A 41,168-nucleotide genomic window follows, 5' to 3' on the forward strand; every position below is an offset into this window, starting at 1 on the left:
GCCGCTATCGCCAGCAAGCCGGCTCCTACAGGGGGCTGTGGTGTGTTTACAGAACCGAAGCGGTCTGCGCCAGTTTCGGCTGGCGATACAGGTCCAGCAGCACCTGGTCGAGCACAGACGACGCGCCAAACGGTGCCTTGTCGTTGAGAATCGCCACCACCGCCCAGGTGTTGCCGTTGATGTCGCGGCTGAAGCCGGCGATCGCCCGCACGGTGTTCAAGGTGCCGGTCTTGACGTGGGCCTCACCGCGCATCGCGGTGGTCTTCAGGCGTTTGCGCATGGTGCCGTCGGTACCGGCAATCGGCATCGAGCTGATGTACTCGGCGGCATAAGGGCTGCGCCAGGCGGCCTGCAGCATCGACGCCATTTCCCGGGCACTGACACGTTCGGCACGAGACAGCCCGGAGCCGTTCTCCATCACCAGGTGCGGCGCGGTGATGCCTTTCTTCGCCAACCACTGGCGCACCACGCGCTGGGCGGCCTTGGCGTCGTCGGCGTCGGCATCGGTGCGGTACTTCTGGCCCAGGCTCAGGAACAGTTGCTGGGCCATGGTGTTGTTACTGTATTTGTTGATGTCGCGGATGATTTCCGCCAGATCCGGCGAGAAGGCCCGGGCCAGGACCTTGGCGTCCTTGGGCGTTGCCGCCAGCACATCCTTGCCCTGGATGCTGCCGCCCAGTTCTTTCCAGATCGCGCGCACGGCGCCGGCCGTGTAGGTCGCGTGGTCCAGCAATGACAGGTAGGTTTGCGAGCTGCAGCCATCACCCAATTGACCGCCGACGGTCACGGTCACGCTGCCATCGGCCTGGGGCACCGGGTTGTAGCGCACGCCGCCGGTGCATTGCTTGGAATTGATCGCCTTGACCTGGTTTTCGATGCGGATGCTGGCAATCGGCGGTTCCACGGAGACCAGCACCCGGCCGCCATCGTTGCGCGCCACGAAACGCAGGGCCTTGAGGTTGACCAACAACGCATCGGGCTTGACCAGGAACGGCTTGTTCTCGTCGTTGCCGTCGTCGTTGAACTCGGGCAGTTGCGGTTGCACGAAGAAATTCTTGTCCAGGACCAGGTCGCCGGTCACCTGGGTCACGCCGTTGGCGCGCAGGTCGCGCATCAGCAGCCAGAGTTTTTCCATGTTCAGCTTCGGATCACCGCCACCCTTGAGGTAGAGGTTGCCGTTGAGGATGCCGCCGCTCAGGGTGCCATCGGTATAGAACTCGGTTTTCCACTGGTGATTGGGGCCGAGCATTTCCAAGGCCGCGTAAGTGGTGACCAGCTTCATGGTCGACGCCGGGTTGACCGAGACGTCGGCGTTGAAAATGGTCGGGGTGCCGGGGCCGTTGAGTGGAATCATCACCAGCGACAGGGCGTTGTCCTGCAATTTGCTGGCCTTGAGGGCTTTTTCGACATTGGGCGACAGGCTGGTGTTGATCGGATCAGCAGAAACGGGGAGGGCCAGGGGGAGAAGCAGGCCGGCCAGGAGCAATGGACGCAACGATTTGATCATGTAAATAAAACCCTACAGCCGAGGGGGAAAAAGACGAGGGCATGAAGATAAAGTCCCTCAGTAGTCATGAAAGTGTCGGCATTATGCCCCAAGGTGCTGCAGCGTGTGCCGTGCGCGGGGCCTCCAATCCTCTATTTTTTACCGACGGTAGGCGTGGCGGCCCAGAGAATCGGGCAATTGGCGGCTTAAACTGCTAAAGTGCGGCCCGTTATTACTTAAGAGGATTGTTCCAATGGCGACTAACCGTTCCCAGCGTCTGCGCAAAAAACTGTGCGTCGATGAATTTCAAGAGCTGGGTTTCGAACTGAACCTGGATTTCAAGGAAGATCTGTCCGAAGAAGCCATTGATGCCTTCCTCGAGGCCTTCCTTAAAGAAGCCATGGAAGCCAACGGTCTGGGCTATGTCGGCGGTGATGACTACGGTCTGGTTTGCCTGATCAAGCGTGGCTCGGTCAGCGCTGAACAGCGCGCTGCCGTTGAAGCCTGGCTCAAAGGCCGCACCGAGTTGACCAGCGTTGAAGTCAGCCCGCTGCTGGACGTCTGGTACCCGGAAAAGCCGATCAATCCGGTCGCTTGATGTTCTAAAAAACGGCGACCCTCGAGTCGCCGTTTTTTTTGGATCAAAAGATCGCAGCCTCGTTTCACTCGTCAGCTCCTACAGGGCCACGCGTTCAATGCAGGAGCTGCCGAAGGCTGCGATCTTTCAGCTTTTACTCCAATTCAGAATCACCAGCGTCACCACCCCCGCCACAATTCCCCAGAACGCCGAACCGATGGAAAACAGCGTCAACCCCGATGCCGTGACCATGAAGGTAATCAGCGCCGCTTCACGCTCCTTCGCCTCGCTCATGGCGATGCTCAAGCCATTGATGATCGAACCGAACAACGCCAGTGCGGCAATCGACAGCACCAGCTCCTTGGGCAAGGCGGCAAACAACGCTGCCAGCGTCGCGCCGAACACACCGGCGATGCCATAGAAAATCCCGCACCAGACCGCCGCCGTGTAGCGTTTGTTGCGATCTTCATGGGCATGTGGCCCGGTGCAGATCGCCGCGCTGATGGCGGCCAGGTTGATCCCGTGGGAACCGAATGGCGCCAGCAACAACGAGGCGATGCCGGTGGTGGTGATCAGCGGCGAGGCCGGTACGTTGTAACCGTCGGCGCGCAGCACGGCGATGCCCGGCATGTTTTGTGAAGTCATCGCGACCACGAACAACGGGATGCCGATACTGATGGTTGCAGCCAGGGAGAAATGCGGTGTGGTCCACACAGGCGTGGCCACTTCCAGGTGAAACGCGCTGAAGTCCAGCAACCCCATGAAGCCGGACAACGCCGTGCCGATCAGCAGTGCGCCCAATACCGCATAACGCGGCGACAGGCGCTTGACCACCAGGTAGGTAAAGAACATGCCCAGCACCAGCGCGGTGCGATGCTGGGCCGCGACGAAAATCTCGCTGCCGATCTTGAACAGGATCCCGGCCAGCAACGCCGCCGCCAAGGACGCCGGAATCTTTTTCACCAGGCGCTCGAAGCTGCCGGTCAGCCCGCAAATGGTCACCAGCACGGCGCAGGTGATATAGGCGCCGATCGCTTCACCGTAGGTCACGCCACCCAGACTGGTAATCAACAAGGCCGCGCCCGGGGTGGACCAGGCAATGGTGATGGGGGTGCGATAGCGCAACGACAGGCCGATCGAGCACACCGCCATACCGATGGATATCGCCCAGATCCACGAGGAAATCTGCCCGCTGGTCAACCCGGCCGCTTGCCCGGCCTGGAACATCAGCACCAGGGAACTGGTGTAGCCAGTCATCATGGCGATGAACCCGGCGACGATGGCCGACGGCGATGTGTCGGCCAGGGGGCGCAGTTGCGTGTGCGTGGCGTCTGTCATGACAGCGTTGTTCCTTGTTAAGACTGCGGATTCTGCTTTAAAGCCTAAACTCAAACGTAATGGATCGTTGCGATACAGCGGAAGTGACAAACAGCCGTACAGTCGTGTTGGCACCAACCATTGTGTACAATCGCAGTGTTTTTTACGCGATACTTGCCAGCGACCCACTGTGCCGTATTACAGTCACCGTCAATTCGCCGCAGTTCTCCCGACTCGAGTGCCCATGAACGAACAGTTGCAACCCCTAAAGAAACAGCCGCGAGCAGGCAAAGCCGGCCGCAGCGGAACCCAGGACGATATTGTCTACGCGCATATCTTCGAGGCCATCCTCGAACAGCGCCTGGCGCCCGGCACCAAGTTGAGCGAAGAAGCGCTGGGGGAAATTTTCGGGGTCAGCCGCACCATCATTCGCCGTGCGCTGTCGCGCCTGGCCCATGAAGGCGTGGTATTGCTGCGTCCCAATCGCGGCGCTGTCGTTGCCAGCCCGAGTGTCGAAGAGGCGCGCCAGGTGTTCATGGCCCGGCGCCTGGTGGAACGTGCGATCACTGAGCTGGCGGTTCAGCACGCCACCGCCGAGCAAATTGCCGAATTGCGCCAGATGGTCAACGACGAGCGCGACAGTTTCTCCCGTGGCGATCGTGGTGCCGGCATTCGCCTGTCGGGTGAATTCCACCTGAAGTTGGCCGAAGCGGCGAAAAACGCCCCGCTGATCAGCTTCCAGCGCAGCCTGGTGTCCCAGACTTCGCTGATCATCGCCCAGTACGAAAGTGGAAACCGTTCCCACTGCTCCTACGACGAACACACCCAACTGATCGACGCCATTGAAAAACGCGACGCTGAACTGGCGGTGAACCTGATGATGCATCACATGGATCACATCGACAGCAAGCTCAATCTCGATGAAGAAAGTGCGTCGGATGATTTGCATGCGGTGTTCTCGCATTTGCTGCAGACCAAGAAGCCGGGGCGTTCGCCAGCCAAGCTTTGAAAGATCGCAGCCTCGTTTCACTCGACAGCTCCTACAGAGGAATGCATTCCATGTAGGAGCTGCCGAAGGCTGCGATCCTTTGATCTTTCTGGCAGCCAATAAAAATCCCCCGGACTGTAGAGTGCGGGGGATTTTTCATGCCCGAAAAACCTAGCGCTGATGCACCAGATTCCCCGCCGCATAAGTCTGCAACACCGTCCGGTCATCCCCCAGCGTCATCAACACAAACAACGTCTCGGCAATGTTATTGGCCTGCTGCAGGCGATAGCTCAGCAGCGGCGTGGCGTTATAGTCCAGCACCAGGAAGTCGGCGTCGGTGCCCGGCTGCAGATTGCCGATCTTGTCTTCAAGACGCAGCGCACGGGCGCCGCCGAGGGTGGCCAGGTACAGCGACTTGAACGGGCTCAGGCGCGCGCCTTGCAGCTGCATGACCTTGTAGGCTTCATTCAGCGTTTGCAGCAGCGAGAAACTGGTGCCGCCGCCTACATCGGTGCCGATGCCGACATTGAGCTTGTGCTTCTCGGCCATCGGCAGGTTGAACAGGCCGCTACCCAGGAAGAAGTTCGAAGTCGGGCAGAAGGAGATGGCCGAACCGGTTTCTGCCAGTCGCGCGCATTCGTCATCGCACAGGTGCACGCCGTGGGCGAAGACCGAACGCTCGCCGAGCAACTGGTAGTGGTCGTAGACGTCCAGGTAGCCTTTGCGCTCCGGGAACAGTTCCTTGACCCACTCGATTTCCTTGAGGTTTTCGCTGATGTGGGTCTGCATGTACAGATCCGGGTATTCAGTCAGCAACTGGCCGGCCAGGGTTAGTTGTTCCGGGGTGCTGGTCGGTGCAAAACGCGGGGTGACCGCATAGTGCAGGCGACCCTTGCCGTGCCAGCGCTCGATCAGCGCCTTGCTTTCCACGTAGCTGGATTCGGCGGTGTCGGTCAGGTAGTCCGGGGCGTTGCGGTCCATCATCACCTTGCCGGCGATCATGCGCAGGTCCAGTTGCTCGGCAGCTTCGAAGAACGAGTTCACCGATTGCGGATGCACGCTGCCGAACACCAGCGCGGTGGTGGTGCCGTTGCGCAGCAGTTCCTTGATGAAAATGTCCGCCACCTGATCAGCATGGGCCTTGTCGGCGAACTGGCTCTCACATGGGAAAGTGTAGGTGTTGAGCCAGTCCAGCAGTTGCTCGCCGTAGGCGCCGACCATGCCGGTTTGTGGCAGGTGGATGTGGGTGTCGATGAAGCCGGGGGTGATCAGCGCATCCTGGTAATGGGTGATCTCGATATCGGCCGGCAGCGTTGGCAGCAGTTCACTGGCGTGACCAAGGGCGCTGATCTTGCCGTTTTCGATCACCAGCAAGCCGTCCTCGAAATACTCATAGGAAGCTTCGATCCCGACTTCGGCGGGGTCGGCGATGCTGTGCAGGATGGCGGCGCGGTAGGCTTTGCGAGTCAGGGGCATGTCAGTTCTCAATTTGAGGCTTTCAAGTTGGTGGCCTGGCTGCGGCGTGAAACGGGCAGCAACTTGGCAATCGGTTCGGCGCGGGACGTTTGCTGGCCGAAACTGGCGTTATAAGTGGCGATGATCTCGCCGGCGATGGAGATGGCGATTTCCACAGGCAGCTTGCCTTTGACTTCACCGATGCCCATCGGGCAGCGCATGCGTTGCACGACGCTGCTGTCGAAGCCGCGGTCGCGCAGGCGGTGTTCGAACTTCACCCGTTTGGTTTTCGAACCGATCAGGCCGAAATAAGCGAAGTCATTGCGCTTGAGGATCGCGGCGGTGAGTTCGAGGTCCAGCTGATGATTGTGGGTCATGACGATGCAGTAGCTGCCGGCGGGCAGGTCGTCGATTTCATCCACCGGTTCTTCGCTGACAATCTTGCGTACGCCGTGGGGAATCTGTTCCGGGAATTCGTCTTCCCGCGAGTCGATCCAGCGCACCCGGCAGGGCAGGCTGGCCAGCAGCGGTACCAGCGCGCGGCCGACGTGGCCGGCGCCGAACACGGCGATCTGCGCCTGGACCTGGCCCATCGGTTCGAACAGCAACACGGTCGCGCCGCCGCAGCACTGGCCCAGGCTGGCGCCGAGGCTGAAGCGCTCGAGATGGGTGTCCTGCTTGCCGCTGGCGAGCATTTCGCGGGCGATCTGCATGGCCTTGTATTCCAGGTGTCCGCCACCGATGGTGTCGAAGGCCTGGTGGGCGCTGACAACCATCTTCGAGCCAGCATTGCGCGGCGTCGAGCCGAGCTCTTCGATGATGGTCACCAACACGCAGGGTTCACCCTGGTTTTGCAGGTCGGCGAGGGCGTCGATCCAGTTGTACATGTTCACCTCGACATCTTCGTTGTCTGTTCGGCCGTATTCGCCAGCAAGCCGGCTCCTACAGGTTCTGTGTCAGTCGCAGAATCGCGATACACCACCGATCCGTAGGAGCCGGCTTGCTGGCGATCCAGGCACCTCGGTCCTAGAGCGAAGCCAGCTCGGTCTCCGCCTCGACAGCCTTCGCCGCCTTCAACTGGCGCATCTGCTCACAGCCCCACAACACCCGCTCCGGCGTCGCTGGCGCGTCGATCTTCGGTTGATGCCGGTAGTCACCCAGGCTCGCCACGGCGTCCTTGATCGCGCACCAGGCGGCGATGCCGAGCATGAACGGCGGTTCGCCCACGGCCTTGGAATGGAACACCGTGTCTTCCGGGTTCTTGCGGTTTTCCACCAGCTTGACCCGCAGGTCCAGCGGCATGTCCGCCACGGCCGGGATCTTGTAGCTGGCCGGGCCGTTGGTCATCAGCTTGCCCTTGTTGTTCCACACCAGCTCTTCCATGGTCAGCCAGCCCATGCCCTGGATGAAACCACCCTCGACCTGGCCGATGTCGATGGCCGGGTTCAGCGAGGCGCCGACGTCGTGGAGGATGTCGGTGCGCAGCATTTTGTACTCGCCCGTCAGGGTGTCGATGATCACCTCGCAGCAGGCTGCACCGAAGGCGTAGTAATAGAACGGACGCCCCCGGGCCTGGCTGCGGTCGTAATAGATTTTCGGGGTCTTGTAGAACCCGGTACTCGACAGCGATACCTGGGCGAAGTACGCCTGCTGGATCAGCGCTTCGAACGTCAGGATGTGATCGCGAACCCGCACGTGGCCGTTGTGGAACTCCACGTCTTCTTCGCTGACCTTGTATTGCCGCGCGGCAAATTCCACCAGGCGTTTCTTGATGGTTTCAGCGGCATTCTGCGCGGCCTTGCCGTTCAGGTCGGCGCCGCTGGAGGCCGCGGTCGGCGAAGTGTTCGGCACTTTGTCAGTGTTGGTCGCGGTGATCTGCACGCGGTCCATTTCTACCTGGAACACCTCGGCCACGACTTGCGCGACTTTGGTGTTCAGGCCCTGGCCCATCTCGGTGCCGCCATGGTTCAGGTGGATGCTGCCGTCGGTGTAGACGTGTACCAGGGCGCCGGCCTGGTTGAGGAAGCTGGCGGTGAAGGAAATGCCGAATTTCACCGGGGTCAGCGCCAGGCCCTTTTTCAGGATCGGGCTGTTGGCGTTATAGCGACGGATCGCTTCGCGGCGCTCGGCGTACTGGCTGCTCGCTTCCAGTTCGGCGGTCATTTCCTCGAGCATGTTGTGCTCGACGGTCTGGTAGTAATGGGTGACGTTGCGCTCGGTCTTGCCGTAGTAGTTGGCCTTGCGCACCGCCAGTGGATCCAGCGCCAGGTGACGGGCGATGGCGTCCATCACTTCTTCGATGGCGACCATGCCTTGCGGGCCACCAAAACCACGGTAGGCGGTGTTCGACGCGGTGTTGGTCTTGCAGCGATGACCGTTGACGGTCGCGTCGCCCAGGTAATACGAGTTGTCCGAGTGGAACATCGCGCGGTCGACGATCGACGCCGACAGGTCTGGCGAACAGCCGCAGTTGCCAGCCAGTTCCAGGTTGATGCCGTGCAGGCGTCCGGTGCTGTCGAAGCCCACGTCGTATTCGACATAGAACGGGTGGCGCTTGCCGGTCATCAGCATGTCTTCGACCCGCGGCAGGCGCATCTTGGTTGGCTGGCCGGTGAGGTGCGCAATCACCGCACACAGGCACGCCGGGCTCGCCGCCTGGGTTTCCTTGCCGCCAAAACCGCCACCCATGCGGCGCATGTCGACAACGATCTTGTTCATCGACACGTCCAGCACTTCGGCCACCAGTTTCTGCACTTCGGTGGGGTTCTGGGTCGAGCAGTAGACGATCATGCCGCCGTCTTCGGTGGGCATCACCGAGGAAATCTGGGTTTCCAGGTAGAAGTGTTCCTGCCCGCCGATGTGCAGCGTGCCCTGGATGCGATGTTCGGCGGTGGCCAGCGCCGTCGCCGAATCGCCGCGCTGGTGCGTGTGGCTGTCGAGCACGAAGTGGCGCTTGCGCAGGGCCTCGACCACGTCCAGCACCGGTTCCAGGTCTTCGTATTCGATGATCGCGGCCATCGCCGCCTTGCGTGCGGTTTCCAGGTCTTTGGCGGCAACGGCCACCACGGGTTGACCGACGAACTGCACGGTATCGATCGCCAGCAACGGATCGCCCGGCAGCAATGGGCCGATGTCCTTCAGGCCCGGCACGTCTTCGTGGGTGATGGCGATGCGCACACCTTCGAAGGCATAGCACGGCGAGGTGTCGATGCTGATGATCCGGGCATGGGCGCGGTCGGACAAGCGGGCGTACACGTGCAGCTGGTTCGGAAACTCCAGGCGATCATCGATGTACTGCGCTTCACCGGACACATGCTTGGCGGCGCTGTCGTGCTTGACGCTGCGGCCGACACCGGTGGTCAGGTCCTTGGCGAACAATTCAGCCAGTTCGGCCTGGGTCTTCTCTACGGCGTGATGGTTAGACATAAGCGGTCACCCGAGTCTCGATGTGCGGCGTTTGCAGTTCGATGAAGTATTTGCGCAGCAGGTTTTGTGCGCTGAGCAGGCGGTATTCCTTGCTGGCGCGGAAGTCCGACAGCGGTGTGAAGTCTTCGGCCAGGGCAGCGCAGGCACGCTCAACGGTGGCGCTGTTGAAGGGCGAACCGATCAGCGCGGTTTCGCAACTGTTGGCGCGTTTCGGGATGGCCGCCATGCCACCGAAGGCCACGCGGGCATCGGCGATCACACCGTTTTCCAGGCGCAGGTTGAACGCCGCGCACACGGCCGAAATGTCATCGTCCAGGCGCTTGGACACCTTGTAGGCGCGGAACAGCTGTTCGACGCTGGCGCGAGGCACGATGATCTTCTCGATGAACTCGCTTTCCTGGCGCGCCGTGACGCGGTAATCGATGAAGTAATCTTCCAGGGCCAGGGTGCGGCGGGTCTCGCCCTTGCACAGGACAATTTGCGCGCCCAGGGCAATCAGCAGGGGCGGCGAGTCGCCGATGGGCGAGGCGTTGCCGATGTTGCCGCCCAGGGTGCCCTGGTTGCGGATCTGCAAGGAGGCGAAGCGTTGCAGCAGTTCGCCGAAGTCCGGGTACTCGGCCTTCAGGGCCTCGTAGCAGTCGGAGAGGGCGGTGGCGGCGCCGATTTCCAGGCGGTCGTCGAAGCGTTCGATGCGCTTCATTTCGGCGACGTTGCCGACGTAGATCATCACCGGCAACGTGCGGTGGAACTGGGTCACTTCCAGCGCCAGGTCAGTGCCGCCGGCCAGCAGCCGGGCCTGTGGATAAGCATCGTAGAGGTCGGCCAGGTCGGCCACGGTCAACGGCACCAGGCAACGCTTGTCACCACTGTTGAGTTCGCCGATATCGCTCGGCGCGATGGCCTTGAGCCGGGCAATGGTCTGGGCTTCGTTGGCATCGAACTGATCCGGCTTTTTAGCGCAGCAGGACTGCTCGGCGGCTTCCAGGATCGGCCGATAGCCGGTGCAGCGGCAGAGGTTGCCGGCCAGGGCTTCGTGGGCCTTGTGCTGATCCGGTGCGTCGCTGTTCTTTTGCAGGGCAAACAACGACATCACGAAACCTGGGGTGCAGAACCCGCATTGCGAGCCATGGCACTCGACCATGGCCTTCTGCACGCTGTGCAGTTCGCCCTTGTGCTTGAGGTCTTCGACGCTGATCAGTTGCTTGCCGTGCAAGGACGAAACGAACGTCAGGCACGAGTTGAGGCTGCGGTAGCGAATGTGTTCGCGGCCCGCATCATCGGTCTGCAATTCGCCGACCACCACGGTGCACGCGCCACAGTCACCGCTGGCGCAGCCTTCTTTGGTGCCGGGTTTGCCCACATGGTCGCGCAGATAATTGAGCACGGTCAGGTTCGGGTCCAGGGCGTGCTCGCTACGGAGTTCCTGGTTGAGTAAAAACTGGATCACGGAAGGCCTCGCAGACTCATTATTGTTGTTAACCGCCATGAACCGAATTTAGCAGGTCTGACTTTTCGGTCAATGATTTTCTGACTTAAAGGTCAGGAAAATGCATTTTGTCGATTAACGTCGCTTTTCTTCATTATTGACCCTCGATCAACAGCCTGCTTTTTGCTTGAATCGTGCCAAAACCACTGGGTGGGCCCTGCGCCATGACGTATCAATTGCGCTACACTGCGCCGCTTGTGCAAATCGAAGAGTTTGAAGGACAACCATGACGTTCAAGGCGCCGGACAGCCTCGCCGAGCAAATCGCGCATCATCTCGCCGAACGCATCATTCGCGGCGAAATGAAGCCCGGGGAGCGCATCCAGGAACAGAAGGTCACGCAGGCACTCGACGTCAGTCGTGGCTCGGTCCGCGAGGCTTTGCTGATTCTCGAGCGCCGGCACCTGATCGCCATCCTGCCGCGACGTGGCGCCCACGTCACCGAACTCACCGCGCACAAGGTCAAGAGCCTGTGCACGCTGATGAGCGAGATGTACATCCTGCTCGCCAACGCCGTGGCCACTGGCTGGAAAGTCCAGGCCGACCTGGCGCCGTTCGTGCAGATCCAGCAGCGCCTGACGGCCAGCTACGAGCGCCAGGACATCCATGCCTTCGTCGACGACAGTTTCAATGTGATGCGCGCCACGTATCCGTTTGCCAACAATCCTTACCTGCAGGAAACCGTCGAGAATCTGCAGCCGGCCATGAGCCGCGCGTATTTTCTCGCCCTGGAGCAGCGCAAGGCCTCGATGAGTGAGTATCTGGAGCTGTTCGAACGTCTGCTTGCTGCAGTGATCGCCCGTGATTTTCCACTGATCCGCGAAGTGCTGACCGCTTATGGCCAGCGCAGTTGCGATCTGGTGATCTCTGCCCTGACGGACGCATAAGCGTGCGGCTAAAGTGCATCAAGCTGGCGGGCTTCAAGTCCTTCGTCGACCCGACCACAGTGAACTTCCCCAGCAACATGGCGGCGGTGGTTGGGCCCAATGGTTGCGGCAAGTCGAACATCATCGACGCCGTGCGCTGGGTGATGGGCGAGAGTTCGGCGAAGAACCTGCGCGGCGAGTCGATGACCGACGTCATCTTCAACGGCTCCACCAGCCGCAAGCCGGTGAGCCAGGCGAGCATCGAACTGGTATTCGATAACGCCGATGGCACATTGCTCGGTGAATACGCCGCCTATGCGGAAATTTCCATTCGCCGCAAAGTCACCCGCGACAGCCAGACCACCTATTACCTCAATGGCACCAAATGCCGGCGCCGCGACATCACCGATATCTTCCTCGGCACCGGCCTGGGCCCGCGCAGCTACTCGATCATCGAACAGGGGATGATCTCCAAGCTGATCGAGTCCAAGCCTGAGGATTTGCGCAATTTCATCGAAGAAGCGGCGGGGATCTCCAAGTACAAGGAGCGTCGGCGCGAAACCGAAAACCGCATTCGCCGCACCCACGAAAACCTGGAGCGCCTGACCGACCTGCGCGAAGAGCTCGAACGTCAGCTCGAACGCTTGCACCGCCAGGCCGAAGCGGCCAAGAAGTACCAGGAATTCAAAGGCGAGGAGCGCCAGCTCAAGGCGCAACTGTCGGCCCTGCGCTGGCAGGACCTGAACGACCAGGTCGGCCAGCGCGAAGCGATCATCGGCACCCAGGAAGTCAGTTTCGAAGCCCTGGTGGCCGAACAGCGCAACGCCGATGCCAGCATCGAACGCTTGCGCGACGGCCATCACGACCTCTCCGAGCGCTTCAATCTGGTGCAGGGGCGCTTCTATTCGGTCGGCGGCGACATCGCCCGGGTCGAGCAGAGCATCCAGCATGGGCAACAGCGCTTGCGCCAATTGCAGGACGATTTGAAGGAAGCCGAGCGCGCGCGCCTGGAGACCGAGTCGCACCTGGGCCACGACCGCACGCTGCTGCTGACCCTCGGCGAAGAGCTGGACATGCTCACGCCGGAGCAGGAAGTCACCAGCGCCGCCGCCGAAGAGGCCGCCGCTGCGCTGGAGGAATCCGAAACCACCATGCACGGCTGGCAGGAGCAGTGGGACACGTTCAACCTCAGTGCCGCCGAGCCACGGCGCCAGTCGGAAGTCCAGCAATCACGCATTCAGCAGCTGGAAACCAGCCTGGAGCGCCTGGCCGAACGGCACCGGCGCCTGGGTGAAGAGCGCGCCTTGTTGTCGGCGGACCCGGAAGACGCGGCGATCATGGCGCTCAACGAGCAGCTCGCTGAATCCGAGGCGACCCTCGAAGATTTGCAGACCAGTGAAGAAGCTCAGGTTGAAAAGCTCGAGCAACTGCGCCAGCAATTGCAGCAGGCACTGTCGGCGCAACAACAGGCCCAGGGCGATCTGCAGCGCCTCAACGGTCGCCTGGCGTCGCTCGAAGCCTTGCAGCAAGCCGCGCTCGACCCGGGCACCGGCACCGCGCAATGGCTGAGCGAGCAGAATTTGGCGGACCGCCCGCGCCTGGCCGAAGGCCTGAAGGTTGAAGCCGGTTGGGAGCTGGCGGTGGAAACCGTACTGGGGGCCGACCTGCAAGCGGTGCTGGTGGATGACTTCGGCGATTTCGATTTGTCCGGGTTTACCCAAGGCGATCTGCGCTTGCTCAGCCCCGCGACCGACGGCGCGCGCGTGCCCGGCAGCCTGCTCGATAAAGTCGAGGCGCAGATCGATCTGTCGCCATGGCTGGGGCAGGTCAAACCCGTCGAAAGCCTCGAACAAGCGCTGGGGTTGCGTGGGCAGCTGGCAGCGGGCCAGAGCCTCATCAGCCGCGACGGATATTGGGTCGGTCGGCACTTTTTGCGCGTGCGCCGCGCCAGTGAAGCGGAAAGCGGGATGCTCGCCCGTGGTCAGGAAATACAGAAACTGGGCCTTGAACGCGAAGAACGTGAAGCGGCCGTCGAAGCCTTGGAAACAGAATTGCAAAACCTGCGGGCGCAACAGCGCCAGCAGGAAAACGGCCGCGAACATTTGCGCCGCCTGCTGCAGGACGAAGCGCGCCAGCAAGGTGAACTCAAGGCTCAGCTGTCGGCCGGCAAGGCCAAGGCCGAGCAGTTGAACCTGCGGCGCACGCGCCTCGATGAAGAGCTCCAGGAGTTGGCCGAACAGCGAGCCCTGGAACATGAACAGATCGGTGAAGCGCGCCTGCACTTGCAGGAGGCCCTCGACGCCATGGCCCTGGACACCGAGCAGCGCGAGCTGCTGCTGGCGCAACGCGACAGCTTGCGCGAACGGCTTGACCGGGTGCGCCAGGAAGCCCGCCAGCACAAGGATCACGCCCATCAACTGGCGGTGCGCCTGGGTTCGCTACGGGCCCAGCATGACTCGACGCGCCAGGCCCTGGAGCGCCTGGAAATGCAGGCCGAGCGCCTGACGGAAAAACGCGAGCAACTGAGCCTCAACCTCGAAGAGGGTGAGGCGCCGCTGGAAGAGCTGCGCCTGAAACTTGAAGAACTGCTCGACAAGCGCATGACCGTCGACGAAGAGCTCAAGACCGCGCAGATCGCCCTGGAAGATGCCGACCGCGAACTGCGTGATGCTGAAAAGCGTCGCAACCAGGCCGAACAACAGTCCCAGCTGATTCGCGGCCAGCTCGAAAACCAGCGCATGGAATGGCAAGCCCTGACCGTACGGCGCAAGGCGTTGCAGGACCAGTTACTCGAAGACGGCTACGACCTGCACGGCGTGCTGGCCACGCTGACCGCCGAGGCCAGCGAGAAAGCCGCCGAGGAAGAACTCGAGCGCATTGCCGCGCGAATCCAGCGCCTGGGCGCGATCAACCTCGCGGCCATCGATGAGTATCAGCAACAATCGGAGCGTAAACGTTATCTGGACGCCCAGAACGACGATCTGGTCGAAGCGCTCGATACGCTCGAGAACGTGATTCGCAAGATCGACAAGGAAACCCGAAACCGTTTCAAAGATACCTTTGATCAGATCAATGGCGGTTTACAGGCACTTTTCCCAAAAGTTTTCGGTGGAGGGCGCGCGTATTTGGAACTGACGGGCGAAGATCTACTCGATACAGGGGTGACGATCATGGCGCAGCCGCCCGGAAAGAAGAACAGCACCATCCATTTGCTATCAGGTGGCGAAAAGGCCCTGACGGCATTGGCCCTGGTTTTCGCGATCTTCAAGCTGAACCCGGCGCCGTTCTGCATGCTCGATGAAGTGGACGCGCCATTGGATGACGCTAACGTTGGACGCTACGCACGACTGGTCAAGGAGATGTCGCAGACGGTGCAGTTCATCTATATCACCCACAACAAGATCGCCATGGAAATGGCTGAACAACTGATGGGGGTGACGATGCACGAACCGGGTTGCTCGCGTCTGGTGGCGGTGGATGTCGAGGAGGCCATGGCGATGGTGGACGCCTGAAACATGGCTTTCAGGTCGGATTTTTTAGCGGTGGGACCTAATTAGCCATGCTGACTTGCTGGCCAATCGACATAATCGCGGGGCCAACGTGCCAGACGGTGTAAAGTTGCCTTTGGTCGTGCTAGTTTAATGTCAATTTTTCGTATACGTGGGCAAAACGCCTGTCAGAACATAGAGTTGGCGCCACGTTTTAAAGCGGTTTACAGAATGTAAGCCCCTTATTTTTCAGCATTTTTTATAGAGGCACGGGATTACATGGAAATCGGTCTGCGCGAGTGGCTGATCGTCATCGGCATTATTGTCATTGCCGGTATTCTTTTCGATGGCTGGCGCCGTATGCGCGGCGGCAAGGGAAAGCTGAAATTCCGTCTTGACCGGAGCCTGTCCAACCTGCCTGACGAGGATACCAGCCCTGAGGTGTTGGGCCCGTCTCGCGTTCTGGATACGCACAAGGAACCGCAACTGGACGAGCACGACCTGCCGTCAGTGAGCATGCCTGCCCGCGATTCGGGCTCCAAGCGCGGCAAGCGTGGCCATGGCGAGCCTTCCCAGGGTGACATGAACCTCAGCCTGGACCTGGACGGCGGCCCTAGCTTCAGTAGCCGTGACGACGATTTCCCGGATGACACCAAGGCATCGCCTGCGGTCAGCGAAAAAGAGCAGCCGCAAGCAGAAGAAGTGCTGGTCATCAGCGTAATCTGCCGCGACCCGGCCGGCTTCAAGGGCCCGGCGCTGCTGCAGAACATTCTCGAAAGCGGCCTGCGTTTCGGCGAAATGGACATCTTCCACCGTCACGAAAGCATGGCGGGCAATGGCGAAGTGCTGTTCTCCATGGCCAACGCGGTCAAGCCTGGCGTCTTCGACCTCGACGACATCGACCACTTCAGCACCCCGGCAGTGAGCTTCTTCCTCGGCTTGCCAGGCCCGCGTCATCCCAAGCAGGCCTTCGACGTGATGGTGGCTGCAGCACGTAAACTGTCACAAGAGTTGAACGGCGAGCTGAAGGACGACCAACGCAGCGTACTGACCGCCCAGACGATCGAGCACTACCGTCAGCGCATCGTTGAATTCGAGCGTCGCGCACTGACCCAGAAGCGCTGATATTTGTAACGTGTGGAAACCTCCGTACCCCTGTAGGAGCCGGCTTGCTGGCGATGGCGATTTCAAATACGCCTTCGCCGGCAAGTCGGATCGCCGCACCTCAGGCTCCTACAATGAATCAACGCCGCATCGAAATTGAGCAGCCTCGGCTGCTCTTTTGCTTTATGAGAGACCATCCATGACTGCCGCCCAAGACCGCATTCTAGAGCTACGCGCCGAGCTGGATCAGCACAACTATCGTTATCACGTGCTGGACGAGCCGAGCATCCCGGACGCCGAGTACGACCGATTGTTCAACGAGCTCAAGGCCCTCGAAGCGGCCCATCCCGAACTGGTCACCAGCGACTCGCCAACCCAGCGGGTCGGCAGCGCAGCACTGTCGGCGTTCACCCAGGTACGCCACGAAGTGCCGATGCTCAGCCTGGGTAACGCCTTCGAAGAAACCGACATGCGCGAGTTCGACCGTCGGGTGACCGAGGGCCTGGACCTGCCGGCCGGTGATCTGTTCGGCGCGGGCGCGGCGGTGGAATACAGCTGCGAACCCAAGCTCGATGGCCTGGCGGTCAGCCTGCTTTATCAGGATGGCATGCTGGTGCGCGGGGCCACGCGCGGCGACGGTACCACCGGCGAAGACATCAGCGTCAACGTGCGCACCGTGCGCAACATCCCGCTCAAGCTGCACGGCACTGGCTGGCCGGCGACCCTGGAAGTGCGCGGCGAAGTGTTCATGTCCAAGGCCGGTTTCGAACGGCTCAATGCCACGCAACTGGAAGTCGGCGGCAAGACGTTCGCCAACCCACGCAACGCTGCGGCCGGCAGCTTGCGCCAGCTGGATTCGAAGATCACCGCTAACCGTCCGCTGGAGTTCTGTTGCTATGGCATCGGCCAGGTGTCTGCGGACATCGCCGACACGCACATCGGCAACCTGCAGCAACTCAAGGCCTGGGGCATGCCGATCAGCCATGAGCTGAAGCTGGCGAACGGCATCGACGAGTGCCTGGATTACTACCGCGACATCGGCGAGCGCCGCAATGCGTTGCCTTATGAAATCGACGGTGTGGTGTTCAAGGTCAACAGCATCGCGTCCCAGCGCGAACTGGGTTTCCGCGCCCGCGAGCCGCGCTGGGCCATCGCCCATAAATTCCCGGCCATGGAAGAACTCACCGAGCTGCTCGACGTGGAATTCCAGGTCGGCCGCACCGGCGCGGTGACGCCGGTGGCGCGCCTCAGGCCGGTCAAGGTTGCCGGTGTCACCGTGGCCAACGCGACGCTGCACAACATGGACGAAGTGGCGCGCCTGGGCCTGATGATCGGTGACACGGTGATCATTCGCCGCGCCGGCGACGTGATTCCGCAAGTGGTGCAAGTGGTCACCGAGCGTCGCCCGGAAGACGCCCGGCCGGTGCAGATCCCGCAGCAGTGCCCGGTGTGCGGCTCCCACGTCGAGCGCACGCAACTGGTCAAGCGCAGCAAGGGTCGCGAGACGGTCAGCGAAGGCGCGGTGTACCGCTGCGTCGGGCGCCTGGCCTGCGGTGCCCAACTCAAGCAGGCGATCATTCACTTCGTCTCCCGTCGCGCCATGGACATCGAAGGCCTGGGCGACAAGAGCGTCGAACAGTTGGTCGATGAAGGGTTGGTGAGTTCGCCGGCTGACCTGTACGCCCTGAAGTTCGAAGACATCGTCGACCTGGAAGGCTTTGCCGAGCTGTCGAGTAACAAGCTGCTCAGTGCTATTGCCGACAGCAAGAAACCGGGGCTGGCACGCTTCATCTACGCCCTGGGGATTCCCGATGTCGGCGAAGAGACGGCCAAGGTGCTGGCACGTTCCCTGGGTTCGCTGGAGCGGGTGCAACAAGCCTTGCCGCAAGTGCTGACCTACTTGCCGGACGTCGGCCTGGAAGTGGCCCACGAAATTCACAGTTTCTTCGAAGACGCGCACAACCAGCAGGTCATTACCGAACTGCTCAACCACGGTTTGCAGATTCAGGACCAAGGCGAACTGGGCGCCGAGTTTGCCGCCAGCACCACTTTGGGTGGTTTGCTCGACAAACTGCACATCCCTTCGGTGGGGCCGGGCGGTGCGCAGAAACTGGCTGACAAGTTTGGTTCGCTGCAAGCGGTGATCAGCGCCGACTGGCTGGACATGCGCCAGGCGCTGCCGGAGAAACAGGCCACATCTGTGCGCGAATTTTTCGCCGTCGAGGCCAATCGCCAACTGGCCGAGGCCGCCGAGAAGCAACTGGCGGATTTCGGCATGCACTGGCACAGCGAGAAGAAAGTCGTCGAAGGCCTGCCGCTTGCCGGCCAGACCTGGGTGCTCACCGGTTCGCTGGAGTTGATGAGTCGCGACGTGGCCAAGGACAAACTCGAAAGCCTCGGTGCCAAAGTCGCAGGCTCCGTATCGGCCAAGACCCACTGCGTGGTCGCGGGGCCGGGAGCGGGGTCGAAGTTGACCAAGGCCAATGAGCTGGGGTTGAAGGTGCTGGATGAAGAGGCGTTCGTCGAGTTCCTGAAAAAACACGGTATTGCGGTCTAAATGATCGTTCCCACGCTCTGCGTGGGAATGCAGCCCGGGACGCTCCGCGTCCCCTCCACAGCTGAACGCGGAGCGTCCGAAGAGGCATTCCCACGCAGAGCGTGGGAACGATCTGAGCACCGCCATGATCTAGTCTTGGCAAGCCCCAGGGAGAGATCGCTCATGCACCGCTTCTTCGAACAGCTCACGTCGCGTATCGCGGCCCCCTTCATCGGCGAAAGCTCGCGCAGCAGCAAGATCTGGCCCTGTCGTTGCGGGCAGTCGCTGTTCTTTCGCAACAGTCAGTGCCTGGCCTGTTCCGCAGCCTTGGGTTATCAGCCAGAGCAAAGCCGCCTGTCTTCGCTGCAACCCGGCGAACAGCCCGACACCTGGCTGCTCGATGCCGATCCCTCTGCCGGCCTGTTTCGTCGCTGCGCCAACCTCGATTCGCCCGCCGCGTGCAATTGGTTGCTGCCGGCCAATGACCACGACTCGCTGTGCATCGCCTGTAGCCTGAACCGTACCATCCCCGATTTATCCATACCTGAAAATCACGAACGCTGGTGCAAGATGGAAACCGCCAAGCGCCGGCTGATCGCGCAATTGGTCAGCCTCGGGTTGCAGGTGGTCCCGAAAACCCTAAATGAGGAAGTCGGCCTGGCCTTCGATTTCATCGGCGTCGATCTTGAAGGCAAGTCGCCCACCACCGGCCATGCCAACGGCCTGATCACCCTCGACATAAAGGAAGCCGACGACGCCCACCGCGAACAGGTGCGGGTGCAAATGCACGAACCCTATCGCACATTGCTCGGGCATTTGCGTCACGAAGTCGGGCATTACTACTGGGACCGCTTGATTGCCAACAGCGATTGGCTGGAACCCTTTCGCGGCCTGTTCGGCGACGAACGCGCCAGCTACGCCGAGGCCCTGGACCGGCATTATCAGCAAGGCGCGCCGCTCGACTGGCAGCAGCGGTACGTCAGCGCCTACGCCACCATGCACCCTTGGGAAGACTGGGCCGAAACCTGGGCTCACTACCTGCACATGATGGACGCCGTCGACACCGCGCTCGGGTTTGGCATGAGCGCGCGGGAAATGGACCTGGACTATCAGCCGTTTCCTCCCAGCACCCTGTACGATCCGCAACACCCCGGCGGCACCGCGTTCCTGTCATTCGTCAACGCCTGGATCGAACTGGCCGGCATGCTCAATGAACTGTCGCGCAGCATGGGCCAGCCGGATTTCTACCCCTTCGTGCTGCCGCCCGCGGTGATCGCCAAGCTGCACTTCATCCACCTGGTGATACAGCGCGCTGGCGGCAGGGCCGACGAGGTACTGGCACAATAGTTGTGCATGATGGCAATTCAGTTTCAGTTAAGATCGATTCGCTAAAGTGCCCTCCGTAGGCGACACATAAAAAATACGGAGACACCCCATGAAATCCTTGACTGCCCTGATCGTCACATCCCTCATCGGCCCTACCGCGAGCCTCGCTCACGCCCGTGACCTGGGCCCCGACGAAGCCCTGAGACTGCGCGACGCTGGTACCATTGTGTCTTTCGAGAAGCTCAATGCCGCAGCGTTAGCCAAGCACCCAGGCTCCACGGTCACAGAAACCGAACTGGAAGAAGAGTACGGCAAGTACATCTACCAGATTGAACTGCGCGATCCGCAGGGCCTCGAGTGGGACCTGGAGCTGGACGCGGTCAGCGGGCAGATTCTCAAGGATCATCAGGACACGTAATGACGCTGCAATTCTTATCCCATCGACGGGCCGGTGCCTGCCTGGCGCTGGCGCTGCTGGTTTTCTGCTCGGTGGCCGTGGCCCGCGACCTCGATCAGGACGAGGCCCTGCGCCTGCGCCAACAGGGTGTGATCCTGCCGCTCGAGCAACTGTTGCAGCAGGCACTGGATCGTTATCCGGGCGCCAAGCTGCTGGAAGCGGAGCTCGAAGAAAAGCACGACGTCTACATTTATGAAGTCGAACTGCTGACCACCGAAGGCGTGGTCCGCGAACTGGACATCGACGCCACCACCGGCCGATTACTCAAAGACAAGGAAGATTGACCGATGCGTTTGCTCCTGGTGGAAGACCACGTGCCGCTGGCCGACGAACTGCTGGCCGGCCTCAATCGCCAAGGGTATGCCGTGGACTGGCTGGCCGATGGTCGCGACGCGGTGCACCAGGGTAGCACCGAACCCTACGACCTGATCATCCTCGACCTCGGCCTGCCGGGGCTGCCCGGGCTTGAGGTGTTGACGCAGTGGCGTGCCGGTGGCCTGACGACGCCGGTGCTGATCCTCACCGCCCGCGGTTCCTGGGCCGAGCGCATCGAAGGCCTCAAGGCCGGCGCCGACGACTACCTGACCAAGCCTTTCCACCCCGAAGAACTGCACTTGCGCATCCAGGCGCTGTTGCGTCGCTCCCATGGCCAGGTCAATCAACCGACCCTGAAGGCCGGCGGGCTGCACCTGGACGAGGGGCGCCAGTGCGTGACCCGCGATGGCGCCGACATCCAGCTCACGGCCGCCGAGTTTCGCCTGTTGCGCTACTTCATGCTGCACCCGGAACAGATCCTCTCCAAAAGCCACCTGGCTGAACACCTCTACGACGGTGAAACCGAGCGCGACTCGAACGTGCTGGAAGTGCATGTCAATCACCTGCGGCGCAAACTCGGGCGCAGCGTGATCGAAACCCGTCGCGGCCAGGGTTACCTGTTGGGTGGGCAGGCCCAGTGAGGTCGATCCAGCGCCGTTTGAGCCTGGGCCTGATCAGCGTGATGGTGATCGTCGGCCTGGTATTGGCGCAAACCAGCCTGTGGCTGTTCGAAATGGGCTTGCAGCGCTACCTCGAAGCCGGGTTGCGCAACGACAGCGAAAACCTGCTGATAGCGCTGGTGCGTGGCCCCCAGGGGTTGCAACTGGATGAACGACTGTTGTCGCCGGCTTATCAGCGGCCGTTTTCCGGACACTACTTCCACATCGATTTTGCCGACAGCCACTGGCGTTCCCGTTCCCTGTGGGACCAGGAACTGCCACGCCTCGAGCACCCGGGCCTGGAGAGCAACCTTCAATTGGGCCCGGAAGGCCAGCAGTTGCTGGTGCTGCGTTCCGACTATCGGCGCCTGGGCCAGTCGATTTCCATCAGCGTGGCCCAGGACTACACCCCGGTGCGCGAAAGCTTCCAGCGCATGCAGCAGATTGGCCTGGGCCTGGGGCTGGCGGGCCTGCTGCTGATCCTGCTGCTGCAGCGGATTACAGTGCGTCGCGCCTTGCGCCCGTTGGAAAAAGCCCGGGAACAGATCGCGCAACTGCAACAGGGCCAGCGCTCGCAACTCGACGATCAAGTACCGATCGAACTGGAACCGCTGGTGACCCAGATCAACCATTTGCTGGCCCACACCGAAGACAGCCTCAAGCGCTCGCGCAATGCCCTGGGCAACCTCGGCCACGCCCTGAAAACCCCGTTGGCGGTGTTGTTGAGCCTGGCCTCCAGCGAGCAACTCGACGCGCACCCGCAACTGCGCCAGGTGCTCAAGGACCAACTGGAACAGGTCCGCCTGCGACTCAATCGCGAACTCAACCGCGCCCGCTTGAGCGGCGACGCCTTGCCGGGGGCCTTGTTCGATTGCGATGCCGAACTGCCGGGATTGCTAGCCACCTTGAACATGATCCACGGCGAACACCTGCACCTCAGCTATGTCGCGCCTACCGGCCTGCAGCTGCCCTGGGACCGCGAAGACCTGCTGGAACTGCTCGGCAACCTGCTGGACAACGCCTGCAAATGGGCGGACGCCGAAGTGCGCCTGAGCGTGGTCGAAACCGCGCAGGCCTACGAATTGAATGTGGAAGACGATGGCCCGGGGATTCCCCAAGACCAGCGCGATCAGGTGTTCAGCCGCGGCACCCGCCTGGATGAACAGACCGACGGACATGGCCTGGGCCTGGGCATCGTGCGCGACATCGTCGACACCTGGGGCGGGGAATTGCTGCTGCACGAAAGCGAGTGGGGCGGCTTGAAAGTGACCATCGATTTGCCCAAGCGCTGAAACAGCGGGGCGCTCAACGCCCCTCGAGCAACCCGGCCGCCTGATCCAGCAAGGCCAAAGGCTCCTTCGCCTTGTGGATATCCACCGACAGCAACTGACGAAACTTGCGCGCCCCCGGAAACCCGGTGCCCAGCCCCAGCACATGCCTGGTGATATGGTGCATCGCCCCACCGGCTTCCAGGTGCGCAGCGATATAAGGCCGCAACTGCGCCAACGCCTCGGCGCGCGTGATCACCGGCGCCGTGCTGCCAAACAACTGCTGATCCACCTCGGCCATCACGTAAGGGTTGTGATAAGCCTCACGCCCGAGCATCACCCCATCGAACGTCTGCAAATGCTCGTGACAGGCATCCAGGCTCTTGATCCCACCGTTGAGAATAATCTCCAGCTCCGGAAAATCCGCCTTCAACCGCGCAGCCACGTCATAACGCAACGGCGGAATATCGCGGTTCTCCTTCGGCGACAACCCCTCCAGAATCGCAATCCGCGCATGCACCGTAAAGCTGGTGCAACCGGCATCACGCACCGTACCAACGAAATCGCACAGCTCTTCATAACTGTCACGCCCATTGATCCCGATCCGATGCTTCACCGTCACCGGAATCGACACCGCATCGCGCATCGCCTTCACACAATCGGCCACCAACTGCGGATGCCCCATCAGGCACGCCCCGATCATATTGTTCTGCACCCGGTCACTGGGGCAGCCCACGTTCAGATTCACCTCATCGTACCCATGCTCCTGCGCCATCCGCGCACAGGCCGCCAAGTCCAGCGGCACACTGCCGCCCAACTGCAACGCCAACGGGTGCTCGGCTTCGTTGTGCCGCAGGAAGCGCTCATGATCGCCGTTGAGCAGGGCACCGGTGGTGACCATTTCGGTGTAGAGCAGGGCGTGCTTGGAGAGCAGGCGCAGGAAGAAACGGCAGTGACGGTCGGTCCAGTCCATCATTGGAGCGACGGAGAAGCGGCGGGAGAGCGGGGCGGGTGTGGCGTTGGATACGGACATTGGGGATCTGGAATCGGTGAGGCTGGGAGGTGGGGGGAGTTTATCAGGATTAGGGGGGTGGGGGTTTGGTGAGTCTGGCAGGGAGGGGGCAGGGCATAGGAGTGGAACAAAAAATAAATCCGTTCCCATTTCTTTCTTTTTCTGCACAGATTTAGCCGTTGCGGGAGATGATTAATGCCGAAAGGAACGCAGGCTAGACAAGGTCATCTTCATCGTCCCGCAGATGGCGATACCAACCATACAACGCCAAGCCAAGGATCGCGAAGATGATGGCTATGAGGAGGATGGCTATGTAACGCATTATGCTCAGTGCCTTCGGCGTGAGTGTCTGATTGAAATGCGTCCTTGCCGGTAAGCGAATGTAAGCTCCCGGAAAACAGCTGTCTTTAATACGTAGGTGTGGGGGGAGGGCCAGATGATTCTCAGGTTTATTTTCGGATTTGTTTATATGCAGGCGAGCATAAAAAAATAAATCTGTTCCCGATTTCCCCGATTTCCCCGATTTCCCCGATTTCCCCGATTTTAGTCCGATTTCATTCCCCCACGATTTCATAATCTAGTCGAAATGATGTCATAGTGATATCATTGTGCCACTCATTTGAGCATGAATGGAATTTTGAGGGATAGGACGCATGAAGGCGCATCGTTTGGTTTTGGCACTTGGGTTGGCCGCTGCTTGCGCGGGCTGTGCTAGCGGCCTGAACTCTCAGCAGAAAGCAGAGCTTCGCCACTATGAGGCGAATGGACTTGCCGTTGAGGAAAAGAGCCCTGGCACTGGTGCCGCTCTTGGCCTGCTCCCTGGTGGCGGATCCTTCTACGGCCGCGAATACGGTTTGGGCGTTGTGAACCTGCTTTTTTGGCCGTTGTCGATCCTGTGGGATCCGGTCAGTGGTCATGATGCGGCTGAGTCGATCAATTACACAGCAACAAAGGCACATGTGAATCAACTGCAGCGCAAAGAAGTTGATGCGATTGACGAACGCCTGCAGTCAGGTCAAATCGACGTAGCGCAATATGCTCTTGAAAAACGCAAAGTAAACCAGAAGTACGACTTCAACTAAGCCCGTTCTTAGTGAAAGTAAGAAACCCGCCAAGTGCGGGTTTTTTCCATTCCGGAAAGGGGAGAAGGGGTCAGGGAAAATCGGCTGATTTATTTTTTAATGCACGAAATAATAATCTTTCACAGGTTTCTGCTCCTTCTTGCTCCCTTTTCGCTCTACTGGATCTAGCAGTCCGCTAAAAAGAGACCGCCGCGGGACTCATCGTGAGCCCCCACCAACTACAGCAGCTTTCACCTACTCAGGCGGATCAATCTGATCAAGCACCCGGTTTGCCGTGATCTCCGCCAACATGATGCTGTTTGATATCCCCAGTAGGGCATTTCTCGATCCACCGTCCAGATGGTCTACCAATTGATGAACCATCACATCCACCGAGGCCAGCGTCTCGACCAGAAAAACCATCAAGGTTTCAGTTTTCACCTCGGGGTCGACGAAAACAGTGTGCAGGGTGTACGCGGGGTGGCTTTGATGTCGGCAATCGACTGGAAGTGGAAATCGCAGGCGCTTTCGGCCGCCTTGTTGAGTTTTGTTGAATCGGTTTCGCACGGGGATGCCGGCTCGGAGTCCGGTGGGTTTGGCGTGACCTTGAACATAGTGAAACTCCTAGTCGGAAAAAAGGAGCCTTCACCTCGCTACCAAACGAGGGGTGGCGGCCATACGCGGGTTGGTAGACCGGTAACTAGGACCCGGCGCTCCCGAGGGAGCTCTACGCATGGCCACCATAAAGCAGAGCCCGAAAAGGGTCTGTGAGCGGTGAGCTATACGACTAGTTAATCCGGGCTACCAAACCCGATCGCTGTTTTTCAGCGACCGGAAAACGATAGAGCCCAGGCCCTAGGCGCACAAGCCGGCGGATTCTGGCGTAGCGGTAGGCAACGGCGCAAGGTTTTGTAGCTTTCAGGGAGCAAGCTGTAGGTAGTTTAAACAAGCACCATAAAACAGTAGGACGTCCCCCGAGAGGCGCCCTTTTTTATGGTTCTTCACGGAAACCCGGGAAACACAGAAACAAGAGCGCCTGTTCGGAATCGAGTACCCACAGCTGTTATTCCGAAGACTGCCAGCCGTCTGCTGGCTTTACCCCAAGCCACAGCAACACCCCCGGCAAACTGAATTTCCAGGGCAGTGCGCTTGGCAGCAGCTTCAGTGAATACAGCTCAGGTTTGCTGCATGACGACTGATTCGTCACGAATCTCAGAACGGCCTTCTTGATCCAACGATCAAGCCTCAACGCTGGGCAAACGTATCCGCCCGACTCCCCGACACCTTCCGGCAATGCACCAACGCATCGCGAATCATGAAGTTCACCAACGTCGGTGACACCCCCAATTCCTTGGCAATGTCCTTCTGCGGCACGCCATGCAAGCGGTACATCTCGAAGGCATAACGCGTGCGGCTCGGCAGTTCGGTCAGGGCGTCGGCGATGTTTTCCAGGGTGGAGAAGTTGATGTGCGAGGTTTCCGGGGAGGCGCCCTGGATGACCACGTTGAGGCCTTCTTCTTCAGGGCCGGAATATTTCTGTTCCAGGGCCTGCTTGCGGTAGTGGTCGATGGCCAGGTTGCGCACGATCTGGAACAGGTAGCTGAGCTGCGCCTTGAAGGAGGAGGTGATGTTCGGCGCCGATTGCAGGCGGAAGAAAGCATCTTGCACCACATCTTCGGCGCGCGAGCGGCAGCCGGTGATGCGGGCTGCAATCTTGACCAGTATCAGCCGATTGTCGACGAAGGCTTGAAGTAGCGGCGAATCGCACCTGCTTGTGGACGCTTGTTCCGTCATTGGAAATCACCTTGCTGCCAGTAGGTTAGTGGGACGACAAGAAGGCCGGGGCCGCCCTACACATCGAGCGACAAATTATGTTGAATGATAATGATTGTCAATTGAGAAGGAGAAGTAATGCGCATTGAAGGTGCAGAGTGAGAACTGCGACACGCTGTCGCGCCACGGCCTGGTTGGTGCGCAAGGCTGTCGACTAATTATTTGCCAGGGTCATCCGTTCTCATTGGTGAATGGCTCCGGGCTGCAGCCCCGGACACCACAGCATTGCCAATGCCTTGCGCGGTCGGCGAAGACCGCGTCCTGCATGCCCCCCGGTGGGGTGTGACGTTACGACACCGATTCCATTTGCAAGCCGAATTCAGGCAGGAAACCTCATGACCGACGCGTTCGAAATCCCCAGCACACTGGTCCAAGCCCTCCAGCGCCGCGCGGCCCTGACGCCGGATCGGGTGGCCTTGCGTTTTCTCGCCGAAACCCGGGACCAGGCTGTGGTGCTCAGCTATCGCGAGCTGGATCAGCGGGCGCGGACGATTGCCGGCGCGTTGCAGGCCGAGGCCGGCTTTGGCGAGCGCGCGGTGTTGTTGTTTCCCAGCGGGCCGGATTACGTCGCGGCGTTTTTTGGTTGCCTGTACGCCGGGGTGATCGCGGTGCCGGCCTATCCGCCGGAGTCGGCGCGTCGGCATCACCAGGAGCGGCTGCTGTCGATCATCGGCGATGCCGAGCCGCGCCTGTTGCTGACCAGTGCCGGCCTGTGCGATTCGTTGCTACAAATTGAAGGGGCGCCGCCGCTGTTGTGTGTCGATACCCTCGACAGCGCCCACGCCGAACGCTGGGTCGCACCGGCCCTGGTAGACGATGACATCGCCTTCCTGCAATACACCTCCGGTTCCACCGCATTGCCCAAGGGCGTACAGGTCAGCCACGGTAACCTGGTGGCCAATGAGTTGCTGATCCGCCACGGTTTCGGCATCGACCTGAACCCCGACGACGTGATCGTCAGCTGGCTGCCGCTGTACCACGACATGGGCCTGATCGGCGGCCTGTTGCAGCCGATTTTCAGTGGCGTGCCATGCGTGTTGATGGCGCCGGCGTACTTCCTCGGCCGACCTCTGCGCTGGCTCGAAGCAATCAGTGAATACGGCGGCACTATTAGTGGCGGGCCGGACTTTGCCTATCGTCTGTGCAGCGAACGGGTCAGTGAGTCGGCCCTGGAGCGCCTCGACCTGAGCGGTTGGCGCGTGGCCTATTCCGGCTCGGAACCGATTCGCCTCGACACCCTGGAACGCTTCGCCGAGAAGTTCGCCTCCTGCGGTTTCAGCGAAGACAGTTTCATGGCCTCCTACGGTCTGGCGGAAGCCACGCTGTTCGTTGCCGGTACTCCGCGTGGCCAGGGCATCGGCAACCTGCGGGTGGACGATCAGGCCTTGGCGCAGAACCGTGCCGAAGCCGGCGAGGGCAGCGCGATCATGAGCTGTGGTATCAGCCAGCCGGATCACGCGGTGTTGATCATGGACCCGGTGTCGCTCAGCGAACTGGCTGACAACGCGGTCGGTGAAGTCTGGGCCGCCGGGCCGAGCATCGCCCACGGCTACTGGCGCAACCCCGAAGCCTCAGCCAAGACCTTCGTCCAGCACGCCGATAAAAAATGGCTGCGCACCGGCGACCTGGGCTTCATGCGCGGCGGTGAACTGTTCATCACCGGGCGCCTGAAAGACCTGCTGATCGTGCGCGGCCACAACCTTTATCCACAGGACATCGAGCAGACGGTCGAGCGTGAAGTGGAGGTGGTGCGCAAGGGACGCGTCGCCGCCTTTGCGGTCAATATCGACGGCCAGGAAGGCATCGGCATCGCCGCGGAAATCAGCCGCAGCGTGCAAAAAATCCTCCCGCCCGAGGCCTTGATCAAGGCCATCCGCCAGGCCGTGGCCGAGGCGTATCAGGAAGCGCCGAGCGTGGTGGTGCTGCTCAATCCGGGCGCCTTGCCCAAGACCTCCAGCGGCAAACAGCAACGCTCGGCGTGCCGCAATCGCCTGGCCGATGGCAGCCTCGACAGTTATGCGTTGTTCCCTTCGGCGGTCACAGAAAGCGCAGGCAACGTTCAGTCCGCCTGTGAGTTGCAAAGGCTGATCGGCCAAATCTGGTGCGAGCAATTGCAGGTCCAGCAGGTCGCTGCCGACGATCACTTCTTCCTGCTGGGCGGCAACTCCATCGCGGCCACGCAAGTGGTGGCGCGTCTGCGCGAACAACTTGGCCTGGCGCTGAACCTGCGCCTGCTGTTCGAAGCGCCGACCCTTGGCGCCTTTACCGACGTGGTCGCGCGTCAACAACAGGACGGTGGCCTCGCCCAGGGCGCGATCACCCAGCTCTCGCGCAGTGAACCGATGCCACAATCCCTGGCGCAGAATCGCTTGTGGATCACCTGGCAACTCGACCCACAGAGCAGCGCCTACACCATTCCCGGTGCCTTGCGCCTGCGCGGCGAACTGGACGAAGACGCCCTGCGCGGCAGTTTCCAGCAGTTGATCGAGCGCCACGAATCCCTACGCACGCGTTTCTTCGAGCGTGACGGGGTGGCGTTGCAGCAGGTTGTTGCAGCCGCTGAATTCAATCTTCAACGCATCGATATCAGCGATCTGCCGCTGGCCGAGCGTGAAGCCAAGGCTCGGCAAATCCGCGAGGACGAAGCGCGCACTCAGTTCGACCTGGAGAAGGGGCCGTTGCTCTGGGTAACGCTGGTGCGCCTCGACGACGAAGATCACCAACTGCTGGTGACGCTGCATCACATCATCGCTGACGGCTGGTCGATGAATGTGTTGATCGACGAATTTTCCCGGCTGTACGCGGCGGCTGCTCAAGGACAACAGGCCACGCTCGGGCCACTGCCGACCCAGTACGCCGACTACGGCAGCTGGCAGCGCCAATGGCTGGCGCAAGGGGAGGGCGAGCGCCAACTGGCTTACTGGAAAGCGCAGTTGGGCGATGAGCATCCGACCCTGAGCCTGGCCACCGACCACCCGCGCTCGGCGCATCAGCTGCACAGCGCCGCCCGCCTTACCGTACGCCTGGGGGCGGATTTGAGCGATGCCATTCGCCAGACTGCCCAGGCTTATCAAGCCACGCCGTACATGCTGTTGCTCGCCGCGTTCCAGACCCTGTTGCATCGCTACAGCGGGCAGCGCGACATCCGCATCGGCGTGCCCAATGCCAACCGTCCGCGCCTGGAAACCCAGGGGCTGATCGGCTTCTTCATCAACACCCAGGTGCTGCGCGCCGAGGTGGATTCGCGCCTGCCATTCGTTGAGTTGCTGGCACAAACCCGACAGGCTGCGTTGGGCGCGCAAGCGCATCAGGACCTGCCGTTCGAGCAACTGCTCGAGGCCTTCCCACAGGCGCGCGAACAGGGCCTGTTCCAAGTCATGTTCAACCACCAGCAACGGGATCTCAGCGCCTTGAAACGCCTGCCTGGGTTGCTCGCCGAAGAGCTACCGTGGCACAGTCGCGAGGCCAAGTTCGACCTGCAGTTGCACAGTGAAGAAGATCGCAACGGGCGCTTGAGCCTGTCCTTCGATTACGCCAGCGAGCTGTTCGATGCCGCGACCATCGAGCGCCTGGCGGAGCATTACCGCCACCTGTTGCGCGTCATCAGTGAACAACCTGAAACCGCCATCGGCGACCTGCCGCTGCTGACCGGGCCTGAGTCTGATCAGCAAGCGCAGTGGGCCGTTGCACCGTGCCCGCCTGCCCGCCGCTGGCTGCCAGAGCTGCTCAACGAACAGGCACGCCTGACCCCGGAGCGCACCGCGCTGCTGTGGGACGGCGGCAGCCTCGATTTCGCCGAGCTGCACACCCAGGCCAATCGCCTGGCCCACTACCTGCGCGACAAAGGCGTCGGTCCGGATGTGTGCGTGGCCATTGCCGCCGAGCGTTCGCCGCAACTGCTGATCGGCCTGCTGGCGATCATCAAGGCCGGTGGCGCCTACGTGCCACTCGATCCGGATTACCCCGCCGAACGCCTGGCCTACATGCTCAGCGACAGCGGCGTCGGGTTGTTGCTGACGCAAACTCAATTGCTCGAGCGCTTGCCAGCGACCGACGGCGTCAGCGTGATCGCGATGGACGCCCTGCATCTGGAAAACTGGCCAAGCCACACGCCGGGCCTGCACCTGCACGGCGACAACCTGGCGTATGTGATCTACACCTCCGGCTCGACCGGGCAACCGAAAGGCGTCGGCAACACCCACGCGGCCCTCGCCGAACGTCTGCAATGGATGCAGGACACCTATCGCCTGAATGAAACCGATGTGCTGATGCAGAAAGCGCCGATCAGTTTCGACGTGTCGGTGTGGGAGTGCTTCTGGCCGTTGATCACGGGTGCCCGGCTGCTGCTAGCCGGGCCGGGTGAACACCGCGATCCGCAGCGCATCGCGCAGTTGGTTCAAGCCTACGGCGTGACCACGCTGCACTTCGTGCCGCCGCTGCTGGCGTTGTTCATCGACGAACCGCTGAGCGCCGAATGCACCAGCCTGCGTCGGCTGTTCTCCGGTGGCGAAGCGCTGCCCGCCGAACTGCGCAATCGGGTGCTGGAACGACTGCCGGCGGTGCAATTGCACAACCGCTACGGCCCGACCGAAACCGCGATCAACGTGACCCATTGGCGCTGCTCCAGCACTGATGGCGAGCGCTCGCCGATTGGCCGGCCGTTGGGCAACGTGATCTGCCGGGTACTCGACCCTGATCTGAATCCCCTGCCGGCCGGCGTGCCGGGTGAACTGTGCATCAGCGGCATCGGCCTGGCCCGCGGTTATCTGGGCCGCCCGGGTCTGACAGCCGAGCGTTTTGTCGTTGATCCTCTGGGCGAGCAGGGCGCGCGCCTGTATCGCACCGGTGACCGTGCGCGCTGGACCACCGATGGTGTGATCGAATACCTCGGACGTCTCGATCAGCAGGTCAAGCTGCGCGGCTTTCGTGTCGAGCCGGAAGAAATCGAAGCGCGGTTGTTGGCGCAAGAAGGTGTCGCCCAAGCGGTGGTGCTGGTGCGCGAAACGTCGGCCGGCGGTCAGTTGATCGGTTACTACACTGCCGATTCCACCGAATCCGAAGAGGCCCAAACCACTCGCCTGAAAAACGCACTGTCGGCGGAACTGCCGGAATACATGGTCCCGGCACAGCTGATGCGCCTGGACCAGATGCCCCTCAGCCCGAGCGGCAAACTCGACCGTCCGGCCTTGCCGGAACCCCAGTGGCAGGTGCGCGAACACATCGAACCGGTGACCGAACTGCAACGGCAAATCGCCGACATCTGGCGTGCAGTACTGGGCCTCGGCCAAGTCGGTCTGGGCGATGACTTCTTCGCCCTCGGCGGCCATTCGCTGCTGGCCACGCAAATCATTTCCCGCACGCGCCAGGCCTGCGATGTCGAGTTGCCTTTGCGCGCGCTGTTCGAACACAGCGGGCTGGGCGCCTTTGCCGAACAGGTGCGCCTGATCCAGGCCAGCGGCCGTACCAACGAACAGCCGCCGATCGCCCAGGTCGACCGCAGCCAAGCGGTGCCGTTGTCCTATTCCCAGCAGCGCATGTGGTTCCTCTGGCAAATGGAACCGGACAGCCCGGCCTACAACGTCGGTGGCATGGCGCGCCTGCGCGGGGTGCTCGATGTCGAGCGTTTCGAGGCCGCGTTGCAGGCGCTGATCATGCGTCACGAAACCCTGCGCACCACCTTCCCGAGCGTCGATGGCGTCGCGCGCCAGCAGGTGCATGCCTCAACCTCAGTGCGCATAGACTGCAAGGACTTCACCGCGCTGGATGCCGATGGCCGTGAGTGGCAAGTCCAGCAACTGGCCGACGATGAGGCGCACAAACCCTTCGATCTGGAAACTGGCCCGCTGCTGCGCGCCTGCCTGGTCAAGACCGCCGAGCAGGAGCATTACCTGGTGCTGACCCTGCACCACATCGTCACCGAAGGCTGGGCGATGGACATCTTTGCCCGGGAACTCAGTGCGCTCTACGAAGCCTTCGTCGAGGAACGCGAATCACCGCTGGCGCCGTTGCCGGTGCAGTACCTGGATTACAGCGTCTGGCAGCGGCAATGGCTTCAGTCCGGTGAACGCCAGCGCCAGCTCGACTACTGGACTACGCAACTGGGCCGTGAGCATCCGCTGCTGGAATTGCCGGCCGACCGTCCGCGTCCACCGGTGCAAAGCCACCAGGGCGAGTTGTACCGTTTCGACCTGAGCGATGACCTGGCGGCACGGGTGCGCACCTTCAATGCGCAAAACGGCCTGACTTTGTTCATGACCATGACTGCCGCCCTGGCCACGCTGCTGTATCGCTATAGCGGCCAGACCGACCTGCGCATCGGCGCACCGGTGGCCAACCGGATTCGCCCGGAAAGCGAAGGGCTGATCGGCGCGTTCCTCAACACCCAGGTGCTGCGTTGCCAGCTCGATGGGCAGATGTCCGTGGGCGAGTTGTTCGAGCAGGTTCGCCACACCGTGATCGAGGGCCAGTCCCATCAGGACCTGCCATTCGATCATCTGGTCGAAGCCTTGCAGCCACCGCGCAGCGCCGCCTATAACCCGCTGTTCCAGGTGATGTGCAACGTGCAGCGCTGGGAGTTCCAGCAGAGCCGCACCCTGGCCGGGATGACCGTGCAATACCTGGCCAACGATGCCCGTGCGACCAAGTTTGACCTCAACCTGGAAGTCACCGACCTCGACCATCGCCTGGGTTGCTGCCTGACCTACAGCACCGATCTGTTCGACGAGCCGCGCATTGCGCGCATGGCCGCGCATTGGCGCAACCTGCTGGAGGCGCTGATTGCCGATCCGCAGCAGCGCCTCAGCGAGTTGCCATTGCTCGACGCCGATGAACAACAACAGTTGCTCGACAGCCTGGGCGTCGAACCGGGCGCGCATCGACTCGACCAGTGCATCCATCAGTTGTTCAGCGAACAGGCCCGGGCGCGTCCCGATGCGCCGGCCCTGACCTTCGCCGGGCACACCCTGACCTACGCCGAACTCGACAGCCGCGCCAATCGCCTGGCCTGGATGCTGCGCGAGCGCGGCGTCGGCCCGCAGGTGCGGGTGGGCCTGGCGCTGGAGCGCTCGCTGGAGATGGTCATCGGCCTGCTGGCGATCCTCAAGGCCGGTGGCGCCTACGTGCCGCTGGACCCGGAATACCCGCTGGATCGCTTGCTCTACATGATCGAAGACAGCGGCGTCGGTTTGCTGCTCAGTGACGCGGCGATGTTCCAGGCCCTTGGCGATTTGCCCGCGGGCGTCGGCCGCTGGTGCCTGGAGGAAAACTCTGCGGCGCTTGCCAATTATCCCGTCTGCGAACTGCCTGACATCAGCCTGCCGCAACATCAGGCTTACTTGATCTACACCTCGGGTTCCACCGGTAAACCCAAAGGCGTGGTGGTGTCCCACGGCGAAATCGCCATGCATTGCCGCGCGGTGATCGAGCGTTTCGGCATGCGCCCGGACGACTGCGAGTTGCACTTCTATTCGATCAACTTCGACGCCGCCACCGAGCGCCTGTTAGTGCCGCTGCTGAGCGGTGCCCAGGTGGTGCTGCGCGCCCAGGGCCAATGGGACGCGCAAGAGATCTGCGGGCTGATCGGTCGCCACCACATCAACATCCTCGGGTTCACCCCGAGCTACGGCAGCCAGTTGGCGCAATGGCTGGCGACGCAAAATACGACTCTGCCGGTGCGCATGATCATCACCGGCGGCGAAGCGCTGACCGGCGAACACCTGGCGCGGATTCGTGCGGCGTTCAAACCGAGCCTGTTCTTCAATGCCTACGGCCCGACGGAAACCGTGGTCATGCCACTGGCCAGCCTGGCGCCCGAAGTGTTGGAAGAAGGCGCTGGCAGCGTGCCGATCGGCAGCGTGATCGGCGACCGCGTGGCATACATTCTCGATGCCGACCTGGCGTTGGTGCCGCAGGGTGCGACCGGCGAGTTGTACGTCGGTGGTGCCGGCCTGGCCCAGGGTTATCACCAGCGAGCGGGCATGACGGCGGAGCGCTTTGTCGCCGATCCGTTTGCCGGCGACGGCGGGCGTATCTACCGTACCGGCGACCTGGTGCGCCAGCGCGTCGATGGCCTGGTGGAATACCTCGGGCGTATCGACCATCAAGTGAAGATCCGCGGTTTCCGCATCGAGCTGGGCGAGATCGAAAGCCGTTTGCTGGAGCATGAATCGGTACGCGAAGCGGTGGTGTTGGCGCTCGATGCACCGAGCGGCAAGCAATTGGTCGGCTATCTGGTCGCCGACGTCGCCGAACAGGACGAGTCGCAACAAGCGGCTCTGCGTGAATCACTCAAGGCGCATCTCAAGTCCCAGTTGCCGGATTACATGGTGCCCACGCACCTCATCCTGATGGCGAGCATGCCGCTGACCGCCAACGGCAAACTCGACCGTCGCGCTCTGCCGGCGCCGGACCCGGAGCTGAACCGCCAGCAGTATGTGGCACCCGGCAACGAACTGGAGCTGACGTTGGCGCAGATCTGGTGTGAAGTGCTGAATGTCGAACAGGTCGGGCTAAACGACAACTTCTTCGAACTCGGTGGCGACTCGATCCTGTCGATCCAAGTGGTCAGCCGCGCGCGGCAACAGGGCATTCACTTCAGCCCCCGCGACCTGTTCCAGCACCAGACCGTACAGACCCTTGCCGCCGTGGCGACCCGCACCGGCCAGGTCACCGCCGAGCAAGGCTTGCTCAGCGGCGAGTCGCGCCTGACGCCGATCCAGCACTGGTTCTTCGACACCGCCATTGCCCAGCGCCAACACTGGAACCAGGCGTTGCTGCTGCAACCGAACGTGCCCCTGGAGGCCCATCGCCTGGAGCAAGCTTTACTGGCGCTGATTGAACAGCACGATGCGTTGCGCTTGCGCTTCCGCCAGGTGGGCGGTCAGTGGCAAGCCCGGCACCAGGCGATGTCCGATGTGCCGGTGTTGTGGCAAATGCGCGTGGCGTCCATGGACCAATGCGCCGCCCTGTTCGCCGACACCCAGCGCAGCCTCGATCTCGAAGCGGGGCCGTTGCTGCGGGTGTTGCTGGTCGATGGTCCCCAGGCTCAGCAGCGCTTGTTCATCGCGATTCACCACCTGGTAACCGACGGCGTTTCATGGCGCGTGCTGCTGGAAGATCTGCAGAACCTGTATCGCCAACTCGAGGCACAACAGCCGCTGCAGCTGCCGGCCAAGACCAGTGCCTTCAAGGACTGGGCCGCCCGCTTGCAGGCCTATGCCGGCAGCGAATCCCTGCGTGAGCAACTGGGCTGGTGGCAGGCGCAATTGGCCGGGCCGAGCGCCGAGTTGCCCTGTGATCGACCGCAGGGTGGTCGGCTGCATCGCCATGCGCAAACCGTCAGCGTGCGCCTCGACAGCGAGCGCACCCGGCAATTGCTGCAACAGGCGCCGAGTGCTTATCGCACCCAGGTCAACGACCTGCTGCTGACCGCGTTGGCCCGTGTGCTATGCCGTTGGAGCGGACACGCGTCGGCGCTGATTCAACTCGAAGGCCATGGCCGCGAGGCGCTGTTCGACGACATCGACCTGACCCGCACCGTCGGCTGGTTCACCAGCGCTTACCCGCTGCGCCTGACACCCGCGAACATCGAGGAGGCGGCCGGGCAGGGCGCCTCGATCAAGGCGATCAAGGAGCAATTGCGCGCCGTACCGCACAAAGGGCTGGGCTATGGCGTGCTGCGTTATCTGGCCGATGAGCCTACCCGCCAGCGCATGGCCGAGCTGCCGACGGCGCCGATCACCTTCAACTACCTGGGGCAGTTCGACCAGAGTTTTGCGGCCGATGCGCTGTTCCATCCGCTGGATGAAGCGGTTGGCGCGGCCTTTGATGCGCAGGCGCCGCTGCCGAATGAATTGAGCGTCGACAGTCAGGTCTACGGCAACGAGCTGGTGCTGCGCTGGACCTTCAGCGCCGAACGCTATGCGCCCAAGACCATCAGCGAATTGGCCGATGCTTACCTGGGCGAGTTGAGCAGCCTGATCGAGCACTGTCTGCGCGATGACGCGGGCGGCCTGACGCCGTCGGACTTCCCGCTGGCGAAACTGAACCAGGCGCAACTGGATGCACTGCCGATTGCCGCAACGCTGATCGAAGACGTCTACCCGCTGACGCCCATGCAGGAAGGCATGCTGCTGCACACCCTGTTGGAACCGGGCACGGGCCTGTACTACATGCAGGATCGCTACCGCATCGACAGCGAGCTCGATGCGCAGCGTTTCGCCCAGGCCTGGCAAGCGGTGATCGCCCGCCATGAAGCCTTGCGCGCCTCGTTCTGCTGGAACGTCGGCGCAGACATGCTGCAGGTTATCCACAAACCGGGCAACACGCCGATCGAATACCTGGACTGGAGCGAGATCGCCGCCGCCGAGCAGGAGCCGAAGCTGCAGGCCCTGCTCAAGTCCGAACGTGAGGCCGGGTTCGATCTGCTCAACCAGGCACCGTTCCACCTGCGCCTGATCCGGGTGGGCGCGGCGCGTTATTGGTTCATGATGAGTAACCACCACATCCTGATCGATGCCTGGTGCCGCTCCCTGCTGATGAACGACTTCTTCGAGATCTACACCGCCCTCGGCGAAGGCCGGGAAGCGCAGTTGGCCGTAGCGCCACGTTACCGCGACTACATCGCCTGGCTGCAACACCGGAGCCTGGCCCAAGCGCGGCAATGGTGGAAAACCAACCTGCAAGGGTTCGAGCGGACCACGCCGATCCCGAGCGACCGGCCGTTCCTGCGCGAACATGCCGGCGACAGCGGCGGCATGATCGTCGGCGACCGTTACACTCGCCTTGATGCCCGTGACGGTGCACGGCTGCGTGAACTGGCCCAGGCGCATCAGCTCACCATCAACACCTTTGCCCAGGCGGCATGGGCCCTGGTATTGCGCAGGCTGAGTGGTGATCGCGACGTGCTGTTCGGGGTCACGGTGGCTGGGCGTCCGGTCGAGATGCCAGAGATGCAACGCACCGTCGGCCTGTTCATCAACAGCATCGCACTGCGGGTGAAAATCCCTGACGACCATCAGCGTTGCAGCGTGCGCCGATGGCTGAGGGGTTTGCTCGACAGCAACATGCAACTGCGTGAGTACGAGTACCTGCCGCTGGTGAGCATCCAGGAAAACAGTGAACTGCCCAAGGGCCAGCCACTGTTCGACAGCCTGTTCGTGTTCGAAAACGCCCCGGTGGAAGTCTCCGTTCTGGACCGTGCGCAAAGCCTGAATGCGACGTCGGATTCGGGCCGCACCCACACCAATTTCCCGCTGACGGCAGTGTGCTATCCGGGTGATGACCTGGGCTTGCACCTGTCCTATGACCAGCGTTATTTCGATGAATCCACGGTCGAGCGCATGCTGGGTGAATTCAAGCGCCTGTTGCTGGCGTTGGTCGAAGGCTTCCATGGCGACATGGCGGACTTGCCGCTGCTGGGCACTGGGGAACAGGAATTCCTGATCAACGGCTGCAACCAGAGCGAACACGCATACCCCTTGGAGCAGAGCTACGTTGCCTTGTTTGAAGCGCAAGTGGCTGTCCGTCCGCTGCGTATTGCCGCCAGTTGTCTGGATCAGCACTACAGCTATCTGGAACTGAACCAGCGCAGCAACCGCCTCGGCCATGCACTGATTGCCGCCGGCGTCGGGCTGGATCAACCGGTGGCGCTCCTGGCCGAACGCAGCCTCGATTTGCTCGGCATGATCATCGGTAGCTTCAAGGCGGGAGCGGGTTATCTGCCGCTGGATCCGGGGCTACCGGGCCAGCGTCTGAGTCGCATCATCGACCTGAGTCGCACGCCGTTGCTAGTGTGTACTCGAGCCTGTCACGCGCAAGCACTGGCGTTGCTGGATGAGTTCGGTTGCGCCAGTCGGCCTCGGTTGCTGGTCTGGGAAGAGGTGCAGGCGAGCCATGTATCGGTGGCCAATCCGGGCATCTACAGCGGGCCGGATAATCTGGCCTACGTGATCTACACCTCCGGCTCCACCGGTTTGCCCAAGGGCGTGATGGTCGAGCAGCGCGGCATGCTCAACAACCAGTTGAGCAAGGTGCCGTACCTGAGCCTCGGTGAGGCTGACGTGATTGCCCAGACCGCTTCGCAAAGCTTCGATATTTCCGTGTGGCAGTTCCTCGCCGCGCCGTTGTTCGGCGCGCGGGTGGACATCGTGCCGAACAGCATCGCCCACGACCCGCAGGGCTTGCTGGCGCATGTTTCGGTGCAAGGCATCACGGTGCTGGAGAGCGTGCCGTCGCTGATCCAGGGCATGCTCGCCCAGGAACGCATGCGTCTCGATGGCTTGCGCTGGATGCTGCCGACAGGGGAGGCGATGCCGCCGGAACTGGCGCATCGATGGCTGCTGCGTTACCCGGAGATCGGGTTGGTGAATGCCTATGGCCCGGCGGAATGCTCGGATGACGTGGCGTTCTTTCGCGTCGACATGGCCTCCACCCGCGGCAGCTATCTGCCGATCGGTACGCCGACCGACAACAACCGCTTGTACCTGCTCGACGGCGTGCTGGAGCTGGTGCCGCCGGGTGCGGTGGGCGAGTTGTGCGTGGCGGGCACCGGGGTCGGGCGCGGCTACGTCAGCGATCCGTTGCGCACGGCCCAGGTGTTTGTGCCCAACCCGTTCGGTGCACCGGGCGAGCGCCTGTATCGCACCGGCGACCTGGCCCGCCGTCGCAGTGACGGTGTGCTGGAGTACGTCGGGCGCGTCGACCAGCAGGTGAAGATTCGCGGCTACCGCATCGAACTGGGTGAAATCGAAGCGCGCCTGCATGAACAACCGCAAGTGCGCGACGCGGCGGTCGGTGTGCAGGAAGGGCTCAATGGCAAGCACCTGGTGGGCTACCTGGTGGCGGCGGATTCAACGTTCGATCCTGCTCGATGCCTGGAGCGGATCAAGCAACGCCTGCGCGCCGAACTGCCGGAATACATGGTGCCCCTGCACTGGCTGTGGCTCGACAAGCTGCCGCTCAACGCCAACGGCAAACTGGATCGCAAGGCCCTGCCGGCACTGGAGATTGGCCAGTTGTTGCAAAGCCAGGACTACCAGGCGCCACGCAACGACCTGGAGCAGACGTTGGCGGAGATCTGGGCCGAGGTGCTGAAGGTCGGGAAAGTCGGCGTCCGCGACAACTTCTTCGAACTGGGCGGGCATTCGTTGCTGGCCACGCAGATCGCCTCGCGGGTGCAGAAAACCCTGCAGCGCGATGTCCCGCTGCGGGCGATGTTCGAGTGCAGCACGGTGGAGGAACTGGCCGGGTACATCGACGGCCTGGCGGCCAATGACATCAGCGAGGAGAAGGTGGATCGGCTGAATGATCTGATGGCGGAGCTGGAGGGGCTTTGATTCTCTGGCGTCTGTGAAGGTCTCAATCGCTGGCTTGCCAGCGATGAGGCCGGTACAGCGACATACAAGCGTGTGATTGACTGCAAACCGTCAGCCGCTCAATCTTCCGACTCCATTTTCAAACGGAGCCACTGTGATGCCCTTCGTAACCATCGACGGCCAATCCCTCCACTACCTCGATCAAGGCACCGGCCCGGCCGTCCTGCTGGCCGGCAGTTACCTGTGGGACCAGGCCATGTGGGCACCGCAAATCGCCGCGTTGTCGCAACAGTATCGGGTGATCGCCCTGGACCTTTGGGGCCACGGTGAATCCGGGCCGTTGCCTGCCGGTACCACGTCGCTGGATGACATTGCACGCCAGGCCCTGGCGCTGCTCGATCATCTGGACATCGACCGCGTAACCCTGGTCGGCCTCTCGGTGGGCGGCATGTGGGGTGTGCGACTGGCGTTGTCGGCGCCGCAACGGCTCAATGGGCTGGTGTTGATGGACACCTATGTCGGTGTCGAGCCGGAACCGACCCGGCAGTACTATTTTTCACTGTTCAAGATGATTGAAGAAACCGGCGTCATTTCAGAGCAGTTGCTGGATATCGTGGTGCCGATTTTTTTCCGACCGGGCATCGATCCTCAGTCGGCGCTGTATCAGGAATTTCGCGCCAAGCTCGCCGCGCTGCCGGCTGAGCGGTTGCGTGAAAGCATCGTGCCGATGGGGCGGATCACCTTTGGCCGGGATGACTTGTTGCCGCGCCTGGGCGAGTTGAATGCGGCAACCACGTTGCTGATGTGTGGCGATCAGGACAAGCCACGCCCGCCGAGTGAAACCCGGGAAATGGCCGGGTTGATCGGTTGCCCGTACGTGCTGGTGCCGCAGGCGGGGCATATTTCCAATCTGGAGAATCCGCAGTTCGTCACTGACGCGCTCCTGCAATTCCTGGCGGGGATCAAGTAAGGATCGTTCCCACGCTCTGCGTGAGAATGCTTCTTTGGGCGCTATGCGTTCGGCCTTGGATGGGACGCGGAGCGTCCCGGGCTGCATTCCCACGCAGAGCGTCACTAGTGTCCGGTAAACATGTTTCATAGCTGAAGGCTGCCTTGGGCAGCCTTCAGCTTTTCTCGCTCCTGCCTTCGTCGATCCCTCAGTTCTGGAGTAGCGGGCCGTTCGTGCAGGACGTGAG

Annotated in this window: 22 protein-coding genes and 1 pseudogene; 14 read left to right on the forward strand and 9 right to left on the reverse strand. The window is 61.7% G+C overall.

Translation table 11 applies throughout. The features are described 5' to 3' along the window. Nucleotides 1–46: 46 nt before the first annotated feature. Complete coding sequence (gene dacB / locus CGA21_RS23625) at nt 47–1,507, reverse strand: D-alanyl-D-alanine carboxypeptidase/D-alanyl-D-alanine-endopeptidase (protein WP_188265158.1); 1,461 nt, start codon at nt 1,505–1,507, stop codon at nt 47–49. 232 nt (nt 1,508–1,739) lie between these two features. Here dacB and CGA21_RS23630 point away from each other — a divergent pair, with 232 nt between their 5' ends. Continuing rightward, nucleotides 1,740–2,084, forward strand: coding sequence for a YggL family protein (locus CGA21_RS23630; RefSeq protein WP_008056407.1), 345 nt, complete (start codon nt 1,740–1,742; stop codon nt 2,082–2,084). Between the two features lie 126 nt (nt 2,085–2,210). On the opposite strand, the gene CGA21_RS23635 is transcribed toward CGA21_RS23630, so the two are convergent. Then, nucleotides 2,211–3,401 carry a benzoate/H(+) symporter BenE family transporter gene (locus tag CGA21_RS23635; protein ID WP_110749503.1) on the reverse strand — a complete coding sequence of 397 codons (1,191 nt, stop codon included), beginning with the start codon at nt 3,399–3,401 and terminating at the stop codon, nt 2,211–2,213. 223 nt (nt 3,402–3,624) lie between these two features. Here CGA21_RS23635 and CGA21_RS23640 point away from each other — a divergent pair, with 223 nt between their 5' ends. After that, complete coding sequence (locus CGA21_RS23640) at nt 3,625–4,389, forward strand: GntR family transcriptional regulator (protein WP_020795916.1); 765 nt, start codon at nt 3,625–3,627, stop codon at nt 4,387–4,389. Nucleotides 4,390–4,539: 150 nt separating this feature from the next. On the opposite strand, the gene guaD is transcribed toward CGA21_RS23640, so the two are convergent. From guaD to xdhA, 4 genes are all read right to left on the reverse strand, one after another. Beyond that, nucleotides 4,540–5,844 carry a guanine deaminase gene (guaD, locus tag CGA21_RS23645; protein WP_110749501.1) on the reverse strand — a complete coding sequence of 435 codons (1,305 nt, stop codon included), beginning with the start codon at nt 5,842–5,844 and terminating at the stop codon, nt 4,540–4,542. Between the two features lie 8 nt (nt 5,845–5,852). Continuing rightward, a complete protein-coding gene (gene xdhC / locus CGA21_RS23650; protein WP_033045249.1) occupies nt 5,853–6,710 on the reverse strand; it encodes a xanthine dehydrogenase accessory protein XdhC in 858 nt (285 codons plus the stop codon). A 139-nt stretch (nt 6,711–6,849) separates the two neighbouring features. Continuing rightward, the gene (gene xdhB, locus CGA21_RS23655; protein ID WP_188265159.1) at nt 6,850–9,249 is read right to left on the reverse strand and encodes a xanthine dehydrogenase molybdopterin binding subunit; all 2,400 of its coding nucleotides are present in this window, start codon (nt 9,247–9,249) and stop codon (nt 6,850–6,852) included. Continuing rightward, nucleotides 9,242–10,696, reverse strand: coding sequence for a xanthine dehydrogenase small subunit (gene xdhA / locus CGA21_RS23660; RefSeq protein ID WP_188265160.1), 1,455 nt, complete (start codon nt 10,694–10,696; stop codon nt 9,242–9,244). Before xdhA ends, xdhB begins: the two co-directional genes overlap by 8 nt. Nucleotides 10,697–10,961: 265 nt before the next feature. Between xdhA and CGA21_RS23665 the strand changes: the two genes are divergently transcribed. From CGA21_RS23665 to CGA21_RS23705, 9 genes are all read left to right on the forward strand, one after another. Continuing rightward, nucleotides 10,962–11,621: a GntR family transcriptional regulator gene (locus CGA21_RS23665; protein ID WP_008056419.1), complete on the forward strand. Its 660-nt coding sequence runs from the start codon at nt 10,962–10,964 to the stop codon at nt 11,619–11,621. Nucleotides 11,622–11,623: 2 nt separating this feature from the next. Next, entirely contained in the window at nt 11,624–15,112 is a 3,489-nt protein-coding gene (gene smc, locus CGA21_RS23670; RefSeq protein ID WP_179055850.1) for a chromosome segregation protein SMC, read from the forward strand. Nucleotides 15,113–15,367: 255 nt separating this feature from the next. Further along, nucleotides 15,368–16,213, forward strand: coding sequence for a cell division protein ZipA (gene zipA, locus CGA21_RS23675; RefSeq protein ID WP_020795924.1), 846 nt, complete (start codon nt 15,368–15,370; stop codon nt 16,211–16,213). A gap of 178 nt (nt 16,214–16,391) precedes the next feature. Next, nucleotides 16,392–18,749, forward strand: coding sequence for an NAD-dependent DNA ligase LigA (ligA, locus tag CGA21_RS23680; protein ID WP_188265161.1), 2,358 nt, complete (start codon nt 16,392–16,394; stop codon nt 18,747–18,749). 162 nt (nt 18,750–18,911) lie between these two features. Next, a complete protein-coding gene (locus tag CGA21_RS23685; RefSeq protein WP_188265162.1) occupies nt 18,912–20,075 on the forward strand; it encodes a putative zinc-binding metallopeptidase in 1,164 nt (387 codons plus the stop codon). Nucleotides 20,076–20,163: 88 nt separating this feature from the next. Next, the gene (locus CGA21_RS23690; protein WP_188265163.1) at nt 20,164–20,472 is read left to right on the forward strand and encodes a PepSY domain-containing protein; all 309 of its coding nucleotides are present in this window, start codon (nt 20,164–20,166) and stop codon (nt 20,470–20,472) included. Further along, a complete protein-coding gene (locus tag CGA21_RS23695) occupies nt 20,472–20,795 on the forward strand; it encodes a PepSY domain-containing protein (RefSeq protein WP_110749487.1) in 324 nt (107 codons plus the stop codon). The genes CGA21_RS23690 and CGA21_RS23695 overlap by 1 nt, the downstream gene beginning before the upstream one ends. A 3-nt stretch (nt 20,796–20,798) precedes the next feature. After that, a complete protein-coding gene (locus CGA21_RS23700) occupies nt 20,799–21,467 on the forward strand; it encodes a response regulator transcription factor (protein ID WP_188265164.1) in 669 nt (222 codons plus the stop codon). Next, complete coding sequence (locus CGA21_RS23705; protein ID WP_188265165.1) at nt 21,464–22,777, forward strand: sensor histidine kinase; 1,314 nt, start codon at nt 21,464–21,466, stop codon at nt 22,775–22,777. The genes CGA21_RS23700 and CGA21_RS23705 overlap by 4 nt, the downstream gene beginning before the upstream one ends. Before the next feature lie 13 nt (nt 22,778–22,790). Here CGA21_RS23705 and dusA read toward each other — a convergent pair whose 3' ends face one another. Then, nucleotides 22,791–23,786 carry a tRNA dihydrouridine(20/20a) synthase DusA gene (gene dusA / locus CGA21_RS23710; RefSeq protein ID WP_188265166.1) on the reverse strand — a complete coding sequence of 332 codons (996 nt, stop codon included), beginning with the start codon at nt 23,784–23,786 and terminating at the stop codon, nt 22,791–22,793. 632 nt (nt 23,787–24,418) lie between these two features. Here dusA and CGA21_RS23715 point away from each other — a divergent pair. Then, on the forward strand, nt 24,419–24,847 hold the full coding sequence (locus CGA21_RS23715; protein ID WP_188265167.1) for a hypothetical protein: 429 nt from the start codon (nt 24,419–24,421) through the stop codon (nt 24,845–24,847). 234 nt (nt 24,848–25,081) lie between these two features. Here CGA21_RS23715 and CGA21_RS23720 read toward each other — a convergent pair. Both CGA21_RS23720 and CGA21_RS23725 read right to left on the reverse strand, forming a co-directional pair. Then, nucleotides 25,082–25,440, reverse strand: a pseudogene (locus CGA21_RS23720) (DUF6124 family protein). A gap of 631 nt (nt 25,441–26,071) precedes the next feature. Continuing rightward, a complete protein-coding gene (locus CGA21_RS23725; RefSeq protein ID WP_188265168.1) occupies nt 26,072–26,620 on the reverse strand; it encodes an RNA polymerase factor sigma-70 in 549 nt (182 codons plus the stop codon). A gap of 374 nt (nt 26,621–26,994) precedes the next feature. Here CGA21_RS23725 and CGA21_RS23730 point away from each other — a divergent pair, with 374 nt between their 5' ends. Both CGA21_RS23730 and CGA21_RS23735 read left to right on the forward strand, forming a co-directional pair. Beyond that, on the forward strand, nt 26,995–39,993 hold the full coding sequence (locus CGA21_RS23730) for a non-ribosomal peptide synthetase (protein WP_188265169.1): 12,999 nt from the start codon (nt 26,995–26,997) through the stop codon (nt 39,991–39,993). A gap of 136 nt (nt 39,994–40,129) precedes the next feature. Continuing rightward, nucleotides 40,130–40,942, forward strand: a complete 813-nt coding sequence (locus CGA21_RS23735) for an alpha/beta fold hydrolase (RefSeq protein ID WP_188265170.1) — start codon at nt 40,130–40,132, stop codon at nt 40,940–40,942. Nucleotides 40,943–41,168 lie beyond the last annotated feature (226 nt).

The organism is Pseudomonas sp. PSB11 (assembly GCF_014596605.1).
In the GTDB taxonomy this organism is placed as follows: domain Bacteria; phylum Pseudomonadota; class Gammaproteobacteria; order Pseudomonadales; family Pseudomonadaceae; genus Aquipseudomonas; species Aquipseudomonas umsongensis.

Coding starts and splice junctions, on each gene's coding strand:
- ligA (WP_188265161.1), top strand. CDS start 16,392: ATGACTGCCGCCCAAGACCGCATTCTAGAGCTACGCGCCGAGCTGGAT.
- CGA21_RS23730 (WP_188265169.1), top strand. CDS start 26,995: ATGACCGACGCGTTCGAAATCCCCAGCACACTGGTCCAAGCCCTCCAG.
- xdhB (WP_188265159.1), bottom strand. CDS start 9,249: ATGTCTAACCATCACGCCGTAGAGAAGACCCAGGCCGAACTGGCTGAA.
- CGA21_RS23685 (WP_188265162.1), top strand. CDS start 18,912: ATGCACCGCTTCTTCGAACAGCTCACGTCGCGTATCGCGGCCCCCTTC.
- CGA21_RS23700 (WP_188265164.1), top strand. CDS start 20,799: ATGCGTTTGCTCCTGGTGGAAGACCACGTGCCGCTGGCCGACGAACTG.
- CGA21_RS23695 (WP_110749487.1), top strand. CDS start 20,472: ATGACGCTGCAATTCTTATCCCATCGACGGGCCGGTGCCTGCCTGGCG.
- dusA (WP_188265166.1), bottom strand. CDS start 23,786: ATGTCCGTATCCAACGCCACACCCGCCCCGCTCTCCCGCCGCTTCTCC.
- CGA21_RS23635 (WP_110749503.1), bottom strand. CDS start 3,401: ATGACAGACGCCACGCACACGCAACTGCGCCCCCTGGCCGACACATCG.
- CGA21_RS23665 (WP_008056419.1), top strand. CDS start 10,962: ATGACGTTCAAGGCGCCGGACAGCCTCGCCGAGCAAATCGCGCATCAT.
- dacB (WP_188265158.1), bottom strand. CDS start 1,507: ATGATCAAATCGTTGCGTCCATTGCTCCTGGCCGGCCTGCTTCTCCCC.
- CGA21_RS23690 (WP_188265163.1), top strand. CDS start 20,164: ATGAAATCCTTGACTGCCCTGATCGTCACATCCCTCATCGGCCCTACC.
- CGA21_RS23715 (WP_188265167.1), top strand. CDS start 24,419: ATGAAGGCGCATCGTTTGGTTTTGGCACTTGGGTTGGCCGCTGCTTGC.
- CGA21_RS23725 (WP_188265168.1), bottom strand. CDS start 26,620: ATGACGGAACAAGCGTCCACAAGCAGGTGCGATTCGCCGCTACTTCAA.
- xdhC (WP_033045249.1), bottom strand. CDS start 6,710: ATGTACAACTGGATCGACGCCCTCGCCGACCTGCAAAACCAGGGTGAA.
- CGA21_RS23735 (WP_188265170.1), top strand. CDS start 40,130: ATGCCCTTCGTAACCATCGACGGCCAATCCCTCCACTACCTCGATCAA.
- guaD (WP_110749501.1), bottom strand. CDS start 5,844: ATGCCCCTGACTCGCAAAGCCTACCGCGCCGCCATCCTGCACAGCATC.
- CGA21_RS23640 (WP_020795916.1), top strand. CDS start 3,625: ATGAACGAACAGTTGCAACCCCTAAAGAAACAGCCGCGAGCAGGCAAA.
- zipA (WP_020795924.1), top strand. CDS start 15,368: ATGGAAATCGGTCTGCGCGAGTGGCTGATCGTCATCGGCATTATTGTC.
- CGA21_RS23630 (WP_008056407.1), top strand. CDS start 1,740: ATGGCGACTAACCGTTCCCAGCGTCTGCGCAAAAAACTGTGCGTCGAT.